The organism is Acinetobacter sp. TSRC1-2 (assembly GCF_049895885.1).
Lineage (GTDB): Bacteria > Pseudomonadota > Gammaproteobacteria > Pseudomonadales > Moraxellaceae > Acinetobacter.
The window spans coordinates 1-57,671 of record NZ_JAFCTF010000012.1; the positions used below are offsets into that span (position 1 = coordinate 1).

Genomic DNA, 57,671 nt, shown 5'->3' on the forward strand with positions numbered 1-57,671 from the left:
ATTTCCAATAAGTTGCTTCAAATTTAAGAAAGAAATCATCAATTAGGCAAAATAATTCGGTACTATTAAACATCAGGACTAGAGCTTTAGGTTTGGTGTGGTAACTCAACTGATGGCTCTAGTCCTCTTATTTTTCAAGTCAATTTCTTATCCGCGATTCGGGTTATTTAGTAAATAATGCTGTCAAATTCGGTGGGTGATATAAGCTTTGCATATGGGAAAAAATGATCATTCCCGAAATTAAAAACGCCAATATTATTATTACAGAACTATACAATCGCATTTATTTAATTGGTCAAACCTACTAGGCCAACAGATTAACTTTATTTTGTTACAATTACAATAAAAGATTAATATTATTGAAATAATTGAATTTTTTAATAAATCCTCATCTTTTTTATAAGGAATATAAATATATATATAAGAAAACTTGATTATTTATATTTTTAGCGTATAGTTAACTTAACTAGAAAAAAGTCTTGTTTCGGTAAATCTTCTTTAAGTATCGCAGTTTTAGTCATAATCCTTCGTTTTTTTCAGATTTTAAGTCTCGTTCTTTATTATTTTCAAAGTTATAATCAGTCAATAAAATGACTAAAAATTATTAAAAATCAGTAGGATATATTATGTCAAACTCAAATGTTGTTAAAGGTACTGTAAAGTGGTTCAACGAAACTAAAGGTTTTGGTTTCATTCAACAAGAATCAGGCCCAGATGTTTTTGCTCATTTCAGCGAAATCGCTAGTTCAGGTTTCAAAACCTTACTTGAAGGTCAAATGGTTGAATTCAGTGTAGCTCAAGGTCAAAAAGGACCGAATGCTGTAAATATTGTTGCTATCTAAGTAATAATAAGCAGTAATAAAAAAGCACTCATTAGTGCTTTTTTATAATTCAAAATTTAATTTTAGAATTGTTTTCCAGATTGGAAAAATCTCCAAAAAATAGGATATAAGTTGTTAAAAATAAATGATTTAATTGCAAAATCTCCAAATGGTACCGAAATTATAGTATCGTTAATTCCTCTAAATAAAATGCAAAATACACGTCAGGGTTTAAAGAAAATTGAAGTAGGTAAGAGAGTTCTTCTTCAGTCTGGGATTGAAGTTGATTTAAATCTAGATGGTCGTACTTTTTATACTTCTTTACATCAATTATTTAAATTAAATCATAGAGTTGTTTAAAAAAATTATAAATATCGAATAGTTAACTTAATCATTTATCTTTCATAATTTTATCAAGGTATATTAATGTTTAAACAAAGTATCAGTGTAAAAGATCAATTTGGTATTAAACACTTTATTCAGGCAACAGTTGACAATCATTTTGCAAACACCCAATCATTTTCGAATATAAAACATATTACAGTTGATGGTGAGGATATTCGTCCTAGTTTTGAAATGTTTTTCCAAAGTACCTTAAGTGGAAAAATTTTCAAGATTGTATAAATTTGAATCCTGCTCAGGGCAATGTATCTTCATATGGATGATATGACGTGCAGATCCTTGAATATTTTATATAAATTGTTTTCCAATTGCGCCGATCTTAAAGCTGTCAAACCTGTTTAGCCCGATAGTTACCAAGTTCTTTATTTCTCGATAGATGGTGGAAACGGGCTTAACTCCTGGGCAAATATTAAAAATAAAAATTTACGTTTCTAGGCGGCATAAATTCCCAATCTTTCTTCTTTAGAAAGCAAGATAAATGCGAGTATCTCTATTTCAAAGCCATTCTTTGGTATCATCCGCCACAGGTGTTCCATTCATCAGATGCATGATCATGGCATGAGCGATGCTGCCCTGAAATGGAATCTCTGGCAACTGATCAAACTTGAAAAACTGAGCATCACTTAATTCATTCTCCTGTATTTGAATGTCGCCGGCATCATATTCAGCCTTAAATGCCATCATCAGGTTGCTTGGAAAAGGCCACGGCTGACTTGCCAGATATTGAATATTTTTGACCTGAAGCCCCACTTCTTCCAGAGTTTCACGACGCACTGCTTCCTCAAGCGTTTCACCCACCTCCACAAACCCGGCAATTAAACTGTACATCTGGGTTTTATTGCGGGCATTTTTCGCCAGTAAAATTTCATCTGTCCCGCGGGTAATGATGGTAATGACACATGGATTGACTCTTGGATACTGATTATAGCCACAGGCAGGACAGACCATTGCATACTGACTAACATGCTGCTGCGTCTGATGGCCACAATGACTGCAGAACTGATGATTACGACGCCATTCCAGTAACTGAACCGCGCGGCTTGCCTGCTCGAACTGCCGTCTACTCCACACCTGCACCAGCTGCCTGATCGGAACGAGCTGATAGCCTTCAGGTACAGACTCATTCTCCTTCAGATCCCGTGCAATGACTTCACCATCTGCAGACAAGTTCAAGTCATGCTGAAGCCTTTCCACCTGAGGCAACTGAAAATCCTCGTCAACCAGTAGTTGCTGCTGTCTAAAAATGTAAGCTTTTAAGTGCATGGTGGTCATTCAGATACCTTGATTAAAAAAAATCCCACACAGGGGGCGTATGGGACAAAACTAAGGAAGCTTACATGGAGTAAATTCATGGAAAATACTAAGCGTAACCGGACTGAATTACAATCACAATAATTTGTATCTTTTTGATTAAAATCACATAATTTTCACACCTGTTATGAAACAAATGACTTGGGAAAATTCAGGACAATAAGTAGGCCTGAGCCATTCATTGTTAAAAGCCTTGCCCCTGTTGATCCAGCTTGCTGCGCAGAGTATTTTCACAAAAAATTGAACCCTCAGCATTTACACTGCTGTTTCCTCCATGTCCTGAATCATGTTTATGCGTTTTGGTTTAATCCTCGGTGATCAACTTCGTCATCAGCTGGCGACACTCAAATTCCTGAACCGTGCACAGGACGTCATCTTGATGGCAGAAGTACTTGAGGAAAGTACTTATGTCGCGCATCATCCACAAAAAATAGCCCTGATTTTCAGCGCCATGCGCCATTTTGCCAAGGAGCTCAAAGCTCAGGGGTGGCGTGTCCGCTACCATCCCTTTCAACGTGACAGCAGGATCGGTAAACTGATTGATTTCGTTCAGGCACAGCAGCAATTGTTGCCAGCAAGTGCACTGGTCATTACCCATTGTGGTGAATATCGTCTGCAGCATGAAATTGAAAATCACTGGAGCAGCCAGCTGCAACTGCCGGTGCACTGCCTGAATGACGATCGCTTTTTTTGCAGTCCTGCCCAGTTCCGGCAATGGGCCAGCCAGTACCACACCCTGCGCATGGAATACTTCTACCGTGAAATGCGCAAGCAAACAGGTTATTTAATGCAGCAACAGCAGCCGCTGGGGAAACAATGGAACTATGATAGTGCTAACCGCAAGACTTGGTTAGGCCAGCCTTCCTTGCCTGCTCCGCTACGGTTTGAGCTTGATCAGATTGATTTGGATGTTATTGAACTGGTCAGACGCGAGTTTCCCCAACACATCGGGTCTGTTACAAATTTCCACTGGGCAACCACTCGCAGCAATGCCCTGCTTGCGTTGCAGCATTTCATTGCCAACAATTTGCCTCATTTTGGTGATTACCAAGATGCCATGGTGTATGGCGAAGATACCCTGTTTCACAGCCTGCTGTCGCCATACTTGAATTGCGGTTTGCTGGTGGCAAAAGAAGTTTGTGATGCAGCAGAAGCTGCCTACTACAGCGGTCATGCCCCACTTAATGCGGTGGAAGGCTTTATTCGGCAAGTCCTCGGCTGGCGGGAATATGTCCGTGGCATTTACTGGTTGCGGATGCCCGAATACGCCAGCAGTAATGTATTGAATTATTCCACTACCCTGCCACAATTTTACTGGACGGGCCGAACCAAAATGACCTGCATGGCAGAATGCTTTCGCAATACTTTTGAACATGCCTATGCTCATCATATTCAGCGTCTAATGATTACCGGCAACTTTGCTCTGTTAATCAGTGTGGATCCTCAGCAGATCAGTGAATGGTACTTGGCGGTCTATGCCGATGCTTATGAATGGGTGGAACTTCCGAACACCCTAGGCATGGTGATGCATGCTGATGGCGGTTTACTGGCGAGCAAGCCTTATGCGGCTTCCGGAAATTACATTCAAAAAATGTCCAATTACTGTAAGCACTGTCCTTACAATGTTAAAACAAGGACTGAAGCCGATAGTTGTCCTTTTAACAGCCTGTATTGGTATTTCATGATCAGGCATGAGGGAGTCTTCCGCTCCAATCCCCGGATGGGCATGATTTATCGACAGCTGGATAAACTGCAGGACAAAGATCAAATCATTGCACATGCCCAACAGTTGCTGAGACAGCTAGATGAGTTGTAGTGCCATGAAAAAACAGCATTTACCGGAAAAAATCTGTGCTCACTGCCTACGCCCCTTTACCTGGCGCAAAAAATGGCAACGCTGCTGGGATGAGGTCAGATATTGTTCTGAAAGATGCAAACGTCAATCCAAACAGCGCCTACCATAGAGTAACGCCGCTAGAAACGTTTGTACTGCCGGGAACAATAGGCCCGAATCACATCCGGTGAACGCAGTTGCAAATGTTTAGTTTTACGTCCTGTCACTCGTTCACGCCATAGTTTAAAACTACCTGGTTTCATATTCTGACGCATTAAGCGAATCACTGAAGGTTCATTCAAACCAAACTCACGCTGAATGGCTTCAAAAGGTGTTCTATCCTCCCAAGCCATTTCAATAATCCGTGACAGATCCGCTCCCACATATTCAGTTACATGATGCACAACATGCCCCTTATTCCTTTAATTTGTTTAAAAATATAGAAAGTTGATTGATTAAGTTCAAACGAATAACTATCTATAGCTCCTGATCAGATCAAACTGACGGATGTCATCTTATGAAAAGGAACATGAAGAATTTGTGATTTTTTAGGCTGCTCTGTATTTTTCTTATTCAATGCTATTCACGTGTAGCCCACATGACACTTTGCAGATCCTTTTAAGTGTTTTCTATAAGCGGATCATCAATTTTAAATACTTTGGGTTATCATTTATAGTTTGTAGGCACCTGATTAATTAGCTATTTTATCGAACTAACAGGTGTCTACAAAATTAGTGGCTATTCAAAGATACTTGCAAAATGTTATCGAAACAGAGGTAAAAGGTTGGGGCTAAGATTCAATTTAATTGCTAGGATTTATAATATAGAACTGAGCAAAAAGTGATTTATGAAAGATCTATTCTGTTCAAAAAAACTCATTAAGTTTTTATAAAAAAAGAAGCTATTTATAGCTCCTATTCAAAAAAATATATTCTGTTTAACATTTATTCTAAATAATCTGTGCGTAATAGAGGAATCTGTTGGGCGTGGCATTGGCGACGAATGGTCAAATCCATCTTAGAAATCGCTTGTGTAGTTAAGTGTGACTGTTCATATGCCAATAAACCTTGTAATTTTTTTAATAAACTCATCATTTTCCTATTTCCCTCAAGTTCTTAAACCAAATTTAATGACAGTATTTTATTTTATAAATATTTAATTTATATGAATATAATTATTAAATTTTATGAAACATATGATTCACTGAAGATTCATAGCGGCCACGCAATAAGGAGTAAAGCTAGAGCAAGAGAGTTTTAAAAATACCTGATTTTTTTAGTCAAGATTAGGTATATTGTAATTCACATATGCAATTCAGTTATTTTAAGAAGTTTGCTTGATTAATATCAGATAATGCTGAATTGATCTGAAATATTTTTCCACGAATATTTTTTACCCCAAAACTCGTCAGACGCGCAGTGTGCATTTTTAAATACTTTTCTGCATTTTCTTGATGATCAAATAGGTATATACCACCTGCTTCTTGAGTATCACTATTTTCTGTCCAGATTTTCCAGATCATGCCTGTTTCTAGATTAATACTTTCAGCAAGAGTTCGATAGGCTTGGCTCATCGCTTCACCAAATGGACCTTGAGATGGGAAATCCACCTGAAGAATAACGGCCATTGTTGTATCCTTTATAATCCAATACCAATCTTAATACTTGAACATTTTATAAATTTTTGTGCAAGTAATAAAAAAAAACTTTGAGGTAAGCTTTGCTCTTATAAAAATGAAATATTCCAGTTTTTAGGCCAGCAGAAAATTTCAGTGCTTCAGATTTTTCAGTTTTCACGAACCTGGGGCTGTATCTAAATACTAAAGACTAAATTGTTATTAATCTCTGCACACCAGTATTACTAATAAATTGCAAAAGGAAAAAGGATGGCTATTAACTTCAGTTATATAGTTTAGACTTAATAAACCTTTATAGCTTGGATAATTTTTTTGTGATTTTTAAAGGCGTGTATCTATTCTTTGATTATTATTACAATATCTTAAACGAGAAGCAGATCCCGGCTGCTTCAGTGACCCATAAAAATTCGAGCTGGATTAGCTAAAGTATGTGTGCTATTTGCTGTTTTGAATCTTAATACAAGAATGCTGGGTGCGATATGTACTTTTCACTTAGACAATCTTCTGTCCGATCAAAAACAACCTAATCAAAGTTAGAAAGCGATTCAACGCGATAAATCAGCAAGAAATCCCTGGACATGCGATTTTCGGCGTTTTTCTATTGATTACAACTTTAGGCATGATCTGCCCTTTTCTCCCCAAAAGCTCGTTATTGGTAATTAAAAGCATCATAAATTGCTTCAGCTTAGCTTATCTGGAATGACCACGGTGATAAAGCCTTTACCCATCTGCTAGAAAATTTTTGGTGTAGTTCGCCGAGCAAGGTAAAACAGCATATTTAGATTTAACTGTTTTTCGAGAGCATTGAACAGGTCTTCTACAGCATCGGAAATAGATCTATTCCCCTACTGCTGTAAATATCTTTAAGTATTTTTATTAGGGTTATATAGCTTCACAAAAAATTCACCCTGACATAATTATTATAATTGAAATTTAAGTGATCAAAGATATTTTCAAGTCACACTTAGCCGGATTAATTACGGCAATGCTTACTATATTTACATGTAGTAAGCATTTTATTTGATCTATTTTTAATAATTGTAAGGTAAATATAGGTCAGAGTAATTTTTTTGGATTAAAAAATAGGTATTTTGATTTCTGAATTTTTTATTCTCTATAGATTTAGTAGTTAATTATTTTCTATTTATTATATTTTAATAAAGAGAGAATATTATGATTTTACTGACTTTTTAAATATAAATGGATGAATCCGTGGCTATAAAATTTGTGGCTAAATCTAAATTACCGACCGCTTTTGGTGATTTTGACATTATTGTATTCCAAGACCCCGATACAGGCGAAGAACACATTGCCCTTTCTCAGGGATTGGATGCCATTTCAGCGCAACCCGTCTTAGTCAGAATTCATTCTGAATGTCTAACCGGAGATGCTTTTGGCTCATTAAAATGTGATTGTGGTCCACAATTACATTCCACAATGCAAATGATCAGTGATGAAGGTCAGGGGGTTATTTTATATTTACGCCAAGAAGGTCGGGGTATAGGGTTGACGAATAAAATTCGGGCCTATGCCCTTCAAGATCAAGGACATGATACCGTTGATGCAAATCTGCTTTTAAACTTACCGGCAGATGCACGTCACTATGATATGTGTACTGTTATGCTAGATTATTTAAACATTAAAGAAGTTAGTTTAATTACTAATAACCCTCTTAAAATTAATGCCTTAAAAGATTTGAGTGTAAATGTAGTAGAGCGTGTTCCTATAACGGTAGGTTTAAATATATTTAATGAAAATTATTTGCAAACGAAACAAGAGCGCATGTCACATATGTATGAGAAATGTGACTTTTAGTAGACGCGGATTTAAATTTCATTAATTTCTTAAATTAATATGCTGGATTGAAAATGCTCAATAAAATTTTATTAATATCATTTTGTCTTATTCCATTAAACGCAATTGCAGATGAAAATCAGCCTACTATCAAAAGATCAACAGGCTTTAGTGCAGGCTTAGGTATTGTTGGAAGCACGGGTCTATATATTGGTGAAGATACAAACCTTACGCCAGTTCCTATATTATCTTATGAAGGAGATCGCTTCTTTTTACGTGGACTCTATGGAGGAATGAAACTCTATAAAAATGAGTTATTTACCTTGAATGGCATCGTGAACGTCAATATGAATAAACTTGATGTTGATGATTTAAATGAATCGAAGTTGGCTCAAAAAAATTTAAGTAAAGTGCAATTAGAAGATCGTGATATCAGTGCTGATATTGGTTTAGAAGCGATAGTGAAAGCACCCTATGGCATTATTTCTGTGCAAGCAGTCAATGATATTGGCAGCGCCAGTGACGCGGCAGAAGTAAAAGCTAATTATCAGTATTTTTGGCGATTAAATAATCAATGGACTCTTATGCCAAATGTGGGAGTGGAATGGTTGTCGGATAGCCGAGCCAATTATTATTACGGCACACTAGATAGCGAAGTTGCTAAGGGCGTAGAAAAATATAGACCTAATAACCTCATTATTCCATATCTTTCCTTAGCGGCAAATTACTCATTGAATCCAAAAATAAGAGTAACTTCGGCCGTAACACATAAATTTTTACCCGATAAAATACTAGATAGTCCCTTAATTGATAAAGATTCAATGACCAACTTCTTTATGGGAATTACCTATAAATTCTAAGTTTATCTAAACTTAACGTAATACAGCTGATACCAAGTCAAAAGTGTAAGCCCAAAATAGAAATGTCCGGTTTCTCGAAAGAAAAAAATGTCCGCTTTTAGAATACTCAATTAGAGATTTTATTAGCGGGCTATTTAATATATTGAGCTCTATGTCAAATAAAGAACTTAAACGAGTAGCCGTATTGCAAGAAGCGGGTGATCAAATGCTTAACCCAGTTCCCGGACTGCTGAATACTTCATATCTCAGAACGTCAAAGCAGACGTTTAAGGCAGATATATAATGCTCAGTAGATGCATTAGCACAAGCTGCACGTAACCAAAACAGCCATCCCAAACTTTCTAAATCATGAAGATTAAAGTGGTTAGATATTGTCGCTGATCAATTCCCTGGTTTTGGACTCACCCTTGTACATGGAAAGTGCACGACCATTCATAACTTCAATAGAAACGAATTATTATTTGTCTAATCTTTGACTTCGCGCTTTAACCAATTAACAATATTCATCACCTCACTATGAGAACTATTTTTTCTTGTTATCGCATAAAAGTGATAGTCACAATATATAAAGCCAAAAGGCGCTATTACTCTTCCATTCAATATTTCTTTTTCTACTAAAATTTGAGGTGCTATGCTAATACCTAATCCGGAAACAGCGGCCTCTATCATTAAATTTAGACTATCAAAATAACGTTCACTAGATTTAGGCAGAGAATTAAGCCCTGATCTATCCAACCATATATGCCATGCGTTTTTATTGGAATGAGTGTGAAGGAGTGGATAATTCAAAATATCATTTGTCGCGTTTAAATTATATGTTTTACGACTACAAATAGGCCCCATGTTGTCAGGAAATAAAATGTATTTCTCTAGAGACTCCGGAAGCCTGTGACCTAGATGCAAACTATTGATAAAAATATCAATTTTTTCTTTTTCTAGTAACTTTAAATCATTGCATGTCATTAATTTAACATGGATATTCGGATAAATGAGTTCGAGTTTTTCTAATCGTGGAATTAGCCAATTGGCCATAAAACTATGAGAGGCTCCAATAACAATTTCAACTTCAGCAGCTTTATTGGTTAACTCAAAGACACATTTTTCTAGATCGTTAAAAAAGTGAGTACAAAGGCGGAATAAGTCTTCTGCATCTCTTGTTAAAGAGATAGTTGATGAATGGCGAATAAACAATTTTTTCTCAAGCCATTCTTCCAACTGTTTTATTTGATGGCTAACAGCACTATGGGTTACGTATAGTTCTTCTGCAGCTAAGCTGAAACTTCTGTTTCTAGCCACTGCTTCAAATGCTTTCAAAGCATTTAATGGTGGTAACTTTCTATATTTCATAGTGTGAATTTTTCTAACATCATGCTCTAAAAATATATCAATTATATAACAAATGAAAATCTTCTAAGATTAAGAAAATTTCAATTCTTCAAGTGATCTAAAATGACAACACTGTATACCGGAAATGGGCCTGATAAATCAGGTTTTTTTGGCAGATTTGGAGGGTGCTATATGCCCGAAAGTCTGATCCCTGCCCTCCAAGATTTAGAACGAGAATTTAATATTATTCGGCATAAAGCCGAGTTTTGGACTGAATATCGACAAATTTTAACGGATTTTGTTGGTCGCCCCAGTCCTCTTTTTTATGCAAAAAATCTAACAACCTATGCGGGAGGAGCCAAAATATATCTTAAAAGAGAAGATTTGAACCATACAGGTGCCCACAAGATTAATAATTGTGTTGGACAAATCTTGTTGGCTAAATTAATGGGTAAAACAAGGATAATTGCAGAAACAGGTGCTGGACAACATGGGGTTGCAACAGCAACAGTATGCGCTCTGTTTAAGCTTAAATGCACTATTTACATGGGAGAAACGGATGTTCATCGTCAGCAAACGAATGTTGATCGAATGAAATTACTAGGAGCCGAAGTTAAAAGCGTTCAGAAAGGTCGTGGAACGCTAAAAGATGCTATGAATGAGGCATTACGTGACTGGATCAGTAATGTAGACACAACCTATTATCTATTAGGAACGGGTGCAGGTCCTCATCCCTATCCAACCATAGTGAGAGAGTTCCAGAAAGTTATTGGCATAGAAGCTAGAAATCAAATACTGCTGAAAGAAAATCAACTGCCTGATGCTTTAGTTGCCTGCGTGGGTGGCGGATCAAACGCATTGGGGCTAATGCATCCATTCCTACAAGATACGGGTGTCAAAATGTTTGGGGTTGAGGCGGGTGGAAAAGGAACAAATAGCGCTGAGCACGCTGCATCTATTTCAAAAGGTAGCGTTGGTGTCCTGCATGGTAATTTGACTTATTTATTACAAGATTCAGATGGACAGATTATAGACGGACATTCGATATCGGCAGGATTAGATTATCCTGGGGTTGGTCCTGAGCACGGCATCCTGTTTGAAACAGGGCGCGTTAGCTATGTAGCTGTTAATGATGAGGATGCAGTCAAGGCATTTCAGATTTTAAGTCAGCAGGAGGGAATTATACCTGCGCTGGAGAGTGCTCATGCTATCGCCTATGCAATCAGACTAGCCAAAGAAATGCAGCCTGAACAGAGCATTATTGTCAATTTAAGTGGAAGAGGTGACAAAGATTTAAATACTGTCAAAAAATATCTTGCAGGAGTAACCGAATGAACCGTTTAGATCAAAAATTAAAGAAATTAAAACAGGAAAAGCGAAGTGGCCTGGTGTGTTATTTTACTGCCGGAGATCCTGGTTTCGCAGAAAGCTCTAATTTGTTTAGTCAATTAGGTCAAGCTGGAGCAGATATTATTGAAATTGGCATTCCATTTTCTGATCCCGTTGCAGATGGGGAGATTATACAAGCTGCGCATATCCGAGCTTTAAGGGCTGGCCAAACTGTGAATAAAACGATCGAGTTGGTCAAAGAAATAAGGTCGAATGATAACAAGACACCTATCGTATTTATGACCTATCTAAATCCTATTCTGCAATATGGTTTTGAAAAACTTGTATCTGAAACAGAAAACCTTATTGAGGGCATCCTTATTCTAGATGCACGACTTGAATATCAAGATCATTTTAAATTGATCTTAAATGCAAAAAATATGCACTTAATTTCTATGACCGCTCCAACCACTCCCATTGATAGGTTAGAACAAATATCACAGAGTTCTACAGGTTTTCTATATCAGGTTGCGGAAAATGGTTTAACGGGAGGAACTTTAAACCTACCCAATCTTGAGCGGAAAATATCGGAAATAAAACCAATTTTTCAGATTCCTATCGCCATTGGCTTTGGCATCAAAAATGAAAGTCATGTTAAAGCTTTAGCGAATAAAGCAGATCTAATTGTTGTAGGTTCAGCGCTTGTTGATACTTTTTTTAAGAAAGGTGTTAACGCTACTTTAGAAAAAGTAAGAGCTTTTTCACAGATCCTTAAACAAACTCAATAATTTTGTGTAGAGGGAGAAGATAGTTCTATTCTCCCGTTTTTTACTTATGAAATTAGTCAATTTTTATCAAATATCGATATAACCGCTGGCCTGCCAATCCCATATTCACGACAAAGCGCTGGAACAAGTGTACCAGATTCAGCCTGCTGCAAAATGGATACGATCTGACTGTCAGCAAATTTAGAGATTTTCACGCAAATTCTCCTGCCTATACTTTAAGAGAAAATTCTACTTTTAATTCCTATTATTTTTAGGGGGGATGGCCATTAATGAAAGTTTCACTGTTTTAGACTTCGAAAAAGATTTCTTAAAGTGAATAAAAAGGCACCTTTTAAAAGGTGCCAAATTAAGATTAGAATTTCTTAAATTTGAGGTTGTTAACTCATTAGGCTAGCTTTTCCAAAATTTTCTCGAATTTTGAATGATCTGTTTGCCACTGCGGCTTCTTGTCTTTATCAATAATCAATGCCCGCACGCCCTCGATAAAATCACCTTGCTCCAACCAGATGTCTTGTAAATCCCGTTCCAGCTGCATAGATTTTTCAAGGGATAAATTCTGACCCACTTGCTGTAACTTCAGACTGGCTTGTTTCGCCATTAAAGGACGTTGTTGCAAGGTGGCGAGCGTTTTATCCGCCCAAGCCTGATCTGTAGAATCGGTTTCATGCGCCAGACTTTGTTCAATTTCATCCAGGTTTTGATAGGCAAAATGCTTATTAATATGATCTGCACGTTTTTGTAATTCACTTTCTACAGGATGAGTAATAAAAGCGCTAATAATTTTTCTGATTTCCGTACTGGTCAAAGCAGGTGCAGCAATCAATGCAGCATGTAATTCAGCAAAGCGCTCACTTGGAACATGATAATCGACCAAATCTAAATAAAGCGCATCACTGCTGCTGATTTGTTCGCCCGTCAGCGCCAGATATACCCCAATTTCATCCAGTCTGGACAGAAAATGGGTCGCTCCAACATCGGGGAAAAATCCAATCGCTGTTTCTGGCATGGCGAAACGTGATTTTTCACTACTCACTTTGATCTGACAAGCTTGAGCTAGTCCGAAGCCCCCACCCAATACATAGCCGTCCATTAAAACGATAACCGGTTTAGGACAGTTACGTAGGCTGCTCAGCATCGCGTATTCAGTGGCAAAATACGTCTGATACCCATTATTTCCAGCTTTATAGCTGTCATACAGATAGCGAATATCTCCTCCAGCACAGAAAGCTTTCGGACTGTTAGAATTGATCAGAATGGCTTGTACCTTTGGATCATGGCACCACTCATCTAACTGTGCCTGAATACCTTGAATCATCGGCAGGGTTAAGGCGTTTAAATGGCTGATACGATCCAGACTAATTATGCCTAAACTTCCTTGTACGCTAATCGCTAAATTATTTTTATCGCTCATTTTATTTTCCTATTCTTGTTTTATTGATGGGTAAATTTGGCCGGGCGTTTTTCAACAAAGGCCTGCATGCCTTCTTTTTGATCATGACCGGCAAAAATGGAATGAAATACCCGTCGTTCAAAGCGCAAGCCTTCGGCCAGGCTCACTTCAAAGGTCCGATTAATCGATTCTTTAATCATCATCACTGCAGTAAGCGACTTTTCAGCAATCTTTTCTGCGGTTTGCAAGGTCTGTTCTAGTAATTCTTCTTTAGCAAATACGCGTGCCACTAAACCACTTTGTTCCGCTTCCTGCGCCCCCATTTGTCGCGCGGTCAGGCACATTTCCATGGCTTTGGCTTTACCAATGGCTAGAGTTAAACGCTGTGTCCCGCCAATACCGGGCAATACCCCTAAGGTGACTTCAGGCAAACCGAATTTTGCATTATCTGCGCAGTAAATAAAGTCGCACATTAAAGCCAATTCACAACCACCGCCCAAGGCATAGCCACTCACCGCGGCAATTAAGGGTTTACGGCGCTGGGCAATTCGATCGGCCAGACTGAAAAAATCATCCAGATAAATTTGCGGAAAGTTTAAATCTGCCATTTCTTTAATATCGGCACCGGCGGCAAAAGCCTTTTCTGAGCCGGTGATGACAATACAGCCAATTTCCGGATCTTTTTCAAGCTGATCCAGGGCCTGATTGACTTCAACAACCAGCTGGTTATTCAGTGCATTTAAAGCTTGTGGACGGTTTAAAGTAATCAGCCCGACCCCGTTACGTTGTTCTAATAAAATCGTTTGCCATTGCATGATTAAAATCCCTTTAAAATTATAGGCTGCGTGCAATCACCAGGCGCTGAATATCGCTGGTGCCTTCATAAATCTGACAAATGCGGGCATCGCGATAAATCCGTTCAATCGGAAAATCTTTCAGATAACCATAGCCACCAAAAATTTGTAAGGCCTTGGAACACACGCGTTCTGCCATTTCCGAAGCAAATAACTTGGCCATAGAGGCTTCGGTTAAACAGGCTTCACCGGCTTCTTTTTTGCGTGCTGCAAAATGGACCAGTTGACGCGCGGCTTCAATTTCGGTAGCCATACTGGCCAGCCTGAAAGAAATCGCTTGCTGCTCAAAAATCGGTTTACCAAAGGCCACCCGTTCATGCGCATAGTGGGTGGCTTCCTCCAAAGCAGCACGCGCCAGACCCACCGCCTGTGCCGCAATGCCGATCCGTCCACCTTCCAGGTTGGCAAGGGCAATTTTTAAGCCTTCTCCTTCTGCACCCAGTCTTAGGCTTTCATGAATGCGGACATCGGTTAGGGCAATCTGGCAGGTATCTGAGGCATGCAGGCCCAGTTTTTCTTCGACCCGAATCACTTCATAGCCCTGGGTATAGCGCGGCACTAGAAATGCGCTCATGCCTTTTTTACCAGCGCCTGGATCGGTCACTGCAAACACAATAATCATCCCGGCATTGTGCCCAGAGGTAATAAACTGTTTCGAGCCATTGATAATGTAGTGATCGCCATCTTTGACCGCCCGAGTTTTAATCGCTGCAGCATCCGAACCGGTATGCGGTTCGGTTAAGGCAAAGGCGCCTATCATTTCACCTTGAGCCAAAGGTTTTAAAAATTGCTGCTTTTGCTGTTCAGTTCCGAATTTAAAAATCGGCACACAACCCACCGAGTTGTGCACGCTCATGATGGCGGATGTTGCACCATCAGCCGCAGCGACTTCTTCTAAAGCCAGTACATAAGCCAGCGTGCCTGTACCTGAACCGCCCCATTCTTCTGGAATCAGCATGCCCAGAAAACCCAGCTCACCCATTTGGGACAAAGTCTGTTTAGGAAATATGCCCTTTTGGTCCCACTCGCCGGCAAAGGGTTTAATCTGTTCCTGGGCGAAGCTTTTGGCCATATCCTGAATCAGTTGTTGCTCTTCCGTAAATTGCATTGATTCTTCCTTCAATCTCTTTAATTCGATCTTTTATTCAATTTGCTGGCTTTGGTTGATTTATGCGGTCTTCACCTGCTGCTTATTGATTTCCTGATTGCGCAGTAAAAAGCGCTGAATCTTACCGCTCGGGGTTTTTGGCAATTCAGTGACAAATTCAATCAGGCGTGGATAGGCATGTGCAGACAAACGTTTTTTCACGAATTGTCCTAATTCTTCTTGCAGATCAGCAGTCGCATGAGCAGGATTGGCCAGAATTACAAAGGCTTTAATCACTTCGGTACGTTCAGGATCAGGTACACCAATCACCGCCGCTTCAATCACGGCATCATGCTCAAGTAAGACACTTTCTACATCGAATGGGCCGACCCGATAACCTGACGTTGTAATGACATCATCACTACGCCCCACAAAACTCATACTGCCATCGGCATGAATTTCTGCGGTATCTCCGGTCAAATAATAGTGTCCTACAAATGGAGATTTACGGCTTTCTTCATAACCGGAGAACCACATCATGGGCGATCGGCTAATATCAATCGCCAGGATTCCGGGAGTGTCAGCAGCTAATTCATTACCCTGTTCATCCACGACCGCGATTCGATAACCGGGGCTGGCAAAACCTGCCGAACCTGCACGAACCGGATGTTCAAGTGCATGGTGATTACACACCACCATGCCGACTTCAGTCTGACCATAATGGTCATAAATCGGCACATCCAGAACATCTTTAAACCAGCGGATCACTTCCGGATTTAAAGGTTCGCCGGCGCTGCTGACCACACGCAATTTACCGCGCAGTTGCGCCATCTGGGCAGGATCTGCTGCCATCATCATGCGGTAAGCTGTCGGTGCGCCGGCAAGATTGGTGATGCCATATTCCTTGACTATTTCACAGACACTTTCTGCATTAAAACCACCTTCATAAAATAAGGTCGAATGTCCGAGCAATAAGGGTCCGGTAATGGCGTAATACAAACCATAAGCCCAACCTGGATCGGCAATATTCCAGAAAGCATCTTCAGCGCTTAACCCGATGGCATTGTGCATATAGCCCGCAAAAGCAATCAGCGCTTTGAGCGGTACTTTCAAGGGTTTTGCCGGTCCAGTAGTACCTGAGGTAAACATCAATAAGAACGGATCATTTATATTGAGCATTTCTATTTCACAACCTTCAGCTTGACGATTCAACACCGTCCAAAAACTGAGATCGTGTGGATAGGTTTCCGCTTGGGTTTCAGCATGTACGGTGACAATCGCCGGACAATGGCTAATCTCGGATAATTTGTCCCGATTGGTCAAATCAGTCACCACCAGTTTGCTCTGGGCAAGCTGAATACGATGCTCAATGGCTTTGGGACCAAAGGCAGTAAATAAGGGTTGATATACCGCACCGATTCGCCAGGTCGCCAAAATGGTAATAATCAGCTCGGGGGTACGTGGCAATAATCCGGAAACGCGATCACCTTTGCCAATCCCTTGAGACTTTAGGAAATTTGCAAACTGACTGGAATATTTCTTCAGTTCGCGAAAGCTATATTGTTCTTTACGGCCATCTTTACCGTACCAGAACAGGGCAATCGCATCGGAATCGGCATGACGGTCACAACATTCATAGCAGGCATTTATCGCCTGCATGGAACCGGATAAAAACTGACTTGCAACCGTATTTAAATCAAAATCTTGTGCCATTTTTTGATAATTGAGCATGTTAAACCTCAGCCTGAATTTATAGTTATTACTGACAGGGTGTTTTTTGATGGAGCCTCTCCTTGCTCCATCAATGATGATTCAATTGTTAGGCTGGTGGTGCAGTGTATTGATGCATGATGCTGGAGAAGTCCAGAGTGGCATCGCCTTCCTGACAAAGCTGCTGATAGAGCTTCTGTACCATGCTCCCGAGTACAATCGGCTGATCAACCTGTTGCGCTGCATCGACGGCCAAACCCAAATCCTTGAGCATCAGCTGGGCGGCAAAACCGTCTGTATAACCCCGTGATGACGGCGCATTGGCACAGATATCCGGCCAGGGATTATAGATTTCAGAACTCCAGCAACGTCCGGTTGAGCTATTGATCACTCCAGCCAGAGCCTGCGGATCAATTCCCAGTTTGGCTCCAAGTGCCATCCCTTCTGCAACAGCAGTCATGGAAATACCCAGAATCAGGTTATTACAGATTTTTGCCACCTGTCCTGTTCCTACAGCGCCACAATGCACCAGATTTTTACCCATACAGCTGAGTACCGGTTTTACCGCCTCAAAGGTCGCTGCATCTGCACCGACCATAAAGGTCAAGGTGGCATCTTTGGCGCCCAAAGTCCCGCCGGATACCGGTGCATCACAGACACGAATCTGTCTGGCCTGAGCTGCTGTAGAAATTTCCTGAATGGTTTGCGGATCAATGGTACTGCTATCAATACACAAACTGCCCGCCTGAAGTACGTCCAGAATACCGTGTTCACCGAGATAAACTTCACGTACATGCTTGGCTGCAGGCAACATGCTGACCACGATATCCGCCTGCTTCGCGGCAGCTTGTGGACTGTCACAGACCACACCGCCCGCTTGTGCAAAATGCTGTAAAGCCACTGCACTTAAGTCATAACCAAAAACCTGATGGCCCGACTTGAGCAGGTTCTGTGCCATGGAGCCGCCCATGTTGCCTAAACCAATAAATGCAATCTTCATGCTGATGCTCCTTAACGCAAACTGATCGTGGTATTCACACCTGTGGTTTCCTGATCATCCTCAAACCAGCGACTGGTAATGGTTTTGGTCTGGGTATAGAACTGCACCGCCTGTTTGCCATAAGGACCTAGATCGCCGAGCTTTGAACCACGCGAACCGGTAAAGCTGAAGAAAGGCACAGGTACGGGAATTGGAATGTTAATGCCAACCTGACCGATATCAATCTGGTGCTGGAATGTACGTGCAGTATTGCCATTTTGGGTAAAGAGTCCCACACCATTGCCAAATGGATTGGCATTAATCAGCTGAATGGCTTGTTCTAAAGTATCAACATGTATGATGGCCAGTACCGGACCAAACACTTCTTCCTGATAAATACGCATATCGGTCGTGACCTGATTAAAAATCGTCGGCCCGACAAAATTGCCTTTTTCATAACCCGGAACATTCACATCACGACCATCGAGCAGCAATTCAGCACCCTGTTCGACCCCACTGTTAATTAGATCAATCACACGCGCTTTGGCACGGGTTGAAATCACCGGTCCAACATCGGTATTCGGTTCATGGCCTGCATTAACCTTTAAGGTTTTGGTTTTATTGACCAGTTCATCGACCCAGTGCTTGGTTTCACCGACCATCACGGCTACTGAAAGCGCCATACAACGCTGACCGGCTGCGCCAAAGGCTGCACCGACTAGCGCATTTAATGTCTGTTCTTTATTGGCATCCGGCATGACTACAACGTGGTTTTTAGCCCCCATCATCGACTGTACACGTTTACCATGTTGTCCCGCCAGGTTATACACATGCGTACCTACAGCGGTCGAACCGACAAAGGAAATGGCTTTGATATCGTGATGGGTACACAGCAGATCAACCACTTCTTTACCGCCATGCACTACATTTAATACACCAGCTGGTACACCTGCCTGAATCGCCAGTTCAACCAGCATCATGGTCGATAGCGGATCTTGTTCTGAAGGCTTTAAGACAAAAGTATTGCCGCAGACAATCGCCATCGGGAACATCCACAGTGGAATCATCGCCGGGAAGTTAAACGGCGTAATCCCTGCACAGACACCCAGTGGTTGCTGCAAGGTATAGGTATCAACACCGCGTGCCACACCTTCAATATATTCACCCATTTGTAGTGAACCGATAGAACAGGCATGCTCCACCACTTCTAAACCACGCTGAATGTCACCTTCGGCATCGGCCAGGGTTTTGCCCTGTTCCGCCGTTAATACTTGGGCAATACTTTTTGAGTTAGTACGAATCAGATCCTGCAGCTTCAGCATAATCCGCATACGTGCCTGAATCGGGGTTTGGCGCCAGCTGGCAAAGGCATTTTGTGCGGCAGCAATCGCGGCATTGACTTCTTCTGCGGTAGCAAATGGTACCTGACCCAAAACTTCTTGAGTGGCAGGGTTGATAATATCTTGCCAATGACTGGTTTTTGATTCGACAAATTCACCATTAATGAGGAGTTTTGCGGTGGTGAATCCGGTACTTTGCTGTGGATGATGAATGGCGTTCATGGTCGCTCCGTGCTGGTTTGTTATTGTCGTTGTATCTGCCTTTACTGGCTTTATTCGGCGTATTATTTTTACGCTGTTTCTGCAGACTAACAAAGAACACTTTGACCACCAATAGAAATTGGTGCACGATGATTGTGCAAATTTGCACAGGCATTTAACAGGATGTTAAATAAAAAATGAAAGTGGATTGGGATCATTTACGTTTCTTTTTGGTTTTAGCGCGTGCCAAAACGCTCACCAATGCAGCACGCTTGATTGGGGTGGAACACAGTACCGTGGCACGGCGGATTCAGGCTCTGGAAAACACCTTGGGTACTCAACTGTTTAAACGCGAAGCGACAGGTTATGAGCTGACATCGGAAGGCTTGGCACTGGTACCCCGTGTAGAGCAAATGGAACAGTCGTTTATCCAGATTGACAAACGCCACGACCCCTTGCAAGGTCGGGTAAGGATTGGTGCGCCGGAAGGCTTTGGAACTGCATTTTTAGCGCGGTTATTGGCCGAGTTTTCTCAGCATTATCCCTCCTTAACCATTGATTTAATTCCTGTTCCGAAAACCATTAAATTGTCACATCGTGAAGCCGATATTGTGATCGCGATTGACCGGCCCAAATCTGGACCCTATATCATTACCCGTCTCTCGAATTACTGTTTAAAGCTGTATGGCAGTAAAAAGTATTTACAACAAAATCCCCCAATTAAACGGGTAGAAGATTTAACTCAGCACCGTTTTGTCGATTATATTGATGATCTGGTTTATAGCTCAGCGCTGTATTCGCTGGAACGCTTACCCCTGCAATTGACTGCCTGTTTTCGCAGTAACAGTATTCTGGCCCAGCAAATTGCGGTCAGTGCGGGTGCCGGACTGGCGATTTTGCCGCGATTTATTGCCCAGGATAAACCTGAACTTGAAGAGGTACTCAGTGAGCAGGTGAATTTTGCACACACTTTCTGGATGCTAACCTTGGTTGATTTACAACATGAACCCCGGATTAAACTGGTCTGGGATTTTTTGCGTAAACAGGCAGATATTCAGCAAGCGGTGTTAATGGGCAGATAAATCATTTCTTGATCTTTAGATGACTTTTTTCTTTGTAACTTGATTTAATCTGTATTGAGTTGAATCAACTTAAGCCATAACGTATCGATACAGCAAATAAACCTATAAGAACATTTTTCAAGCTGTGTACTTGCTAAATTAACAGCCGATGACTTGAATAATTTTTAGGAAAATACAGGAAAATAATATGAAAGTACTGATTGTTCTGACTTCACATGACACGCTTGGTAATACCGGTAAGAAAACCGGCTTCTGGCTGGAAGAGCTGGCTGCGCCTTATTATGCGTTTATCGATGCCGGTGCAGAAGTTACATTAGTCTCTCCTAAAGGGGGGCAGCCGCCGTTAGACCCGAAAAGTAATGAAAAAGATGCCCAAACTGAAACCACTCATCGTTTCGAAGCGGATACATCTGCCATGCAAGCGTTGGCGAATACCCAGAAACTAAGTGAAATTTCTATTACCGATTTTGATGCAGTATTTTATCCGGGTGGGCATGGCCCATTGTGGGATCTAGCCGAAGACCAGAACTCGATTTCCTTAATCGAACAGACTTTGCAGGCAGATAAACCTGTGGCATTGGTCTGTCATGCGCCTGGCGTACTACGTTATGTGAAAGACAGTGATGAGCAACCGATTGTAAAAGGCAAATCAGTCACAGGCTTTAGCAATACTGAAGAAAATGCTGTAGGCCTGACCGAAATTGTTCCCTTTTTGGTCGAAGACATGCTCAAGGAAAATGGTGGACAATATTCCAAGGCAGAGGATTGGCAGGTTCATGTACAGCAAGATGGCTTACTCATTACCGGACAAAACCCGGCGTCTTCTGCTGCTACAGCAGAAGCACTGTTAAAATCACTAAAATAAGCAGAGATAAGTATAGAAAGATTAGTGTACAAACACATTCACTACATAAACTCAGTGAATCCTGAGTTTATGTAGCTGGTATGCTGGCCTTTAAGTTATGCAAACGAAATTTGAACCTAAGACATTAAGATGCCTTTATTTTGACTGATAAAGGCAATCAGAAAGTCAATAAAACAAGAATGGGGCTAAATAGGTATTTGGCAATCTGAAAAAATTAAAAATTCTTGGAAGACTATTATCGAAATAGAGATAAAAAATTAGTTTAAGATGTAATTTAATAGCTAGAATTCATAAAATTTAACTAATGAAAAATAATTTATAAAATAGGTTTAATATAATCTATCAGAAAGTTACACCTTGTCTTTCCGCATATTCATATATATAACTTCCCCACCACTGCATCATTTCCATACGCTGATTAATATATTCAGCATGATTATAACTTGCACGAGTTTTATTTTTATCCGTGTGCGATAACTGCGCTTCAATCCAATTTTGTTGAAATAAACCCGATTCATTTAATATGGTACTAAATGTAGATCTTAAACCATGAGATGACAGCTCATTCTTACTATATCCCATTTTACGGATTACTGTATTTAGCGTATTAAAATGAATCGGTTTGTCTTTATAGCGTGGACTTGAAAATACATATTTTTCACCGTAAGACCACTCAAGTGCTGATTTTATAATACAAATAGCCTGATCCGACAAAGGGACCAGAAAATCAGGAATCTCATGGCCTAAAATAACTTTACGTCTAAACTGCTTAATATGTAATGCCGGGATTCTCCACATTTTATTTTCTATATCAAAGTGATGGGGTTCACTAAGAAGTAATTCAGTGCCCCGAACCCCTGTATATAATTTAAGCCATAAGGCTTTTTTAATAAGGCTATGAGTATTCACTTGATTTAATTTATTTATGAATTCTGGAATATCATGCGATTTTAAATAAGGATAGTTTCTCTTAATCTTATTATTAACCAGTATTTTATTTAAACCATTTGCAATATTGTATTCACAATAACCCATCGCCACAGCATAATCATAAATTTGATTTAAATAACTATAAGCTTTTTTAACCGGTTCTTTTACTTCTCTAAATTCAATTTTTTTTATGACTGTTACTAAATCATATCGTTTCACTTCTTCAAATGCCATATCACTTAATTCTGGATATATATCATTGGATAAACATTTTCTTGCCAATTGAATAACACCACAACGTGGCTCATCACTAAAAGAATTTCTTATTTTAAATTCTAACCATTCCTCACAAATATCTTGGAAGGATTTTATTTTTTTATTACTTATACTTTTAAGAGTGTAATTATTTAATTTATATTCATCTCGTGCAAACCTTGCATCTTTTAATAACATTGAAGGATACATACCCAGTTTTATTCTTGGTCGCTTGCTTGATCCTTCTACAGAATATCGATAGCTCCATGACTTGCGTCCATTCGGTTCAATTTTCAGGCTTAGGCCTTCATCATCTGCTAAAAAGTAGATTTTATCCTTCGGTTTGGCTTGGCGAACCTTAAATTCTGTAAGACTCATAAAATTGCATGGAACCACTAATGACGCTGGATAGTTTGATTATAGCAAAATAAACATACTTTTATATGATGCGTATGATACGCATCATATAAAAGTATAGTCTATTGTTATTTAATAATTTTATTTAGCATTAAATAATTTTAATCACCAACCTAGTAACCAGCTTAGCAACCCTAAAAATAATCTTGTGAAGTGCTGACTAGAGATCTAATTCATTTTTTATTTGGAACTTGGCTTTTATAGTCATTTTTTGAATAGAGCAAAAATAAATTACGGATGTGAAATTTTCCTGAATTTCCTAGCTAAAGAGTATCTGGAATGAGTTGATATTTAACCAATGAAGATTCATATATACATATGGGGCGCAGTTAACCCGCCATTTCCAGAATTAGACTAGATCACTGTAAATATTAAATACTTTTGATAAGAGATAATGAAATAGCGAATGGATAAACAGGAGAAATGGCTATTGCAGATGTGAGCGAGGCAGCTTAAGAACACAGCTGCCTCGAATTTAGTATAGGGGGAAGTAATCGACTAAAGACTTAACGCATCATTGCATTTTAATTCCAAAGTACAGTGATTTTTCCTGTTGTGATAACAGTTCTTTTAAAATTGCCTTAATTTTTGCCGTTCCGTCATCTTCAATTTTATTATTTATATTATCTGTAACATTTTGACTATTACTACCCACGATTGGCAATATTCCCGCAAATGTCCATTGCTGGGTATAAGCCGGGTACATATCGTTAATCACTACATTACTTAAGGCTGCACTTCCCGTATTTTTTACCATAATCCGATAAATTAAACATTGATTGGGCTTTAAATTTTCATTTTGTACCGTATAGGTCGCATTTATCACTCCCGAAACATTTGCCATACTGCAATTTTCAACTTTGAATTGCGATTTCAGAATTTTTAACTGATTCGGACTGACGGTAATCAAGTCTGTATTACTTAAATCTACTAATGATATTTCTTTCCCCGTATTGTCCGGCTTAGCAATTAACTTAACTTGACTGCTCATACCATTGGTTACAGTTAAGGGTGCTTCAACCTTAATTAATAAAGTCACTGATTTATTGGGTTCAATCATATTGCTTAATTCAGTCTCTGTCCCGGATAGCAATGTATCACTCGCATCTAGCGTATCATTGCCATTTTGATCCAAAAATAAGCTATACAAGAAGCCATCAGTACGATTGATTGGGTTAAGACTGACCTTCACTTTGCTTTCATTTTCCACCCCATAATTGGTCAAACGGTGCAAAAACACATAAGTCCCCCCAATCCCTACCTGGGCACTTTGGTCATTGCTTAACTCCAATACACGCTTTTTGGTTTGTGGAATGACTGCATCAAGAATAATGTCAGCCAAACCTGACTGAAGTGACTCTATCGCAAACCAGATATTTGTTTTAGCCGAAACAGAGGGATAAATGGTCACGACTGCGCAGACTTGTGCTGTGGTATTTGCCGTAACATTCAGTTGAGTAATTTGCTGACTATTTACACCTGTTTTACACTGCGCAAGATCCGCTTTATAAAATTCAATTTTTAAACCAACAGTAAAGGGCGTAATACTATTTTTAACCAAGCTCGAATACTCGCCGGTCCCCAGGGTTGGCTCAACTTTGCTACTGGATGCATACAGTTGATAATCCTGCGCTAAATTTCCGTAATTTTGAATATTGAGCGGGAAGTAAACTTTGGTGTTACTGTCTGCTTTTTGGGTCCAGAGTGGTGTAGCACCTGTTCTACCCTCTTTTCCAATAATCAACATACCCGCACCCGTTGCTGCTACATCGGCTGCAGGGGCATTGCTGATGTTATTGGATAAATCACTTTTGGCCGAAATCAATGTTTTCACGGTTGAAGTATTATTTTCAGGAATCAGATCCTGCATCTTCATGGTTTCAATAATGGCTGTATTTTCTACAAAACCCGCACTTGTAGTATCGGTATCTGTGACTTTTAAATTTTTAACCGTAAAACGGTATTTCGCATTGGCAGGAATATCACCCAAACTTAAACCACTTCCTGCGGTACTACTAAATAGTGCAGTCAGTGCATTGGCCTCTGTCCAGGTCGAAGGACAGGCCTTACTGGTACCATCGGTCAAATCTTCACAGATCAGACTGGTCTGATTGGCAGCATCACCGGTCGTCACTCTGAGTAAATTTTTAAATTTATCTCGCAGAACCACACCATCTGCCTGCACGGCTGTATTGTTGGTAATATCCAGTTTATAAGAAATCAGGTTATCTTTTTGAACCACCGATTCTGGGGTCAAAGTTTTGACGACCCCTAAATCAATATCATCTTCTTGGATCTTGAGATCAAACTTAACATCTGCAGTGACATTACCGCAGGTAGTCAAATTGGTGGAAATAGCTTTACTGTTAGCATCCAGCGCAAATTCAAACGGTAGATTGATATCCGTATTGGTTTGGGTATTACCAAAAATTTTAATCACCAAATCATTCACCTGAACTCCTTTGGTATAATCCAGGGTAGCGTTATAGACTGGGGTATAATTAAAGGTCACTTTGTCTGGGTTTGTGGTCACCAAACTATCTGCGGGACTCAATTCAACCAAGCCCGATGCAGTTTGCTTGTATAATCTGTAATTTGTGCCATATATCGCTTTAGTCTGAGCATAGCCTGTTGGATATTCAATTTTAAATTGCAGGGTAGGCATATCGCTCTGACTTAAAATTTGTCCAACAATATTAAAAGGTACAGAATGGGTCTTCCCTGTTGCATTCTCACCCTCATAAAAACGCCCCGAAGCAGCACCAAATTCGACTGCAGGTTTTAAACCCAATTGAATATCATCAATAAAGTTGCCCAGGGTTGCATTTGAACCAAATTTTGTCGCATCAAAAATAAATTGATATATCCCACTCACTACATTTACTTTCGCTTTCGCTCCAGTAGAATTCGCATTTTTCCATTCAAATAAACTCGTAACCGTCTGACTCGCTCCGATGGTTTGATTTGCAGTGAAACTAAAACGGTCAGCTGAAACCTTTCCGATATAAAATGTGGTTTGCTCGTTTAGATCCGAACGGGCAGCATGCCTAAAATTCCAGGAAAATTCTTCATCTTTAAATAAACAAACAGTTTGATACAGCGCTGATCTTGCACTGGCGTTTAACTCTGCATATTGATTGATTACAGGAGAAGTATTCGCTGTATTCCAGGCTGTATAAGTTGTAGCTGCTGCTCCTCTTCCTCGCCAAATTTCTATCAGTTTTGGACTAGGATGAGTGGTTAACCAACCTTCAACCACACTTTCATTAAATTGGTTCGTCCCAGGGTTTGATGAAACACCGGGTTGATTAAAACTTAAATTGACGAAGCTGCGCTGAATTTTAACTTTACTGGTATCTGCTGCAGTATCTGCCGCATTGACCTCAGCCACACCGCCGAGCAATAAAACTGTAGACGTCAAAACATGAGGTAAATATCGCTTGATCATAATGTTATTTCACCTGCACTTTTTGCTGTTTTGACTCTAGTTGTAAATCTTGCCACTGTGGTAGATATTTAATTTCAAGCCCATGTGCATTCGCAACCTGCAGAATAACCCGCCGGCTTTTGGCTTCAGCTATTTTCATCTCTATATCGGTTTGAAAATCAACTGCACCCTTGACTTCAGTCGTAATATTTGCAATATCCATACCCTGCAAGACCAGATAATCTTGCACTGCCTGAACACGGCGCTCTGCCAGCTGAATGTTATAGCTCGGGCTTGCATAACGATCGGTATAACCCTTTAAAGTAACAGACAATTGCGGATATTGATTCCCCAGAATCCCCCATTGTTGCAGCACCGTTTTACTCGCTGGGCTTAGGTCTGCACTGTCCCGGGCAAAATGTACAATATTATTGATCTTTAAACTATTAGACTGTTGAATAGGTGATACTTTGACTAAAGGCCAAAATTCGGAATTTACCCCCTGACAGCCCTCTCCATTGAGCTGCTGTAATGAAGGCAGATGCTCAGGATTCCACGTGATATCAGTATGCTGCAATCCTGTAGATTCAACCACCTGATATAAAGCCTGTTGCGCAGCATTAAAAGGTTCTTGTGCATGTCTCCCACCTAACTCGCAATATTCTGCTGCCGCCCAAACCAGCATCACTTCTGCATGTGCCAAACTTTCTGGCGCTTTATCAATGGCACCATGCTGTTTTAAGTACTCTACTTGCCACCATAAATCACGGCGCATCACTTGGGACACACTTAACACCGGAGTGGTTAAACTCAAATTTTTCTTGGACTGCAATCCATCGACAATGATTTGGGCTTGTTGCAAGGCTTCTTGCCCGGCAGCAGTTAAACTGCGCTCGGATTGTTGATTGACCGCATAACTTAACCACATTTTTGCTTTATAAGCATGATAGCGAGTCAGTGCATCTACATCAGTATATTGTTGCAAAGTATTGGATAAGGTATTCATTTGACGCTGAGCATCAGCAGATGAAAAGGGTTCAGCATAAACCAAGCTATTGCAAAAAAATAAACCTGTCAGCAGTATTGTAGCTAGTTTCATGTTCTATCGTCCCTGTTCTGGCTCTAAAGCAAAGTTTATTTTTGCCGAACGGCGACCAAACAGATTTTCATCAAACTTGAATCTGAATCTTAAATAAGCCCCTTCACCGGTTGAGCTGGTATTTGCCAGTTCATCATCTTGATAACCCAGAAAGTTATAACCTGCTGAAACCCAAAGATTGGTTGCAAGCAAATACCCCAATTCTGCTCCGACCAAATAACGCGTCCCTGCACCGCGGTTGGCCCATAAAGCACCTGCCTGTACACTCATATCCCAACGTTCATTGATGTCATAAATTACACGACCACTGAACAATTGCGTTAAAGCATTGCTAGAAATATGATCTTCATCGAGTTCAGACCATTTTGCCGCATATTGACCCGATAAAGTCAGACGGCGCTGTGGATGATAGTTAGTATGAATAGAAGTCACATAGGCTTCACGTTTGAATTCCGCTTCCAAATCAGTGGCATTATTTTCATAGTAATATTCAATTTTCGACAAGACATCGAGTTTATTTTGATCATAATCGCGCCACGCATAACCGAGCTGAAAACGGTTGCGTAAATGATCCCCCTGATCTGCTTGTTTATTATCGACAAAGTTCAGCGTGTTTTTAGTCAGTACGGTTGCGTCATCAGATAGCTTATAGGCATAACCAATGGTATTGATCAGAGTATCTGAAGTATCCGAACGGCGGCCTTCCAAACGGGTGGTCGCTTTCCAATTCTCATGAAGTAAATATTCAAGCCCAAGATTCAGTGCAGTGGCATCGTTCTTAGTATTGTCTTCATTTTTAGATAAAGACTGGATACGCTCAAAACTGCTACTGACATATACACGCGGTTTTAATTGCCAGCGGTTACGCAGTCCCAATACTGCTTCAGCTTCACGGTTACTGATGCCATCCGCAACACGATATTCACTAAATGCTAAACCATCTTTCATATAGTTACTGGAAATACCAAACACCGTGCTGTTGGTTTCTTCCGTGCTATTCATAGAATATAAACCATCAATCGCAGCAATCACCTCATGGCGGGCATAGACTTCTGTATTTGGCAGGACTTTAGCCGTTCCCCCTACAGACAAGACTTGTTTATCGGAATTAGATAAATCCTGTTCGTATTCAATAAAAGCCGATGCGCCTTTCCAAGGCAGATTACCGGTAAATTTGATACGCCCGGTGGTTCCATTATATGGACCCAGATTTTCTGTCGCTAAAGTTGCAGCAGCAGCGGTTTCATCATAATGACGCAGCCCTAACTCAACCGCGAGAATTTTAAAAAAATTACGTTCCAGACTGGCAGATAATCCGGTACGAACGCCGTTATTGTCTTGGTCTTCGGTACGAATGGCTTCAATACGTGCCAAACCCAGTTTTGCAATCGGTGCTGAAGCCTTGACACCACTTTCTTTACGCCCTGCACTAATGGTTGCTGCATCATTTTGGAAACCTTCTTCAGCTTGCTGGTGATAGGCACGCACATGGGCAAAGCTCGGCGCATATTCAAATTCTACCCGGGCAGCCGCACCTTGGTTTTTATCACGGGTTGAATCACTATTGATCTGAGTAACCTGATCTGCCGTTGAGTCGGTATTTTTAGACTGTGCTACTTCGGCAATTAATTTACCGTATTGCCCCACCTTCACCACGGCATTTAAACTGGCAATCTGTTCCTGATTTAATGGATAATTACTTTGCACAAATGAACCACCCATTTTCAGATGGCTTTTCATGGCATAACTAAAACTCATCCCACCGACTTGATATTCTTCACCAATTTCATCCGCTTCCACCGTAATACGAATAAAGTTTGGATTCAGGTCTTGATCCACGCTAGCGACAGCCTGTTTTAAATAAATGCTATTGCTATAGGTATCGACTTCATAATCGGTAAAACGGGTGAGGCTTTGTTTGGCAATAATCAAACCCGGATTATTACGATCTCGGGTCAGAATCTCGACTTTTTCACTATTGTCTAAAATAAGTTCATTTGAAATTGAACCGAGACTGTAGGGACCAGAAATACCCAGTGCACGATTTTCTGTGACCACTTGACGAGATTTGGTCTCGGCCACAAAAGCTGATGCTTGAAATTTATCGCCTTCATGTCCAACTTTAAGACCCGTCAATGAACGGTTGTATTGCCCTAAAGCAAGGCCTTCATCTTTCTCGGTACGGGTCACATAGTCGCCATACATCGCATATGAACGCCCTTTATCTAAGCGTACATACAATTTTCCGGTCGATTGGGCTTCAAAGCCTTTTGCCGCGGCATCACCATAAACAGGATAATATTCATCAGGTTGAATATCGCGAAACAGGCGTTGCTTGGAACTTTTATTCGAATCATAAGCCAGGGTTAAAAGGTAGTCCCCTTTGACTTTACCTTTAAGAAACATTGCAGTACGACCGGTCAATGAGGTGTCATTACCCCACTCGGCAATTTCATTCAGCTCATCTTCAAACCCGTCATTGCCATTCACACTATGCAACTGTGTGTTATCAAAATTATTAAAGTTAATTGAACCTTCAATTAAACCCACGGCAATCAGCGGACGTAAATCTGCCTGAAACTGAATGTCGATTTCTTGTTTGAGCAAACCACTGCTGACGCGTAGTTTTCCATGTGCAGGCGCATTCGGTGCAAGCACCGGAATAATCATCTCGCCGCCATCAATGAAGCTTTGAATGCCGGGTTCATTCGGATTTAAATCTTGAAGATCAATAATCCCGATATCACTTTCTAAAGTGATCGAGGTACGGGTGGCAACCCTGACGCCTTGTTTGTCTTGCAACTGAACTCGCAGTTGCATCACATCACGGCCATTGGCCATCACCGAGGCTTGCGGTTGCTGTAACTTCAGCTGATGAATTTCATCAGGAACAATAACCTGAATTTGTTGGCTTTCACGGACATTGCCAGCAAAATCCAGTTGTTCAGCACGAATGCTGTTTTTACCGGTTTTTAATGCCACTCCCACATATTCAACAGCTTGTTTACGTTGCTCATCTAGGATGGCTAATTTACCGCGTTGTTTATCTGCCACCACCATGTCATTGACTAAAATACGTTGGGTTGCACCTGCTGCACCTTGAACTTGAATCGTCGTTTGTGCATGAGGCAGAACCTGTCCTTCTGTTAAGTTTAAAATTTCTAAAGCGTTGTGGTCACTACGTTTTAAATATTCTTCAAGATTCACTAAAACAGGCATTTTTACGGGATCAATCAATAATTGCGGTTGTTTTTGTGCAGCAAAATCACCTCGATTAAGCAAGCAATTTTGATTATTGTCATTTGCCAAACAGCCTTGGGTATTTTCTGAACGGGTACTGCTTTCTAGATAGCTCGGTGCATCAATAGCAAGTTGCTTGTTAATTGCTTTTTCAAGATTTAAGTTACTGCTGTTAATTTTTTCCTGACGCTGTTTTATTGCATCCGTTAAGGGTGCAGAACATGTATCTGCCTGATCTGCTATTGCGAAATCGGCACGATGCAATTCGCCACGTTTGACATCGACAAAACGGCTGGATGGATCGCCTGCATTTCGGTTGGACTGGGTCAGTAACTCTACCCCGGCAGGTAAAGTCGTGCGGTCCATTTTAAGCACATGGGTTTTTGCTGACACGCCATAAAAGTCATATTTTCCTTCACGGTCTGTGATGATATAGCTGCCATCTTCCATATAGATACGGACACCCGGCACCCCCAACTCGCCTTTATCCTGTATGCCATTACGGTTACAGTCGCTATAGACTTTACCCACTACAAATGCATCGGCACTAAACACACCTGGACGGACTTTAACTTTGGCCTGTGCTTCATTCGAACTGAGACCAAAACCATCCACTGCACGAGCCCGGTTAATCCCATCCCCATTTAAAGCATTGGGTCCAACCAAAACACGGTATTCAATTTTAGTCCTGGCATTGACTGCGAGGTCGCCCAAACCCAGCGTTAAATAAGGACCTTTTCCGCCTTCAGGATCTGCAACCGGCTTGCCATCAATACGCATGGTATTCGGCACATAGCTAAAACCACGCGGCAAACTGTCTTGCAATTTGACATCACGTGCAAGTACATCGCCTTGATTACTCACGGTAATGCTGTAATTGGTGAAACCACCCAATTCGATACTGCTATCACGTGCAGTTTTTTGTACCATCAAACCCGATTGGCTTAATAGCGGATCAATCGGAATATCGATATTCAATGCCGGACTGCTGGACGCCAGGGTAAATACGCCACCATAAGAATATTGCGAATGTACCGCCATGCCGTTAAATGAACTTATCGGATAAAGCACCTGATCACTGACAAAACTATATTGATGAGTCGAAATTGTTGAGGTATCGACTAACAATTTATAGTTACCCAGAATCACTTGCGGATAAACAAACTCGCCTGTCGCAGATGTGACCTGTTTTGCAGGAATTGAACGTAAAGCCCCTGTGGTACGGTCAACTTCAAAAGCAACATTATTGCCTACAGGTTGATCATTTTCATCAACCAATATCACTGTTGCCCCAGCAACAGGTTTTTTGGTTTTTGCATCAAAAATAATGCCGTATGGATCAATCAATATCTGCGTTGAAATATCACTAATGGGTGTAATGGCTTGACCTTGCTCATCTACACATTCAACCAGACTTACTGTGACTTCATCACGTTTAACTGTTTGTAAAACAGCATCATTCAGATTTTTTTCTGCATTTTCTTCAGTCTCTAAACTAAATTGGAACAGCCCGGTATTTTCACCACTTTCCATGGCAGAAATAATGACCATATCATCCGTCAATTTAGACTGAATACGAATACGTAGCTGCTCTTTGCTAAAGCGATTGGCATTACAAAGCGCGACATTGGTTTTTAAATAAATCGGTTCATTAACCTTGCCGGTATACAAGCTGATTTTAAAATCATTTGTGGTGCTATCCAAAGTTGGCTGTCCCACGACCCTGGTTTCGACCCTATTGGATAAGGTTTTTTGATCCACTTGCCCTTTTTGATGCAGAACATAAGCTCCATTCACCAATGTGGTATAGCTAATGGTCGGTTGAGTTTTAAGCTTTAACTTAATCTCGCTTTTTTGACCGGCTGCAAACGGTTTTTTATAAGCAATTACGGCATGACCAATTTGGTTTTTATCCTGAGGTAAATGACTTGAATATTGTCCTTCTGCTAACTTATGCAAAACCAGTGTAGTAGAAACCGAATCTGACACTTGAATCTCTTCAAACACAGTATTTGCCGGCAAAGGATCTTCAACAAGCACCCATGATTGTTTCTGTCCATCGACCGTGACCGTTGCAGGAGATACCGGTAATGAAGCTGAGTTGGTTACCGTTAAAGTGTAATTCAGGGTTTGTGCCTGCTGATTTATGGTCAGCAGTGATTGGTCTACGGCTTTTTCTATTTTTAGTTTTGCTTCAAAGACCTGTACAGGGTCTTGCACTGTTTTTTGTTGTTGCGGTTCTTCACGAATTTGTGCCGTTAAAGGAAGCTCTAGCTTGGACTGATCGGGAGTGTGTAATGAGGCATCTGCCACTACCCATAAGTGTATGGTTTGATTGGGTTGTAATTGCAATCCATCTTTAATCAGGGTATCTGAAATATCCAAAACACCATCTTGATTGGCATCTAAATAGATTTTTAAATTTGATAAATGGTTAACAGGCTCGGTTTGAAAATCAAACCATGCCTGAGTATTACTGGTATTGGCCACCTGATTTAACCAGATGACTTTTGAACCTGCTTCTACTTGCTGGAGCTGATCTGGAAATAGTTCAAGACCATAAAACTTTGCAATTTCGACATTGACTGCATTGGATTGAGTTGTGCGCAGTAATTGCCCACCGTTCAAATCACTAACTTCAAAACTTGCATAAGCAATATTCTGAATCATTTGTCCAGCCATAGGCATCGCAGCATGACCGTGCTGTGCAAAGAGCAAAGCAGATGCAAGTGCGGACAAAGATAATGTCTCCACTTTTTTATTCATTGCTTTTTTCATTGCCACACCCCAAAACCAAAAATACGAAAATACGAAAATACAAATAATGAGAACGAACGAATCGAGTCCCCCCTTTCGAAAAAGGGAGGTGACGGATTTAGAAAGGGTTATGGCGTGGTTACGCCGCTGTCAATTTTCACAGCAAACTCTAAAGTTGCCGATGTTGCTGGAGTCAAGGTATCCACGGTATAACTCACCTGACCATTGGTTTGAATTGCAGACGCTGGCTTCAATGATCCTGTAAATAGCTTGGTATAACTTGGCACCATGTCGGAAATCACGATATTGGTTGCATTCGCATTACCATCATTGGTGGCTACAATTTTGTAGTACACACATTGTCCAGGTTTTGCCTGTAAATCAGTAGTGCCATAAACCGTTGGAACCGTTGCACACTCTGCTACAGCCTGAGTTTTTACCAAACGAACTTGACCCAAGTTGATCACAGTACGGTCAGTAACGATTATATCGGCAGGCTTATTAGTACCAGTCGGCTTAAAGGTCACAATGGTTGTATCCGACTCACCCGCAGTCGCAGTTGCAGGTGCTTCTACTTTGACCAAAATTGTGACTGATTCATTTTGTGATAAACCTGCACCATTGGTTTGTGCCAATAAAGCGGTTAAAGAAGCATTTCGTGCTGCTACAGTTGCGCCAGTCACCAATTCATTGGCATCAATCGTACCGTTTTTATTGAGATCAACATAAACTGAAGTATTCATGCCCAGTAACGTAGAAGACCAATTAATTTCAATTGGATACTTTGTTTCACCTTCAAGTACATTACCTGTATTGGTTAAGGTATGGCTGTATACCAAAGTACCGCCTGGTGCAACCTGACCTTGACGATCTGGACTGAAGGTTAACTGGCGTTGTTCTGCAACTTTCACATTAAAGGTAATATCATCATTCGTCCCTGTAGCAGGTGAAGAAATTTCGACTTTAATATCTTTTCCAGTCACTGTATCTGCAGGCGTTCCAGCAGGTGGAGTCACAATTAAACAGAAACTTTTTGCAGCCCCATTCGCAATATTTCCAGAGTTTGTAACTTTGGTTGCTGTACAGTTACCACTCACGTCCTTTTCATAGACTTCTGCGATCCAGCCAGTCGGAATATTCGGAACAGTAATGATATAGTTATCTGGAATATTGCCAGTATTTTTGATTGTAATATCGAAAGTAGTTGGGGTTGCTGGCGGAGTAGTTGCACTACTTACTGGTGTAGATGTACCAGCACCTATACCAAGATCTGTAGTTGGGGTTTTGCTAACCAAATCCACGGCATTGGCGAGTAAACTTGAAACAACTAAAGTGAGCCTATCCGTTCCTTTGTTCGCATCAGAAGTGCTGGTTAAAATAATTTGATTATTACTAACCACTGCACCATTCTGGAAAGTCACGCGAACGATATACTTTTCGTATGCACCAGCTGCAATCGGGCCAGTATTATTTGAAGTTACAGGAGTTTTACCATCAACTTTTAGTATTTCAACAATACTTCCTGCTGGTAAATTGGTTTTATCTACAGATAAGGTATAAGAATCGGTTGTATTACCGCGGTTATGTACAACAATCATGTCCCCTTCAGTTGCACTATCACCAAATACAACTGGTACACCTTGCTTACCTGCTAAAGTTATACGGTCATCAATAGGTGCACCAGGAATCGTTCCATCTTTAAAATTATTTAATATAGAGTCATTGATTGAACCATCATATTTTCCGGTCACAGTTACAATCGATGGATTCGATGGAACAGTAGTTGGATCAATAGGTGCTGTATCAGGAACATCCGTAATAATTAATGGAATATTTGGACCACCTGAAGGTCCAGTTTTACCATCAGGATCAACATACGCTGTATTTTTAATATCGCCAGCACTTGTTGTATCTAACACTTTAACTTTAAAAGTCAACTTGCCCGAGGTATTTGCAGCAACAGTATCAATGTTAAAAAGGAATTTATTTCCACTGACTTCAAATTTATCTGCAACATCTTTTGCATCAGTTAAAGCGACAGAACTACCATTATAACGTGCAGAACCAGCAACAAATTGAACAGTAGCTGGTAATACGTCAAAGATTGCAACATTGGTTGCTGAAGCATTACCCGTATTTTTGAAGGTTAAAGTATATTCAACTTCTTGACCTGCTTGAGTCACGCTTACACTTGCGGCTTTGGTAATTTGCATCACCGCGCCAGTGGTAATGGTCGTAGTGTCAATATTTGTTTTAGTTAAAGCTGACGCATCATATAACGTTGTAGATTGTGCAGTAGCAGATACTTGCAGCTTATCTAACTGGTTGGCTACTGCAGTACTAGGTGTAGTTGCTACTACAACCAAACCAACAGATTCACCCGCAGCCAGTTCAATTCGATCCGATGTTGTTAAAGCAATTTTACTGTCAGCAACGCCATCTTTATTGCGGTCAATATAAATTGCAAACTTGCCATTTTCAAAATCAAATGTGGTGGTTGCGTCATCTATATCGGTAAGTGAAATCGCAAATTTATCCGAGCCGTTACCGGTATTGGTTAAGATATGTGAAAAAGTTACCTGACCATTTGCTGTTGTCTGCGCAGCGCGGTTAGCTTCAAGTGTAAAACTGCCGACTTGAGCGACCAACGTTTTTACTTCATTGGACGTTACCACACGTTCTGTACCGGTATTATCAGTATAAGATGCAGTTGCAACGTTACTGATATTGGTACCGGCTAAAGGTGCAGCAGCCATCGCAGAACTACCCAGCAGCGATATTCCACCAATTACTGCCAGTGATGCAGCAATTTTACTTAATTGAAAATTATTTTTCATAAAGAACCTAACAATAAAGTCGATATTGACCAATTAAAAATTTTATTTAGATGTATTAACTTCGACTTGAGCAGAAACAATAATTTTCTGTTTTGGTTTTAACTCACTCACATTCCATTGCAAAACGCGATATTCAACCAGTGGGACATTTACTTTTTTGCCATTTTCCATACGTGTTAATGGCGCTTTAGCAAAACTTTTACCGTCTACGGACGCATAGGCATCTGTGGGTAAGCTTTGCCCTATGTAAGTTACATCGGTAGGAAGTGGAAGATTCAACTTTAAATTTTTCAGACTTTGACTAGATACATTTGAATATTCAACTTTGTAATCAAGCAATGCTTTTGGCTTTACTTGATCTGTTGTTTTTAATTCTTTTTTTACTTTTTGGTTTGCCTCTATCTGAAACACTTTCATATCAGCAACTAAAGCTTGGCTATTCGCGGAAGCATGTGTTGTAGACCCTGCTGTTAATAGCAGTGATAAAGGTATCAAAATCGTTTTTTTTTCGGATTTAATCATCATTGGATACAATTTTAAACATAATGTCATTGCATTCTTACATTAAAAAATAAATAAATAAAAAACATGACATATTTCACACTTTACGAATAAATACCAAAATTATCGTCTTTTTATTAAAAAAATTTGTATTTATTGACATTTTTTGTCATGAAATAAAAGCAAAAAAAGTAACGTTAATCATCAAAAGATTAAAAGAATTGATAAATCTGTCATTTTCGGCCTTGCCAAAGGTTTAAGCTTGCTGGAAGTTTTTGGAGTGGAGCGTCAAAAACTCAACTCAAATTGCAGCGCGTTTATCGAGTTCTTATCTAAGCTCAGCGGATTTGCCTAAAGTGGTACCGCCTATTTTAAACTTACTCTGTGCACGAACGACGCTTACTTTTTCCTTAGTGGTATTGGATGAGCATAAAGTGACTCCTATCGCTCGAAGCTATTTACCACAACAAGACAGTTTTCGCTTAAGTCCTTATAGAATGCATTTAGGAAATCGGTTGCTCGCTCATACAAACTTAACCGGTAAAGTTTTATGGCAGCTTTAAACTTGGAGAAACAAAAAAATGGGTTGCCAAATGTGGTTTAAAACGTCTTGCTCCATATCCAGTTCAAGACAAAGCCCAGTTCTATAAAGTGCTAACAGAAACTCAAACACAAGATGACTGTTTATCTAAAGAAGAACACGAACTAGGAATTATTGCGCTTGCGTTACCGGTGTTAAATGCGCCAGGTAAGGCAGTTGTCGCATTAAATTGTATGGCGCAGACTCACCGTGTAACAGAGGAGCAGCTTATACAGCAAAGTTTATCTTTACTTAGAAATACGGTTTATGTATTAAAAAGTATGCTTTAGGCTATTAAAACTTATCTATAATTTTCAATTATGAGTCATTTCACCTCTCATAATAAATTGAACAGGATTGCTCATTGCCCTGCTACCGGATTTATTTTTGAGCTATCTCTGCTCATGCTTTTTAGATTCTCTAGATCTTTGATTCCAGTCGCATATTGATGAGCTAGAGCATGGAGAGTATCTATATAAACCCATTCTAGGTCGGTATAATTAAAAATAATGGATCACTTTTACATTAATTAAAATAAATTCTATTAAATTAGTTATTCTATTTTGCACAAACTAAAACTTATAAACTGATATTTAATTTTCTAAATTTTTTTATCAAATGATGATAGATTATTTAATTTGATATTTATATGACAATTCATATACTTATACCCATAAGGTATTTTAAAATAAAAAATACAGGTTTTGATGTGGTAACAGACTACTATCCATACAGCTTTTGATGTGGTAACAGACTGCCATAAGTACAAGTTTTGATGTGGTAACAGAAAATAAATGATGTAGTAACATAGTCAGTGTATAAAAAACCATCAAAAGTACGGACATGGCTAAAGATTGAAGCTGAATAATTATCCATACCTTATAAATATAAAAATAAATTTATAAGTATAATAAATCATGGTTTTAGATATTAATATTTAATACATGCCTTATTAAAAATTTTATTTTTATAATTATAATAAAGCCTTTATATCTATATAAAATTCAAAATAATTTAAATAGAAGGGTTTTATAAATCAAAATATAGGGGTATTTTTTTTTAAAACTGTCTGAATCGCATATTTGTAATATTTCTGCATAATTCTCATAAACTGCATCGATTTAAAAAAATTTACCCATCCTTAGTTTAGCCACTATATGGACTTCTGATGGTTTAATGGGTGAGCCCCCTGAAAAAGAGTGCATTCTCGCTAAAAGCAGATCGCTTAAATTAGGTTTACAAGATCAGATTCTTCACTGTCTAAGCCATTGGTAGAAATACTGAACCCTATTTCATATTGCTAGACGTTATGGCGTTTCAGAGCCTATAACTTCTAAAACTGTGCATTATTTTAAAGACTTTCGATTATTAGAAGTGGTCCACTAGGCAGCTGGTTAATAAAGCCTTTTATTTACCTAAGATAGTGTCGATAAAATCGATGGCTATTCACTATATAAAAGATAAATATGTAGAACACTAAAAAATGGATAAAGATCTGGAGAATTCGGATAGCTGCGAAGGATAAATTTCGCTTCAATGGGGGAAAGACCCTAATGGACTAGAGGATACAACAATGACCTCACGCAGCATTACTGAATGGCAAGACTTCGTTAAGAACTGTATTGATTTTCGCCCACATGATGGCGTTTACCGTATTGCTCGAGAAATGTTCACTGAAGCTGAACTGTTTGACTTGGAGATGGAGCAGATCTTTGAAAAAGTCTGGATTTATGCCTGTCATGAAAGTGAAATTCCAAATAATAACGATTTTGTGACGGTTCAAATTGGCCGCCAACCCCTGATTATCAGCCGTGATAGTAATGGTGAACTTCATGCCATGGTTAATGCGTGTGAACACCGGGGTGCAACCCTGACACGTGTCAGCAAAGGAAACCAAGCCACATTTACTTGTCCTTTCCATGCATGGACTTATAAGTCAGATGGTCGCTTGATTAAAGTCAAAGCGCCAGGTGAATATTGTGAGCACTTCGATAAAACCACACGTGGTCTTAAACAAGGTCGCATTTCTAGTTATCGCGGTTTCGTATTTGTCAGTTTAGACAGTCAGGCGACAGATTCTTTAGAAGATTTCTTGGGTGATGCCAAAGTCTTCCTTGATTTAATGGTTGACCAGTCACCTACAGGTGAGCTTGAAGTTTTACAAGGTAAGTCCGCCTATACTTTTGCAGGTAACTGGAAACTCCAAAATGAAAATGGTCTAGACGGTTATCACGTCAGTACTGTGCACTATAACTATGTATCGACTGTTCAGCATCGTCAGCAAGTGAATATCGAAAAAGGGGCTGATTTAGATACGCTGGATTACAGTAAATTAGGCGCCGGTGATTCTGAGACAGATGATGGTTGGTTCAGCTTCAAAAATGGTCATAGCGTACTGTTTAGCGATATGCCCAATCCAACAGTTCGTCCGGGTTATAGTACCGTCATGCCGTACCTTTTAGAAAAATACGGGCCAAAACGTGCGGAATGGGCCATGCATCGTTTAAGAAACCTGAATTTGTACCCTAGCCTGTTTTTTATGGATCAAATCAGTTCGCAATTACGCATTATCCGTCCTGTAGCTTGGAATAAAACAGAAGTTATTAGCCAATGTATTGGAGTTAAAGGTGAGTCTGCAGAAGCACGCCGTAATCGTATTCGCCAGTTTGAAGACTTCTTTAACGTGTCGGGTTTAGGCACTCCCGATGATTTGGTGGAATTCCGTGAACAACAAAAAGGTTTTCAGGCACGTCTTGAACGCTGGAGCGATATTTCTCGAGGTCACCATACCTGGGAATATGGCACCACCCAAAATGCTCAGGATTTAAATATTAAGCCGGTCATTACAGGACGTGAATTTACCCATGAAGGGCTATATGTCAACCAACATGGTCAATGGCAACGTTTAATGCTCAACGGCTTAAATAAAAAAGCCTTAAAAATGCAAGATGTGACTTTTGAGCAAGATATTGCCAAGGAAGAGGTGTAATCATGACTGCTGAACTTAACTTTGCTGTATCCCAGTTTCTCATTAAAAAAGCTGAGCTCTGTGACACCTATGATTGGGATGCCTATCTTGAGCTATATGATGAAGATAGTGAATACCATATTCCTCAATGGATTGATGATCATAACTATATCCAGGATCCAAATCAGGGCTTGTCTTATATTTATTATGAAGACCGTACCGGATTGGAAGACCGAATTTTTCGTATCCGTACGGGTAAAGCAGCTTCTGCCACCCCCTTACCGCGCACTTTGCACATGATTAAGAATGTTCGTGTGAAAGAGCTCGACGATGGTTTAGTTGAGGCAAAAGTAGCATGGCACACCCTGTATAACCGTCAAGGCTTGGAGGGTAGTTTTTATGGTCATGCCACTTATACCTTGCGCAAAGATGAAGATAGCTTCCGCATCCGTCGTCAACATACAGTATTACTGAATGACAAAATTGACTCGGTCTTAGACTTTTATCACGTTTAAGGATCAATCGTATGACTCATTCAGTGGCGCTCAATTTCGCTGATGGTAAAACCTTTTTCATTTCTGTACATGATGACGAATTGCTGCTCAATGCAGCCATTCGTCAAGGGATTACACTACCTCTTGATTGTCGTGAAGGGGTATGTGGAACCTGTCAGGGCCAGTGCGAAAGTGGGGCTTATGAACAGGAATATGTCGATGAAGAGGCGCTCAGTGAACGTGATTTGGCAGAGCGTAAAATACTGGCTTGCCAAACCCGAGTGAAATCCAATGCTGCATTTTATTTCGATCATAATTCAGATATTTGTAATGCCGGCGAATCTTTAAAAATTGCCACCACCGTTACCGCGGTAGAACTGGTTTCTGAAACCACGGCCATTTTGCATGTGGATGCCAGCAGTTATAAGCAACCTTTGCACTTTTTACCCGGTCAATATGCACGCCTGCAAATTCCAAATTCTGAGGACTGGCGTTCATATTCTTTTGCCAACCAGCCTAATGCAACCAACCAGCTGCAATTCTTAATTCGCCTGCTACCAAATGGTGTAATGAGTAATTACTTGCGTGAGTGCTGTGAAGTCGGACAGACCATTTATATGGAAGCCCCTTTAGGCAGTTTCTACTTGCGTGAAGTCGAGCGTCCCTTGGTGTTTATTGCTGGAGGTACGGGATTATCTGCCTTTTTAGGGATGCTGGATAATATCGCTGAACAACCCAATGCTCCATCAGTACATCTTTATTATGGCGTGAACCAAGAAGCAGATTTGTGTGAGCAGCAACGTTTACACGCGTATACCGAACGCATGCCTAATTTTAATTATCAACCGATTATTAGCCAGGCTTCGGATAACTGGACAGGTAAAACAGGTTATATCCAGGATCATTTAAATAAAGATCAACTGGCAGAACAAGCTTTCGATATGTATTTGTGTGGTCCACCGCCCATGATTGAAGCAGTAAAAGACTGGCTAGAGGATCAAGCTTTACAGGATTATCGTATTTATAGCGAAAAATTCTTGCAAAGCAACAGCGGTCGCCTTTAACACCAAGCCTTGTCATTTCAGGCTTCAGTTTTGTAGTACTGAAACTCTTCATCATGATATCCACAGTTTTAAATAACTCTAAAACAATATACTTAAGGAACGTAGTATGAACCGCGAACAAATTAGCGCCCTAGTCAAACAAATGAATGTAGATACAGCAACCAGCCCTGTAGATACACGAGTACAAGAAATTGTTGTACGTTTAGTGACTGACTTATTTCAGGCCATTGATGAACTTGATATTCAACCTTCTGAAGTGTGGAAAGGCTTAGAATATTTTACCGATGCAGGTCAAGCCAATGAACTGGGATTGTTGGCAGCGGGTCTGGGTCTGGAACATTTTCTGGATTTGCGTGCCGATGAAACTGATCTTAAAGCAGGCATTAGCGGAGGAACGCCACGTACCATTGAAGGCCCTCTATATGTAGCAGGTGCACCAGAGTCTGTAGGTTTCGCCCGTATGGATGATGGCTCTGAGTCTGACCAAATTGACACCCTCATCATTGAAGGTACAGTGACCGATACAGAAGGCAACCTGATTGAAAATGCCAGGGTCGAAATATGGCATGCAAACAGCTTAGGAAACTATTCTTTCTTCGATAAAGCTCAATCCGACTTTAATTTACGCCGTACAATTTTTGCCGATAAAAATGGGAAATATACGGCTTTAACCACCATGCCAGTCGGTTATGGTTGTCCTCCGGAGGGTACCACTCAAGCCTTGCTGAACAAGTTAGGTCGTCATGGTAATCGTCCATCGCATGTCCATTACTTTGCCTCTGCCCCTGAATTCCGTAAGCTCACCACCCAATTTAATATTGAAGGTGATCAATATTTATGGGATGACTTTGCTTTCGCAACACGTGACGGTTTAGTCGCAACAGCAGTGGACGTTACCGATCCACGCGAAATTGAACGTTATGGTTTAGATAAACCGTTTAAACACATTACCTTTAATATTGTACTGGTCAAAGACAGTGTTGCGGTACCTTCAGCAGAAGTTGAACGTCGTCGCTTATGTGCATAAGCTTCTTTTGCTAAAACTATCCTTGAACTACTGATTTATCTGGGTTCAAGGATATTTCCGCTTAAAAAACTGCATTTTAATTCCCTCTCCCCCGAATCATTATTTCTCTAAAAAATGGTTAAAAATGAGTGCTTTTATACTCATTTGTTGTTCTATTATTTACAAATCAAGGCTATGCCCAGGCATATTTTTATTACAGCAGATTGACGTATTAATGAAAGCTAACAATCTTCTCATTTGACCAAAAATCCCTAACAAAATCTTTAAATAAATCATCCAAATTTAAATCCCGATTTCAGTCGCTTAAATTAAACGGCTATTCATCCAATTTGGAAAAAATGGATGATTTTCAGGAATTTCTGGATAGTTTAAAACGGCTAAAAAGAGTTCAATCAAAACTATGGAATAGTTTTTAACGTTAATGAATGACAAACAGAAAATAAGCAATTTCTCAAAGGAAGGCATGAGATGACATATCGGACATGGTCAAAAATAGAATCAAAAAAATCATTTGTGTTATTGAGTATTTTAAGCGGAATAAGCTTATCTGGTCAGGCGCAGTCAGCAGAGCAAGAATGGAAATTCACGCTCAAAAATGCCTATATTGAACGAGATTTTGATTCTTCGGCCGTAAAAGATATCGGCAGTTGGTCGCAGTCAGCCTCACTGTTTTATACCTCTAAAATGAGAGACACTCCGCTTAGCATTGCAGGAAGTCCAATTACAATAGGGGCCAATGCCTCAACCCAATATGCAGTTCGTCTGAGTTCGGATAAACATGTACCCGACGCTATTCTGCCTTTTGATTCGGCAACTCAATCACAAGCCGCCGACTATTTAAAATATGGCGCCACGCTTAAATTAGGCTACCAAAATACTTTACTTAGCTTAGGGGAACTTTGGCTGGATCTTCCTTTGACTACAGTAGATGGCAGCCGCCAATTGCTGACCTCTTATTGGGGGGGGAATTTACGTTCACAACTCAGTGATCAATTGCAACTTGAGCTCGGACATGTCACTAAATTGTCTCCGAGAAACGAAGAAGATTTTCGCAAGTTCTCTTATACCGCCAAAGGAATCACCACCTATTCTGATGGTCTAAATTATATTGATTTACGCTATCAAATTTTACCCAATTTAAAAACGGAATATTATTTTGGCAATCTGGACAATCTTTATAACAAACATTACTTAGGAATTGAGCATAACTGGAAAGCCGATGATTTCTCTTTAAATTCAAAACTCAAATATTTTAATGCGCAAGAAGACAATGACCAATTAAATATTGATGCGCAAAATATTGGTTTGCTTGAAACTGTAAAAATCAGCAATCACAGTATCGGCTTAGGGTATCAGCAGATTATTGGTGAATCTGCCTATCCTTTACCCGATGGTTTTTTACCGGAACCTTATTTTATTAACTGGAATGCGACAGGTTTCTTTAAACAAGATGAGAAGTCTTATCATTTTATCTATGGTTATGATTTTAAAGATTATATTCCAGGGCTAAATACCACAGTTAAATATGTGTATGGGGACAATTTCAAGGCCGCTGATGGTCGCGAAAATAAAGAAAGTGAAGCCAATTTCATTGGCACCTATGCATTTCAACAGCCCTATCTTAAAGGACTGGCTTTGCAATACCTGTTAATCGACTACAACGTTAAGCACGGTACTGATTTTACTGAAAATCGATTTTTCGTAAATTACAGTAAAAAATTCTAAAATTTTTAAAGGATTAAAGATGAAAACAATTGAGATTAATACGGTGATAGACCGCGAAAAACTATCCCCCTTACAATGGCTGGTATTTGCACTTGGCTTCTTAGTATTTTTTTGTGATGGATTGGATACCGGTATTATCGGTTTCATTGCGCCTGCGTTACTGGATGATTGGGGTATAAGCAAACCTCAACTTGCACCAGTACTCAGTGCAGCTTTAGTGGGTATGTCGATTGGCGCAATCCTGTCTGGCCCACTTGCCGATAAATTTGGGCGCAAGAAAGTCATTACATTCACTACCCTACTTTTCGCTACATTTACCGTACTGTGTGGCTTTGCCACTTCTACACAAGAATTGATGATTTATCGATTCATTACCGGTATTGGCTTAGGGGCTGCCATGCCCAATATCAGTACCATTGTTTCAGAATATATGCCTGCTAAACGTAAAGCATTTTTAACCGGATTGGCAGGTTGTGGCTTTATGCTCGGGATTTCATGTGGTGGGCTATTGTCTGCTTATTTATTGGAAAATCTGGGTTGGGCTAAAGTGATTATTATTGGGGGCGTTATTCCACTTATTCTGGTCATTATACTGATCTTTAAACTACCCGAATCCACTCAATACTTGATTAAAAATAATCAACCTTTAAAAGCACAGCGTATTTTAGAAACCATTCAAGGTAAACCTTTTTCCGAAACAGTCACCCTCAAACTTGCTCAAACTGAAATTCAATCGACTCAAAGCCCGGTTAAACAAGTGCTGGGTAAATATTTAGTCAGCTCGAGTATGTTGTGGCTTTGCTGCTTTATGAGCTTACTGGTTTTTTACCTTTTAACCAGTTGGATGCCAACCATTTTAAAGACCGCAGGTTTTACCACTCAGCAGTTTAGCTTAATTGCCGCTATATTCCCTTTTGGTGGCGTAATTGGTGCCACAATTATGGGCTGGTATATGGATAAAACCAACCCTACCAAAGTGATTCGCTATTCTTATCTGATTGCTTTTGGCTTGTTTATTGTAGCCGGCTTTCTAAGCTCAGATCTGTTGTTTTTTGGAATTACCATCTTCTTAATTGGTGCCTTGCTGGCAGGTGCTCAATCTTCCCTACTGCCTTTAGCCGCTATTTCCTATCCTTCAACCTGTCGAGCGGTAGGCGTCTCATGGATGCATGGGATTGGTCGAATTGGAGCAATTTTAGGGGCTTTCTTTGGATCCTTAATTTTTACATTTGACCTAAGTTTAAGTAGTTTATTCTACATTCTTGCGATCCCTACTTTTGTTTCATTTATTGCACTAAGTTTAAAAGTACTCAGTGAAAAATCTAAACAACAAAATCAATCTGAAATTAAAGAATTAGCTTAGGCTAATCTGAAATTGAAGAACCTAATTTAAATCATTTAAATTAGGTTCTTTTTTTTGATTTTTAAAATATCAATTGAGATCGATAAATTTGTTTTTAGTTTCACTCGGCTTTTCACCAAATTCCTCACGATACTCTTGAGAAAATCGACTTAAATGATTGAATCCCCATTTAAAAGCCAATTGTGAAATCGATATTTTCCGATTGAGTCCAGATGCACTCAACACTTTATAAATTTGCTGTAGCCGGTGTTTTTTTAAATACGCCATCGGACTAGTTCCATAGTAATATTGAAACTCTTCATACAATTTTGATTTTGAAACACCTGCCAAGTCTTGTAAATGATCGGCACAAATTTCTTCTTGGGCATGGGTAAGAATAAATTTATGTACTCTTTGGATATAAGCAGGCTGTTGCTGAGCAGATAATTGTTTAAGCTGTTCCGAGTAATTATTTTCTTGAGACAATAACAAAGCTTTAATTATAAAATTTTCATAATCTTCAGCCAGTAAGGGTAATCCATAAAACCCGGTATATTGTGATTTAAACTGTAGAAAATTCTGAATATTCTTCCACCATGCGGTAATTAAATGTTCTGATTCAAAATGCATTTCTGGATTAAAAATAACCGATTTTTCCACTGGCTGATGCAGCAAATCGGCTAAAACGATTTGTAAACTTTTTTCAGGAACAACCACTTGAAGCTTTCTACAATCTTTATCAATAGTCAAATCTTGTAAATCTGCATTGGAGACGATCAGGCCATTTTTTTCATCTGATAAATAACGTTCCCCTCGCATATTCAAAATTTGTTTGCCACTCAAAGGAAGACTAATACTATAAGCTTTAAGATTCGAGGTATTAATAGCGACATTCGCACCATAAGAAATAGTACCAATCGTCATTCGTTTATTGGGTAAGCGCATGCCATCATAATGAAAATTCAAAGTATCCCGACAACTTGTATCCAAACGATGTTCACCACAAATGTTTGACATCAAGTTTTGAGCAAAATCCGCTTTACTAGAATAATGATTTAATTCAATATCTTGTTGGCTTAGTGATTGCATTCCATTTTCACCTAGCTAAAATTTATTATCCTCATTAATATATCAGCTAAATACTGCTACTGGCTAGATTAATCTCATTGTTTATGCTTTTTCAAAATTAATCCATTCCTGTAACTTAGTATTAAATTTATTAATTGGTAAAATCCACCATTCTATGACTATTAAAATCATGGAGATAATCTATATTTATTCTAAAAATTATTTTTATCTATATTTTAAAATTAAAAATATCCTGCAACTCCTAACAAATTATTTATACTTGCAAAGTATTATAACCATATTAATAAAGTATATTGTCTCTAGATTTTAGTTTTAAAACATATATATGAATAAAATATATTGTTTATAATTTTTTTCTTACATCCTACTTCTTGCATAAAACAATTTTTTTTTGTTATATATCCTCATTGCTCTTATATTTTTTTTAATATAACTTAAAAAAATGGATTATTTAAGATACTGAAATAACCGTTTTCTCTGATCAAGATATAAGGATATAGAAATGATTGAGTTAGGAAAAAGTGAAAATTGGCTGCCTAAAAAATTTTTTGCTCATTTTCATCAATCTCAAGACGTTTTAGACTGGACAATGAAGGTAAATGGCCCTCACCATTTACATATTCCAAATCCGAAACAAATTAATTTTTTACATCAAGGCATTCGAATTGGTGAAACTACTTTTGGTAAAATTCAGTACTCAACACTTGTAAATATTAATATTGATAATTTGCAGCATTGTTATATTTTTAATGTGCCGCTTGAGGGCGTACAAGAAATTAAAATTAAATCTTCAACTATATATTCTAGTAATAATGTAGCGGCAATATTTTCACCTGATCAACCCTTTTCCATGGTTTTGGAACCAAACTGCCAAAAGCAAATGATTCGTATTTCTAAAAAAAATATGGAAAATCATCTTATTCGGATGTTAGGCTATAAAATTACGCGCCCATTAATTTTTGATATTCAAGCCCCGATGCAAGGTTCAATTAAACAATGGTTCAATTTAGCCATGAGTTTGCAAGAATTCTTATTAGAATATGATTCTGTTGTGGATTTACAAGGGATTTGGAATAATTTTGAAAATAATCTGATTTCTCTTTTACTCCATTCTCAGCCACATAATTACAGTTTAGAACTTGAACGCCGCTTACAGGGAAAACCGTCTTATTTAAATTATATTGAAAGCTTATTTAAAGAAAATTTATCGCAACCTTTGAAATTAAGTGAACTTGAAAAAATCTTGGGAATTTCTCGTGAAAGATTATATCGTGATTTTCATACCTATTTTGGTCAATCCCCGGTGGCCTATTTGCGTAATTTACGCTTTGAAGAAACCTACAAGCGTTTAAAAGAGATCAAGCCCTGGGAAAATGTTTCAAGTATTGCCATGGACTGCGGTTTCCAGCAATTAGGACGATTTTCCCAAGAATATAAAACCCGTTTTGGAGAATTCCCTTCTGAAACACTGAAAAATAATAAATAATATAAGGCGGCAGTTTAAACCAACTGTTTTAAGCATACAGTTGGTTTGTATATAAAATAATTATTTGAATTAAAACTACTGTAATTTGATCTATTTTAAATATTTATTCTTTATCTGGTTTTTATATTTCTTCCTAGACCTCTTCAAAAATTAATTCAAATAAAAAGAGCACTTTATAAATCAAGTACTCTTTTTATCTGTTTAAATGAGCTTTTAAAAACCAAGTCATCAACATTATTTAGTCATTATTGACTTCGATATCTTTTTGCAGTTTTTTTGCAGTTTTATCTGGATTAAGGAACAGAATTGCCGCTAATCCTACAATTAATAAATAGACACCGATATATGAAAAACTTAGATTCATTCCTGTAACCAGTTTGCCTAACATTGCAGCATCGGGAAGTATTCCTTTCATCGGCTGAATATAACCTGCCGATTCCATAAACATTCCCACCATAGTCGGTGAAATCATTCCGCCTAACGATGCCAATGCGGTGACTGTCGCCATAACGGCCGCTCGTTGTTTAGAACAGATACTATAGGCTAAAGTAATAGGTGCCAGTGGGAATGTCATTGCCAAACCCGCTGCAATAGTCAGAACGCAAACGGCTGCAATCCCAGTGGTATAAGGTAATAATAGAAAGAAAATGCCTGACATTAAAATTAAAGATCCAAATACACAGCCCATTGATTTGTGTACTGAACTTCCTTTCTTCATTAAAATTTTCGACAAATAACCTGCCACCAGCAAGGTCAAAGCACCAAATATCCAGGGAAATGTCGAGATCATTCCGATCATCTGTGGAGAAGTGTTGAGCACTGCCGACAAATAACGAGGTGCCCAAGTTGTTAAAAAGCCCATGGCCCAGAAACATCCAGCACCGGCTAAAAATGCAGAGATAAACATGGGTGAGAAAAAGACCTTAAATAAAGGCACTACTTTTAATAAGTCTGAAAATTCAGCAATACTTTTATTATTAATATAACTTGTATTTGGATGAACCAAGGGCTTAGGTTGAGTCAGTTGTTGTTTCGCTTTGATATGGCTATATGGTCCTTCTTTTGCAATTAAAAACCATAATAGACTCCAGCCCAGACCGAATATTCCTAAAAAACCAAATGCCCATCTCCATCCATAAGAAGGATGGGCAATAATAGCCGCTAAAATTGGAGCAGCAATAATGGGGCCTAAGGTCGATCCTATGGCAACCAAACTACTTGGCAATCCACGTTCCTTTGGTTCGTACCATCCATGAATATGTTGCAAAGTAATAGGTGTAGCAGGCCCTTCTGCAGCACCTAAAATAATTCGTGTCACCAATAAGAGCGTTATGCCCCCTCCCATGAGCATGGGAAATTGTAAAACTGCCCATGCAATTCCCATGGTAAAAAGGATCCAGCGGGTTTGTATTTTTGCCGCCAGTAATCCCACTACAATAGAAGAAATGGCGAACAAGAAGAAAAATGAACTTCCAATAAAACCAAACTGACTACTCGACATCCCCAATTCGCGCATTGCAGGTTCAGCTACAAGTCCTAATACCGCTTTATCAGCAAAGTTAATCATCTGGAATATGATCAGCATTCCCGTAATTAACCACGCCCGATTAGTCATTTTTCCTGTTTCAAGCGACTCCACCAGTGAAGTCGGGAAATTTTTGGTTTGGCTCTTCATATATTCGCCTCCCGAATTAACTCACGAGCTTTGCCCTCTTCCAGACGAGATTTAACAATATCGATGACATTAAAAGTGTCATTGTCTTCTGCTGCCAAGACCAAGCCATCAAAATCATTTTGAGCGACGTTTACCATTTTTTGGACATCGGCTGAGTCAGGTGTATTGGGCACAATGTGATGCAAAATAAGTGCCTTCACATTTGCCTCTTGAGCAACCAAACCTACTTTTTCATAAGAAGTATGAGATTCTTCAAGATGTACCGCAATACCATTTCGGGTTGGCCCTTCAGGGAAAGTCGCTAAAATTGCATCCAGATCGATGACTTCATGCATTAATACGTCTGCATCTTTGGCCAATAAAATACAGTTTTTAGAATAAGTCGTATCGCCTGAAATGACCACAGAACCATATTTAGAATCGAACCTGAAGCCAAAAGCAGGAAAACATAAACGATGATCAACCAAGATTGTGCTGACTTTAACCAGCTCATCTTCATAAATGACAAAAGGTTCCATTTCGGGATGTCGGTTATGCACAGGATCGGCTTTGGCCTTTTCTGGAATTTGAATATCAAATGCTTTAATCCATTCCGTTGGACTTGAACGTCCTTCATCTGCCATTCGAATTGCAATATCGGATGCAAACACATTATGTATTAAGGCATCGACCATGGCAGCCGTACCGACCATCGGATGATCACCACCACAACAGCCTTTAATCTTTGGATGTGAGTGAGCCGGCATAGCTGGGTTTTGTAGTGGCTTGCCAGGGCCATAAATTTGAATAGGTTGACTGAAAGATTCGCCAGGAACTTGCCAGCCCGTGAACAGGTAAGAACCTAGATCATAAATATGGTCAGAATGATGATGGGTGATAAAAATACCACGTAACTCACCCCAAGTGGCATGACTTCTATAATTGCGAATACTGCCCATACCACAGTCCACAATATAGGTCGCATTGTCGACACAAATAGCCGTTGAAATACCTGCCCTAGAACTGGATACGATTGGACCACCGCCGGTACCTAAAGCAATAATTTTCATTCCCTGTTGATTATTAATTGTCATTGAATCGTCCTTTTTAATTTATGCTAATAACACACTGTTAATATAGTCGAGTAGATTAACGGGCCAATATGCAGTTTTTAAAAATTCACTATGCGTAATTTAAATCATTTTTTATAATAAAATAAAAATCTTTTAGAATTAAAGCATATTCTTGAAATATAAAATCAAGCCAAAATATCCCTTCTGGAAAACAAAAAAAGCTTTCAAAATATTGAAAGCTTTTTATAAGAATATATTATTTTCAGGGCTTAAAACTCACAATTCGGAAGGCGCGCGGGATCAATAAAACGAATATTACGAGCCGCCGATACCTGAACCACCTTTTCTGGGTCGGTTAAATTATGCAATTCTGAGAATAGACTGGCTAAATCATTACCTGGACTTACCCAAAAAATGCCTTTAGCAGGTCCAGCCGAAGTAACTTTATAACCATGTGTAGTTCCACGTGGCCAGTAAAGGTAATCGCCCGCTTTGGCGGTTGTCCATTCACCATCCAGATAAAGTGAATACTCTCCCTCAAGAATAAAAGCATGTTCATCCTGGACCGGATGCATATGAGGCGGAACAAAAGTACCTGAAGGATCATTCGAAATCCAGGCAAAACTTGACTGTTGATCCCCCCCTACAATAGGTTCATATACATGGCCCAACACATTCCATTTAATATTTTTAAGTTCTTTATTTAAACGTGATTCACTGAACACTAAAGACGATAAATTTTTTTGATTTAACATTTCCATTTTGATACTCCCTTTTTTATCATTCAAACAATTTTTCGGCATTTTCACTATGCATTTTTTCATGACAATTTATTCAAAAAAATGGATAAAACACATACATAAAAATAAAAAATGCATATTCCTCATTATTAATCTCTATATAGTTAAAATTTTAATTGATCACAGAAATTTTATGAAAAATCTATTTAAAATTATAAAATTAACAGATGGTGAAGATCCAGATCCTCGTTTTACGCTTGCCAATGAAAGAACCTTTTTGGCATGGAATAGAACGGCACTGGCAATATTAGTGGGTGCGGTTGCATTTATTACCCTTAATAATGGAATGATTGAAAAAGTCATCGCCCATCAGATTTTTATCGCTTTAATTTTACTTTCCATTCTTCTTAGCGTAAGTGCGATTTTTCGCTGGTTCAGAATTGAATACGCGCTTAGAACCAAACAGTCACTTCCTTATCCCTGTATGGCTCCCCTCTTATCGGTTTTTAGCTTAATTCTGATTGTGTTCATTTTTATTCATATGAAATAGGAATAATGATGCAAGATAATGGACTTCAACCCGAAAGAACTTTTTTATCCCTAGAAAGAAGTTTATTTTCTTATATTATAATCAATTTTACTTTCTTTAAAATTTTGATGAGCAAACCTTCTGCCCTATTTTATATTTCTATTTTTATTGCATTAATAATTAATTTTTATTATTTTACTATGCTGATTAATTTTAAAAAAATAACCACACTGGGTACAAAGAGTAAGAATTCATTTATCCATCGTCTCCTATTATTGTCTTCTGGTATTTTCACAATTATTTTGGCTATCTTCGCTATCTGTATTATTTATTTATAAAAAAACCACTTTAAAAAAAATGGTTTTTATAGTATTTAAAATCATGCAGTTGTAGAACCATACAATCGTTCAATCGATTCTACTATTTCTCCATCTTCAAGGAAGTGAAAAAGTAAGCTAAAATGATCACTATTCTTAAGAATAGTAAAATTTGCAGTATTCCCCTTAAGTTCCCATTGATCTTTCATTTCTTGTGATTGTTGAATAAAAGCATGAGTTTCATTATTTCCAACAAAAAATTCAGCCGGCACTAAGTCTTTAGATACTCTTAATATCGGCGAATTATTTCTTGCCTGAATGTGATTTAATTTAATATTCATGTTTAGGCTGGTAGATATTAAAGGCTCTAAATCATATATTCCACTAATAGGAATAATTCCCTTAATATTTAACTGATCTTTAACTCTCTCTTTGGCATTTAATACCAACTCTGTTGTTAAGTGAGCACCTGCTGAATGGCCACAAATATACATAGGCAAGTTGTTAGAAGAACCATTTAAGTAGGTTTTAACAGTTAACAGTCCATAACTTAATGAGGTTCTTATCTTTTCAATACTGACTTCTGGGCAAAGAGGATAATTCATGATGGCAATATGATATCCCAGTTCAGCGAGATGATCGGCAATAAAATAAAATTGATTCTTATCTCTGGATTGCCAATATCCAGCATGTAAATAAACCAGAATGGCTTTTGCTTTACCTACTGCATAGCAAACATCAAAGCATTCGCGTGCATGAAAGCCGTAATGGAAATCTTTTTTCCATTCTTTACTGATCAGTACTAGCCGATTTAATTCCTCAATTCTAGCCATTACTTCATTATAGTTTTTATTTTTCTGTCCTGTTACGTAGTCATTTTCAAATTTACTTGCATCCATAGCCATTACTCTACCGTTTTCCTAAGCTCCTATTGAATATATTTATTTAAACTTTAAATATTCAAAAATTTATTTTTTTTATGCAATTTTCCTTATATCTTTCAATTGAGCAAGTGTAGTGACCTGATAAAGTTGGACACATCATTCCAATGCGATTAAGGGTAATACCGAACCTTACTTAAAACCAGAATTGTCCTTGAAGGAATCACCTTGGGTGCTAAAGTCCTTTAGGCACATTTTGAAGCTATAAAAACCATTGTAATGCGATTTATGAATAGCCACCAAAATTCTAGACACACAACCATCTTTTGATGGGCCTTTGCATACTCTAATGGAGAGCGTTGCCCATTAGAACCATATCTGCTTTTAGAATTCTTATTTTTTAGTGTTTATAGCAAGTAATGAGAAGCCCTCTGCTTAACCTTAGAATATATCAACCTATCAACAGTTTGTGTTTTGCTATAAACGATAAAATATAGGGTTTAGATTTAAACCTTATTGTTATGTCGAACAAACTCAAACGGCAAAAACTTATTCTCCCAGAAGGTCATGACAAACTCCTAATTTACTCCTGCTGTGCGCCGTGTTCAGGCGAAGTCATGGAAACCATGATTGAGTCAGACATCGGCTTTTTCAATCTTCTTCTACAATCCAAATATTTATCCAGTTAAAGAATCTTTAATTCGCAAGCAAGAAAACATTCGCTTTGCCCAAAAGCATAATATCGCTTTTATCGATTGCGACTACGATACAGACAACTGATTTGAAGCTGCCAAAAACATGGAAAATGAACCTAAAAAGGGATCCGCTTTACTATGTGTTTTGACATGTACTTCGAACGTACAGCACTTTTTATGATTGTTCATGTTCTACGCTTATTATTTAGTATTTACCGTTGCGGGAATAATTTTAAATTAACATTTGCTGCTGACATCGTAACTTTTGGATTAGCTTCACATGTATCATTTACAATAATAATTGGTCCATTGGTTAAGTTTCCTGAGCTAGTTGCTTCGGTAAGAGTTTAATTATGACTAAGAATGAAACTTCTTAAATATTGAAAATTAAAAGAAAAGAGTTCAAACACTGCTTCTGGTTCAAAAATAATATTCCTCTTTATAAGTTAAAATTAAATAATAATTTCATGCATTTTTTGCATAGCATAATTAAATTTTGCATTATCGTTTTCCCCGAAAAAAAGTGACACTTGCTGCAGTTAATTGCTTAATCAATGATTTTGCACCCAGCTTCTTAAAACAAAGCCTATATAAATTGATCAACATGGAATGTCATCAATACCTTGCTATTCAAGCAATAAACCTGATGCAAAGAAGATTAAAGAAGGAACTATTTTTATGAACCAGAAAAAATTGCTCAAATATATCCTGCTTGCAATGATCTCAGGAATACTCGTTGGTTGGGCCTTTCATAATATTTTAACGACTGCTCAAATAACGGAAATTGCAGCCTACTTCAAGATCGTTACAGATGTATTTTTAAGATTAATTAAAATGATTATTGCACCGTTAGTCTTTGCAACGATTGTTTCTGGTTTAATCTCAATGGGAAAATCATCTTCTTTGGGATCAATTACACTAAAAGCGATGAGTTGGTTTATTGGCGCCTCGTTTATCTCACTTTTGCTTGGAATGGGCTTAGCAAATTTTTTTCAGCCGGGATCGGGCATGAACCTGAGCATCCCGAAAGAGGTAGTAGATGTAGGGGTGAGTGCTACCAGTCTAAGCTTAGAAACATTTATTACGCATATTTTCCCGCGTAGTTTTGCAGAAGCGATGGCAAATAATGAAATATTACAAATTTTAGTTTTTTCAATTTTCTTTGGTTCAGCACTGGCTTATGTTCAGCACCATAGTGAAGCTACAGTGATTGGCCGAATTATTGATGAACTTTGTAAAGTCATGTTCCGTATCACCGATTATGTGATGGCTTTTGCACCTATTGCAGTTTTTGCAGCAATTGCCTCGGCCATTACTGTTCAAGGACCGAAGTTAATTCTTGATTACAGTATTTTCATTGGACAGTTCTATGTTGGATTGCTGATCCTGTGGACAATTTTAATTGCTTTCGGTTATATCTTCTTGAAAAAAGATGTTTTCAGATTAATGCGAGTGGTACGTGAACCGACCGTATTAGCATTTGCAACCGCCAGTAGTGAATCGGCTTACCCAAAAACCATGGAAGCTTTAGATAAGTTTGGTGTGCCAAAACGTATTACCAGCTTTGTTCTTCCATTGGGTTATTCATTTAATCTTGATGGTTCAATGATGTATATGGCGTTTGCCGTATTGTTTATCGCGCAAGCCTATAATATTGATTTAAGTTTTGCCCAACAGGCTTTGATATTACTTACATTGATGATCACCAGTAAAGGGATTGCTGGCGTTTCTCGTGCATCTATCGTGGTGATTGCTTCAACTCTTGCCATGTTCAAACTTCCTGAAGCGGGCATTTTATTAATTTTGGCTGTTGATCAGTTTTTAGATATGGGACGCACTGCCACCAATGTTATTGGAAATAGTATCGCTACAGCGGTGATTGCCCGTACTGAAGGCAATAAGCATGATCTTCCTGAAGAAGAAGGCGTTGTTATAGATACCCTTATCCCTGTAAATCGATTGGCTGATAATAATTAAGGGATTTCAGTAAAGTGTATATAAAATTAATGAAATAACCCATTTAGCAAGTAATTTTAAAAGGTGATTTTTAAAACAGGTAGCATAGATTTATAGTGCTATATGTTTTAAAGATCACCTTTTATTATTGGGGAGATGTGTTGTTTGAAAACCAAGCTTGATATATTTAAAATCAAAAATTTATAAATAGAAAAAATTTAAAATCATTTAGGTCTTTTAAATTTAATATCGGAAAAAACTCTTTAATACATTTAAAATATATCGAAATCTTCTATATGACTTCAACCATCAAGCAAATAATTTAAATTTAACTTTCCTTAAACTGATTTGTTAAGGTATTCCAGATATAATTAATTTTATTTGAGAATGCCATTTCACGCCTAATAATATATACATCTTGAAATAAATTATATTGATTACAATCAATTATTTTTAATTTATTATCAGCAATCTCTTTTTCAACCAATAATTTAGGTAACCATGCGATACCTAAGCCTTGTAGAACCAACTCTTTTAAATCACTTGCATTATCTGTTTCGTATAAAGTTCGATAATCTAATTTATTTTCAATCGCTTCATCAACACAGTTTCTTAAGTATGCTTGTTTACTATAAGCTAACAAGGGAAATGTCTGCTCGAATGAGTATTTGGGAGTACCATTATCATTTAATGCAGTTATAGGCAGTATTTCCATTTCAAAAATTTTATGGAATACGAAAAAAGATAGATCAAGTTGTTGTAAAGTTTTTTGATCACAATAACCAATTAAAAAATCACACGAACCATCTTTAAGTAAGCGCATTCCTTGTTTGAGATTAGCAGCAATAATTTCTAATTTTAAATCTTCCATGTGGGTTGATAATTCATGAATAAAACGAGGGAAAAACTGTGTAATTAGAGAATGAGACACTGCAAATTTGACCGTTAACTCATTGTTTTTAACATTCTTCTCTAGATA

43 protein-coding genes and 2 pseudogenes (1 of these 45 running past the window's edge) are annotated in these 57,671 nt (G+C 38.9%); 22 read left to right on the forward strand and 23 right to left on the reverse strand.

The annotated features are described in order from the left end of the window. Positions 1-626: 626 nt before the first annotated feature. The 3 genes from ACP69Y_RS12465 (at position 627) to ACP69Y_RS12475 (ending at position 1,445) form a co-directional block, all read left to right on the forward strand. Complete coding sequence (locus ACP69Y_RS12465; protein ID WP_004649268.1) at positions 627-842, forward strand: cold-shock protein; 216 nt, start codon at positions 627-629, stop codon at positions 840-842. Positions 843-953: 111 nt separating this feature from the next. Then, positions 954-1,181 (forward strand): hypothetical protein, encoded by a 228-nt coding sequence (locus ACP69Y_RS12470; RefSeq protein WP_425918692.1) that lies wholly within the window; start codon positions 954-956, stop codon positions 1,179-1,181. Positions 1,182-1,247: 66 nt separating this feature from the next. Continuing rightward, positions 1,248-1,445, forward strand: a complete 198-nt coding sequence (locus ACP69Y_RS12475; protein WP_425918693.1) for a hypothetical protein — start codon at positions 1,248-1,250, stop codon at positions 1,443-1,445. 273 nt (positions 1,446-1,718) lie between these two features. On the opposite strand, the gene nudC is transcribed toward ACP69Y_RS12475, so the two are convergent. After that, positions 1,719-2,486, reverse strand: coding sequence for an NAD(+) diphosphatase (gene nudC / locus ACP69Y_RS12480; RefSeq protein ID WP_425918790.1), 768 nt, complete (start codon positions 2,484-2,486; stop codon positions 1,719-1,721). A 340-nt stretch (positions 2,487-2,826) separates the two neighbouring features. Here nudC and ACP69Y_RS12485 point away from each other — a divergent pair, with 340 nt between their 5' ends. Together ACP69Y_RS12485 and ACP69Y_RS12490 are read left to right on the forward strand one after the other, a co-directional pair. Then, positions 2,827-4,350: a cryptochrome/photolyase family protein gene (locus ACP69Y_RS12485; RefSeq protein ID WP_425918791.1), complete on the forward strand. Its 1,524-nt coding sequence runs from the start codon at positions 2,827-2,829 to the stop codon at positions 4,348-4,350. A gap of 4 nt (positions 4,351-4,354) precedes the next feature. Further along, a complete protein-coding gene (locus ACP69Y_RS12490; RefSeq protein WP_425918792.1) occupies positions 4,355-4,498 on the forward strand; it encodes a DUF2256 domain-containing protein in 144 nt (47 codons plus the stop codon). Between the two features lie 10 nt (positions 4,499-4,508). Here ACP69Y_RS12490 and ACP69Y_RS12495 read toward each other — a convergent pair whose 3' ends face one another. From ACP69Y_RS12495 to ACP69Y_RS12505, 3 genes are all read right to left on the reverse strand, one after another. Next, entirely contained in the window at positions 4,509-4,751 is a 243-nt protein-coding gene (locus tag ACP69Y_RS12495; RefSeq protein ID WP_425918794.1) for a TIGR03643 family protein, read from the reverse strand. A gap of 561 nt (positions 4,752-5,312) precedes the next feature. Further along, on the reverse strand, positions 5,313-5,462 hold the full coding sequence (locus tag ACP69Y_RS12500; protein WP_165494068.1) for a hypothetical protein: 150 nt from the start codon (positions 5,460-5,462) through the stop codon (positions 5,313-5,315). 224 nt (positions 5,463-5,686) lie between these two features. Beyond that, positions 5,687-5,995, reverse strand: a complete 309-nt coding sequence (locus ACP69Y_RS12505; RefSeq protein WP_425918694.1) for a monooxygenase — start codon at positions 5,993-5,995, stop codon at positions 5,687-5,689. A 1,221-nt stretch (positions 5,996-7,216) separates the two neighbouring features. Between ACP69Y_RS12505 and ribA the strand changes: the two genes are divergently transcribed. After that, on the forward strand, positions 7,217-7,819 hold the full coding sequence (ribA, locus tag ACP69Y_RS12510) for a GTP cyclohydrolase II (protein ID WP_425918695.1): 603 nt from the start codon (positions 7,217-7,219) through the stop codon (positions 7,817-7,819). A 53-nt stretch (positions 7,820-7,872) separates the two neighbouring features. Continuing rightward, positions 7,873-8,658 carry a MipA/OmpV family protein gene (locus ACP69Y_RS12515; RefSeq protein WP_425918696.1) on the forward strand — a complete coding sequence of 262 codons (786 nt, stop codon included), beginning with the start codon at positions 7,873-7,875 and terminating at the stop codon, positions 8,656-8,658. A gap of 465 nt (positions 8,659-9,123) precedes the next feature. Here the strand turns inward: ACP69Y_RS12515 and ACP69Y_RS12520 are convergent, their stop codons facing one another. Continuing rightward, positions 9,124-10,005: a LysR substrate-binding domain-containing protein gene (locus ACP69Y_RS12520; protein ID WP_425918697.1), complete on the reverse strand. Its 882-nt coding sequence runs from the start codon at positions 10,003-10,005 to the stop codon at positions 9,124-9,126. A 102-nt stretch (positions 10,006-10,107) separates the two neighbouring features. On the opposite strand from ACP69Y_RS12520, the gene trpB reads away from it, so the two are divergent. Both trpB and trpA read left to right on the forward strand, forming a co-directional pair. Next, positions 10,108-11,319 carry a tryptophan synthase subunit beta gene (gene trpB / locus ACP69Y_RS12525; RefSeq protein ID WP_425918698.1) on the forward strand — a complete coding sequence of 404 codons (1,212 nt, stop codon included), beginning with the start codon at positions 10,108-10,110 and terminating at the stop codon, positions 11,317-11,319. Beyond that, positions 11,316-12,101, forward strand: a complete 786-nt coding sequence (gene trpA, locus ACP69Y_RS12530) for a tryptophan synthase subunit alpha (protein ID WP_425918699.1) — start codon at positions 11,316-11,318, stop codon at positions 12,099-12,101. The genes trpB and trpA overlap by 4 nt, the downstream gene beginning before the upstream one ends. A gap of 385 nt (positions 12,102-12,486) precedes the next feature. Here trpA and ACP69Y_RS12535 read toward each other — a convergent pair whose 3' ends face one another. The 6 genes from ACP69Y_RS12535 to ACP69Y_RS12560 all read right to left on the reverse strand — a co-directional run bounded on the left by ACP69Y_RS12535 (position 12,487) and on the right by ACP69Y_RS12560 (position 19,683). Beyond that, complete coding sequence (locus ACP69Y_RS12535; RefSeq protein ID WP_425918700.1) at positions 12,487-13,512, reverse strand: enoyl-CoA hydratase/isomerase family protein; 1,026 nt, start codon at positions 13,510-13,512, stop codon at positions 12,487-12,489. Positions 13,513-13,532: 20 nt separating this feature from the next. Continuing rightward, entirely contained in the window at positions 13,533-14,306 is a 774-nt protein-coding gene (locus ACP69Y_RS12540) for an enoyl-CoA hydratase (RefSeq protein ID WP_425918701.1), read from the reverse strand. A 19-nt stretch (positions 14,307-14,325) separates the two neighbouring features. Further along, positions 14,326-15,453, reverse strand: a complete 1,128-nt coding sequence (locus tag ACP69Y_RS12545; protein ID WP_425918702.1) for an acyl-CoA dehydrogenase family protein — start codon at positions 15,451-15,453, stop codon at positions 14,326-14,328. Between the two features lie 60 nt (positions 15,454-15,513). Continuing rightward, the gene (locus ACP69Y_RS12550; protein WP_425918703.1) at positions 15,514-17,163 is read right to left on the reverse strand and encodes an AMP-binding protein; all 1,650 of its coding nucleotides are present in this window, start codon (positions 17,161-17,163) and stop codon (positions 15,514-15,516) included. A gap of 88 nt (positions 17,164-17,251) precedes the next feature. After that, complete coding sequence (mmsB, locus tag ACP69Y_RS12555) at positions 17,252-18,142, reverse strand: 3-hydroxyisobutyrate dehydrogenase (RefSeq protein ID WP_425918704.1); 891 nt, start codon at positions 18,140-18,142, stop codon at positions 17,252-17,254. 11 nt (positions 18,143-18,153) lie between these two features. After that, positions 18,154-19,683 carry a CoA-acylating methylmalonate-semialdehyde dehydrogenase gene (locus ACP69Y_RS12560; protein ID WP_425918705.1) on the reverse strand — a complete coding sequence of 510 codons (1,530 nt, stop codon included), beginning with the start codon at positions 19,681-19,683 and terminating at the stop codon, positions 18,154-18,156. Between the two features lie 176 nt (positions 19,684-19,859). On the opposite strand from ACP69Y_RS12560, the gene ACP69Y_RS12565 reads away from it, so the two are divergent. Both ACP69Y_RS12565 and ACP69Y_RS12570 read left to right on the forward strand, forming a co-directional pair. Further along, entirely contained in the window at positions 19,860-20,744 is an 885-nt protein-coding gene (locus tag ACP69Y_RS12565; protein WP_425918706.1) for a LysR family transcriptional regulator, read from the forward strand. Between the two features lie 187 nt (positions 20,745-20,931). Beyond that, entirely contained in the window at positions 20,932-21,609 is a 678-nt protein-coding gene (locus ACP69Y_RS12570; RefSeq protein ID WP_425918707.1) for a type 1 glutamine amidotransferase domain-containing protein, read from the forward strand. Positions 21,610-21,951: 342 nt separating this feature from the next. On the opposite strand, the gene ACP69Y_RS12575 is transcribed toward ACP69Y_RS12570, so the two are convergent. The 6 genes from ACP69Y_RS12575 to ACP69Y_RS12600 form a co-directional block, all read right to left on the reverse strand. After that, on the reverse strand, positions 21,952-23,172 hold the full coding sequence (locus tag ACP69Y_RS12575; protein ID WP_425918708.1) for a tyrosine-type recombinase/integrase: 1,221 nt from the start codon (positions 23,170-23,172) through the stop codon (positions 21,952-21,954). Positions 23,173-23,725: 553 nt separating this feature from the next. Then, positions 23,726-26,659 carry a hypothetical protein gene (locus ACP69Y_RS12580; protein WP_425918709.1) on the reverse strand — a complete coding sequence of 978 codons (2,934 nt, stop codon included), beginning with the start codon at positions 26,657-26,659 and terminating at the stop codon, positions 23,726-23,728. Between the two features lie 4 nt (positions 26,660-26,663). Continuing rightward, positions 26,664-27,737 carry an OmpA family protein gene (locus tag ACP69Y_RS12585; protein WP_425918710.1) on the reverse strand — a complete coding sequence of 358 codons (1,074 nt, stop codon included), beginning with the start codon at positions 27,735-27,737 and terminating at the stop codon, positions 26,664-26,666. A 3-nt stretch (positions 27,738-27,740) separates the two neighbouring features. Then, positions 27,741-33,755 carry an SdrD B-like domain-containing protein gene (locus ACP69Y_RS12590; protein ID WP_425918711.1) on the reverse strand — a complete coding sequence of 2,005 codons (6,015 nt, stop codon included), beginning with the start codon at positions 33,753-33,755 and terminating at the stop codon, positions 27,741-27,743. A gap of 107 nt (positions 33,756-33,862) precedes the next feature. Further along, positions 33,863-36,571, reverse strand: a complete 2,709-nt coding sequence (locus tag ACP69Y_RS12595; RefSeq protein ID WP_425918713.1) for a DUF7619 domain-containing protein — start codon at positions 36,569-36,571, stop codon at positions 33,863-33,865. Between the two features lie 42 nt (positions 36,572-36,613). Beyond that, positions 36,614-37,123 (reverse strand): hypothetical protein, encoded by a 510-nt coding sequence (locus tag ACP69Y_RS12600; RefSeq protein ID WP_425918714.1) that lies wholly within the window; start codon positions 37,121-37,123, stop codon positions 36,614-36,616. Positions 37,124-37,283: 160 nt separating this feature from the next. Here ACP69Y_RS12600 and ACP69Y_RS12605 point away from each other — a divergent pair. From ACP69Y_RS12605 to ACP69Y_RS12635, 7 genes and pseudogenes are all read left to right on the forward strand, one after another. Then, positions 37,284-37,942, forward strand: a pseudogene (locus ACP69Y_RS12605) (IclR family transcriptional regulator domain-containing protein). A gap of 1,283 nt (positions 37,943-39,225) precedes the next feature. Next, positions 39,226-40,641, forward strand: coding sequence for an anthranilate 1,2-dioxygenase large subunit (gene antA, locus ACP69Y_RS12610; RefSeq protein ID WP_425918715.1), 1,416 nt, complete (start codon positions 39,226-39,228; stop codon positions 40,639-40,641). A gap of 2 nt (positions 40,642-40,643) precedes the next feature. After that, positions 40,644-41,135: an anthranilate 1,2-dioxygenase small subunit gene (antB, locus tag ACP69Y_RS12615; RefSeq protein WP_425918716.1), complete on the forward strand. Its 492-nt coding sequence runs from the start codon at positions 40,644-40,646 to the stop codon at positions 41,133-41,135. Positions 41,136-41,146: 11 nt separating this feature from the next. After that, positions 41,147-42,178 carry an anthranilate 1,2-dioxygenase electron transfer component AntC gene (gene antC / locus ACP69Y_RS12620; RefSeq protein WP_425918717.1) on the forward strand — a complete coding sequence of 344 codons (1,032 nt, stop codon included), beginning with the start codon at positions 41,147-41,149 and terminating at the stop codon, positions 42,176-42,178. Between the two features lie 106 nt (positions 42,179-42,284). Beyond that, entirely contained in the window at positions 42,285-43,205 is a 921-nt protein-coding gene (catA, locus tag ACP69Y_RS12625) for a catechol 1,2-dioxygenase (RefSeq protein ID WP_425918718.1), read from the forward strand. A gap of 468 nt (positions 43,206-43,673) precedes the next feature. Next, positions 43,674-44,930 (forward strand): OprD family outer membrane porin, encoded by a 1,257-nt coding sequence (locus ACP69Y_RS12630; RefSeq protein WP_425918719.1) that lies wholly within the window; start codon positions 43,674-43,676, stop codon positions 44,928-44,930. A gap of 19 nt (positions 44,931-44,949) precedes the next feature. Beyond that, on the forward strand, positions 44,950-46,293 hold the full coding sequence (locus ACP69Y_RS12635; protein WP_425918720.1) for an MFS transporter: 1,344 nt from the start codon (positions 44,950-44,952) through the stop codon (positions 46,291-46,293). A gap of 69 nt (positions 46,294-46,362) precedes the next feature. Here the strand turns inward: ACP69Y_RS12635 and ACP69Y_RS12640 are convergent, their stop codons facing one another. Further along, positions 46,363-47,361, reverse strand: a complete 999-nt coding sequence (locus ACP69Y_RS12640) for an AraC family transcriptional regulator (protein ID WP_425918721.1) — start codon at positions 47,359-47,361, stop codon at positions 46,363-46,365. A gap of 502 nt (positions 47,362-47,863) precedes the next feature. Between ACP69Y_RS12640 and ACP69Y_RS12645 the strand changes: the two genes are divergently transcribed. Then, the gene (locus ACP69Y_RS12645) at positions 47,864-48,847 is read left to right on the forward strand and encodes an AraC family transcriptional regulator (RefSeq protein ID WP_425918722.1); all 984 of its coding nucleotides are present in this window, start codon (positions 47,864-47,866) and stop codon (positions 48,845-48,847) included. Between the two features lie 238 nt (positions 48,848-49,085). Here the strand turns inward: ACP69Y_RS12645 and ACP69Y_RS12650 are convergent, their stop codons facing one another. The 3 genes from ACP69Y_RS12650 to ACP69Y_RS12660 form a co-directional block, all read right to left on the reverse strand. Continuing rightward, complete coding sequence (locus tag ACP69Y_RS12650; RefSeq protein WP_425918723.1) at positions 49,086-50,522, reverse strand: MFS transporter; 1,437 nt, start codon at positions 50,520-50,522, stop codon at positions 49,086-49,088. After that, complete coding sequence (locus ACP69Y_RS12655) at positions 50,519-51,595, reverse strand: MBL fold metallo-hydrolase (RefSeq protein ID WP_131218579.1); 1,077 nt, start codon at positions 51,593-51,595, stop codon at positions 50,519-50,521. The genes ACP69Y_RS12650 and ACP69Y_RS12655 overlap by 4 nt, the downstream gene beginning before the upstream one ends. A 248-nt stretch (positions 51,596-51,843) precedes the next feature. Further along, positions 51,844-52,335 carry a cupin domain-containing protein gene (locus tag ACP69Y_RS12660; protein WP_425918724.1) on the reverse strand — a complete coding sequence of 164 codons (492 nt, stop codon included), beginning with the start codon at positions 52,333-52,335 and terminating at the stop codon, positions 51,844-51,846. 172 nt (positions 52,336-52,507) lie between these two features. On the opposite strand from ACP69Y_RS12660, the gene ACP69Y_RS12665 reads away from it, so the two are divergent. Next, positions 52,508-52,864: a YidH family protein gene (locus ACP69Y_RS12665; protein WP_425918725.1), complete on the forward strand. Its 357-nt coding sequence runs from the start codon at positions 52,508-52,510 to the stop codon at positions 52,862-52,864. A 358-nt stretch (positions 52,865-53,222) separates the two neighbouring features. Here ACP69Y_RS12665 and ACP69Y_RS12670 read toward each other — a convergent pair whose 3' ends face one another. Beyond that, the gene (locus ACP69Y_RS12670; protein WP_425918726.1) at positions 53,223-54,065 is read right to left on the reverse strand and encodes an alpha/beta hydrolase; all 843 of its coding nucleotides are present in this window, start codon (positions 54,063-54,065) and stop codon (positions 53,223-53,225) included. Positions 54,066-54,562: 497 nt separating this feature from the next. Between ACP69Y_RS12670 and ACP69Y_RS12675 the strand changes: the two are divergent. Together ACP69Y_RS12675 and ACP69Y_RS12680 are read left to right on the forward strand one after the other, a co-directional pair. Beyond that, a pseudogene (locus ACP69Y_RS12675) lies at positions 54,563-54,946 on the forward strand (epoxyqueuosine reductase QueH); the annotation flags it as partial. 468 nt (positions 54,947-55,414) lie between these two features. After that, positions 55,415-56,713, forward strand: coding sequence for a dicarboxylate/amino acid:cation symporter (locus tag ACP69Y_RS12680; RefSeq protein ID WP_425918728.1), 1,299 nt, complete (start codon positions 55,415-55,417; stop codon positions 56,711-56,713). A gap of 307 nt (positions 56,714-57,020) precedes the next feature. Here ACP69Y_RS12680 and ACP69Y_RS12685 read toward each other — a convergent pair whose 3' ends face one another. Further along, positions 57,021-57,671: the 3' portion of a LysR substrate-binding domain-containing protein gene (locus ACP69Y_RS12685; RefSeq protein WP_425918729.1), read on the reverse strand. Its footprint extends 246 nt past the window's final position; 651 of the gene's 897 nt are visible here — the last part of the coding sequence; its start codon lies off the right edge, out of view — the gene reads right to left on this strand; its stop codon occupies positions 57,021-57,023.

Excerpts from the sequence above, each read along its gene's own strand:
- ACP69Y_RS12485 (WP_425918791.1), top strand. The coding sequence starts at position 2,827 with ATGCGTTTTGGTTTAATCCTCGGTGATCAACTTCGTCATCAGCTGGCG.
- antA (WP_425918715.1), top strand. The coding sequence starts at position 39,226 with ATGACCTCACGCAGCATTACTGAATGGCAAGACTTCGTTAAGAACTGT.
- ACP69Y_RS12570 (WP_425918707.1), top strand. The coding sequence starts at position 20,932 with ATGAAAGTACTGATTGTTCTGACTTCACATGACACGCTTGGTAATACC.
- ACP69Y_RS12515 (WP_425918696.1), top strand. The coding sequence starts at position 7,873 with ATGCTCAATAAAATTTTATTAATATCATTTTGTCTTATTCCATTAAAC.
- ACP69Y_RS12600 (WP_425918714.1), bottom strand. The coding sequence starts at position 37,123 with ATGACATTATGTTTAAAATTGTATCCAATGATGATTAAATCCGAAAAA.
- ACP69Y_RS12670 (WP_425918726.1), bottom strand. The coding sequence starts at position 54,065 with ATGGCTATGGATGCAAGTAAATTTGAAAATGACTACGTAACAGGACAG.
- ACP69Y_RS12635 (WP_425918720.1), top strand. The coding sequence starts at position 44,950 with ATGAAAACAATTGAGATTAATACGGTGATAGACCGCGAAAAACTATCC.
- ACP69Y_RS12680 (WP_425918728.1), top strand. The coding sequence starts at position 55,415 with ATGAACCAGAAAAAATTGCTCAAATATATCCTGCTTGCAATGATCTCA.
- ACP69Y_RS12660 (WP_425918724.1), bottom strand. The coding sequence starts at position 52,335 with ATGGAAATGTTAAATCAAAAAAATTTATCGTCTTTAGTGTTCAGTGAA.
- antB (WP_425918716.1), top strand. The coding sequence starts at position 40,644 with ATGACTGCTGAACTTAACTTTGCTGTATCCCAGTTTCTCATTAAAAAA.
- antC (WP_425918717.1), top strand. The coding sequence starts at position 41,147 with ATGACTCATTCAGTGGCGCTCAATTTCGCTGATGGTAAAACCTTTTTC.
- ACP69Y_RS12645 (WP_425918722.1), top strand. The coding sequence starts at position 47,864 with ATGATTGAGTTAGGAAAAAGTGAAAATTGGCTGCCTAAAAAATTTTTT.
- ACP69Y_RS12590 (WP_425918711.1), bottom strand. The coding sequence starts at position 33,755 with ATGAAAAAAGCAATGAATAAAAAAGTGGAGACATTATCTTTGTCCGCA.
- ACP69Y_RS12560 (WP_425918705.1), bottom strand. The coding sequence starts at position 19,683 with ATGAACGCCATTCATCATCCACAGCAAAGTACCGGATTCACCACCGCA.
- ACP69Y_RS12580 (WP_425918709.1), bottom strand. The coding sequence starts at position 26,659 with ATGATCAAGCGATATTTACCTCATGTTTTGACGTCTACAGTTTTATTG.
- ACP69Y_RS12505 (WP_425918694.1), bottom strand. The coding sequence starts at position 5,995 with ATGGCCGTTATTCTTCAGGTGGATTTCCCATCTCAAGGTCCATTTGGT.
- ACP69Y_RS12630 (WP_425918719.1), top strand. The coding sequence starts at position 43,674 with ATGACATATCGGACATGGTCAAAAATAGAATCAAAAAAATCATTTGTG.
- ACP69Y_RS12550 (WP_425918703.1), bottom strand. The coding sequence starts at position 17,163 with ATGCTCAATTATCAAAAAATGGCACAAGATTTTGATTTAAATACGGTT.
- trpA (WP_425918699.1), top strand. The coding sequence starts at position 11,316 with ATGAACCGTTTAGATCAAAAATTAAAGAAATTAAAACAGGAAAAGCGA.
- ACP69Y_RS12475 (WP_425918693.1), top strand. The coding sequence starts at position 1,248 with ATGTTTAAACAAAGTATCAGTGTAAAAGATCAATTTGGTATTAAACAC.
- ACP69Y_RS12520 (WP_425918697.1), bottom strand. The coding sequence starts at position 10,005 with ATGAAATATAGAAAGTTACCACCATTAAATGCTTTGAAAGCATTTGAA.
- ACP69Y_RS12540 (WP_425918701.1), bottom strand. The coding sequence starts at position 14,306 with ATGCAATGGCAAACGATTTTATTAGAACAACGTAACGGGGTCGGGCTG.
- ACP69Y_RS12640 (WP_425918721.1), bottom strand. The coding sequence starts at position 47,361 with ATGCAATCACTAAGCCAACAAGATATTGAATTAAATCATTATTCTAGT.
- ACP69Y_RS12545 (WP_425918702.1), bottom strand. The coding sequence starts at position 15,453 with ATGCAATTTACGGAAGAGCAACAACTGATTCAGGATATGGCCAAAAGC.
- mmsB (WP_425918704.1), bottom strand. The coding sequence starts at position 18,142 with ATGAAGATTGCATTTATTGGTTTAGGCAACATGGGCGGCTCCATGGCA.
- ACP69Y_RS12465 (WP_004649268.1), top strand. The coding sequence starts at position 627 with ATGTCAAACTCAAATGTTGTTAAAGGTACTGTAAAGTGGTTCAACGAA.
- ACP69Y_RS12500 (WP_165494068.1), bottom strand. The coding sequence starts at position 5,462 with ATGATGAGTTTATTAAAAAAATTACAAGGTTTATTGGCATATGAACAG.
- ACP69Y_RS12655 (WP_131218579.1), bottom strand. The coding sequence starts at position 51,595 with ATGACAATTAATAATCAACAGGGAATGAAAATTATTGCTTTAGGTACC.
- ACP69Y_RS12490 (WP_425918792.1), top strand. The coding sequence starts at position 4,355 with ATGAAAAAACAGCATTTACCGGAAAAAATCTGTGCTCACTGCCTACGC.
- catA (WP_425918718.1), top strand. The coding sequence starts at position 42,285 with ATGAACCGCGAACAAATTAGCGCCCTAGTCAAACAAATGAATGTAGAT.
- ACP69Y_RS12535 (WP_425918700.1), bottom strand. The coding sequence starts at position 13,512 with ATGAGCGATAAAAATAATTTAGCGATTAGCGTACAAGGAAGTTTAGGC.
- trpB (WP_425918698.1), top strand. The coding sequence starts at position 10,108 with ATGACAACACTGTATACCGGAAATGGGCCTGATAAATCAGGTTTTTTT.
- nudC (WP_425918790.1), bottom strand. The coding sequence starts at position 2,486 with ATGCACTTAAAAGCTTACATTTTTAGACAGCAGCAACTACTGGTTGAC.
- ACP69Y_RS12665 (WP_425918725.1), top strand. The coding sequence starts at position 52,508 with ATGAAAAATCTATTTAAAATTATAAAATTAACAGATGGTGAAGATCCA.
- ACP69Y_RS12565 (WP_425918706.1), top strand. The coding sequence starts at position 19,860 with ATGAAAGTGGATTGGGATCATTTACGTTTCTTTTTGGTTTTAGCGCGT.
- ACP69Y_RS12585 (WP_425918710.1), bottom strand. The coding sequence starts at position 27,737 with ATGAAACTAGCTACAATACTGCTGACAGGTTTATTTTTTTGCAATAGC.
- ACP69Y_RS12595 (WP_425918713.1), bottom strand. The coding sequence starts at position 36,571 with ATGAAAAATAATTTTCAATTAAGTAAAATTGCTGCATCACTGGCAGTA.
- ACP69Y_RS12575 (WP_425918708.1), bottom strand. The coding sequence starts at position 23,172 with ATGAGTCTTACAGAATTTAAGGTTCGCCAAGCCAAACCGAAGGATAAA.
- ACP69Y_RS12650 (WP_425918723.1), bottom strand. The coding sequence starts at position 50,522 with ATGAAGAGCCAAACCAAAAATTTCCCGACTTCACTGGTGGAGTCGCTT.